The sequence below is a fragment of the Parabacteroides sp. ZJ-118 genome, from assembly GCF_011038785.1.
Taxonomy (GTDB): Bacteria; Bacteroidota; Bacteroidia; order Bacteroidales; family Tannerellaceae; genus Parabacteroides.
Map to the genome: position 1 here is coordinate 1 of NZ_JAAKDT010000027.1, position 44,565 is coordinate 44,565.

Here is a 44,565-nt window from a genome sequence, read left to right on the forward strand (position 1 = left end):
GCGCAACTGGTTGCATACCGGCAGCCACTTCGCGGCCGAAAACATAGCTTTCATGTATTCGTTGCTTGAAAGCTGCAAACTCAACGCTGTAAATTTCGGAGAGTACATCGAGGATATACTCACCCGGTTGATGAAGGGTGAGAAAGCGGATGCGTCTTTCCTTCCCAATAAATACGTTCCCCGTCCAAAACAGGGACAGGAGAAAGCCGCCTGACAGGGCAAAACATGAAATCAAGAAGTTTTTTTATTTTATCATGGACGTAACTTGTTGGTTGACAAGAGTACGCTGTAGTGGTGGTTTACCGTTTATCTGGTAACCTGCCCTAGAAAAGCAGTGGATAGTGTAGGCTTCACGTTCCGTTCCTTGGTCTGCATTCAAAACTTTATAAGCACATGGGTCTGCGAACAACATTTTTGCGCCAGTGCTACGGGCTTTCATGTCATTGGGGTACCTTACTATTTTCAATAGATCTACACTTTCCATCACAAAGAGTAGTTGATAGAGTTTTTCCGCTCCTATTCCCCAATCAGAACATAAAGAGGTGACTTGCACACGAGGTATTGATGAGTTTGCCAGTGTGCCGATAATGGCTCGCATCACACGTAGGTTGTTTTCGGAAATGCTAGGCAGGAAGAATGGTATGTCGTTATTGAGAATCTTGTCGATGACAGCCATGTAACGTGCTTCGAAATCTTTCTCTTGGTAGAAAGGACGTGTACCGTAACTACGATAATTGAGGAAATGGTTCAACAGTTCCGCATCAGGTTGTGTAGGTAATATTGTGTCTCCCAGTTTATACTTGGGGTATGCTTGCCCAGTTTCAAGATAAAGAAATTCTCTGAACGACATTAAAGGCATCTGTATCGCTACATAACGTCTTGACAAGTCGGCCTTACCATCACGGAGTACTAACGATGAGGAATCTGAAATCCAGATGATTTTTCCTGGATAGTCATCATACAAGGCCTTCAGATGTATGCTCCAGTTTGATGCGTAGTGAATTCGCCGATAATAACACCTTCATAACCAAGCATGAATATGCTACTGACTAAGTCATAGAGCGGTTCGCCAATAATCTTCGGATTATCGGCGGAAAAGTATAATAAGCGCTTGCCTTGTGAATGATGGAGTAGAAATGTAGATTTGCCACATCCTCTGGCACCGGTTAGCATCAGGTTTTTAGGAAGCTCACCAAACTCCGTGGTGAATGGTCGCAATCTCTGCGGAAGAGCCGCTAATCGGCGTTGCATGGCCGTTACCAGTGTTTGGAGTATATTTGTATTCATTCTATGGGAATTGTATTTACGTGTAAAATTACCGAATTATTTCTACAATAGAAAGAATTTGTGCAAGAATGTTTCTGTGTCAGAAAGAATATAGGCGTGAGGAGAGCAAGAAGATTATCTTCGTCCCGTCGAAACTGTCCGTGTCCACATAAAAAGAAAGAGACCAACCCCGATGGATCAGTCTCTTTTTTATCGCTTCAATAGAATTTCAAATTAAAGTGCACCTACTTCTCTCAAAGCCTCGTTAGTCTTGTGAACAGCGGCAGCGCTCTTAGCGAACAGCTCTTTCTCCTCTGCGTTCAATTCCAATTCAACGATCTTCTCGATACCGTTCTTGCCAAGGATAACGGGAACACCGATGCAAAGATCAGATTCACCGTACTCGCCTTCCAAATAAACAGAGCAAGGAACCATTTTGCCTTGGTTGCGGATGATAGACTCAACAACGAACGCTCCGGCGGCACCTGGTGCATACCAAGCTGAGGTTCCTAATAATTTAGTCAATGTAGCGCCACCAACCATTGTGGAAGCAACAGCCTCTTGCAATTTCTCTGCGCTTAACAATTTGCTAACAGGGATACCTTTGTAAGTAGCCAAGCGAGCCAACGGAATCATTGTAGTGTCACCGTGACCACCGATTACCATACCCTCAACCTCATTCGCGTTGCAACCTAGAGCCTGAGACAAGAAATATTTGAAACGAGAGCTATCCAACGCTCCACCCATACCGATGATACGGTTCTTCGGCAAGCCTAAAGACTTCAATGACAAATAAGTCATTGTATCCATCGGGTTGGAGATAACTACCAAGATTGCGTTCGGAGAGTATTTCAAGATGTTTTGAGCTACGCTCTTAACGATACCAGCGTTAACACCGATCAATTCCTCGCGAGTCATACCCGGTTTACGGGGAATACCGGAAGTGATAACCACAACGTCTGAGTTAGCTGTCTTCTCATAATCGTTCGTGCAACCTACAACCTTAGTATCGAAACCTAGCAATTGAGCGGTCTGCATCATATCCATCGCCTTACCCTCGGATACGCCCTCCTTTACATCTAGCATTACAACTTCGTCTGCCACTTCATTGAAGGCAAGAACATTTGCGCAAGTAGCACCTACATTACCGGCACCAACAACTGTTACTTTTGACATAATAAATAAGTTTTAGTATGTTATTACTTAATAATACGCTATGTTTTCTAACGATGGCAAAGGTACAATCTATTACGGAATAAAGAAATATTTCCGTATATATTTTTTTGAGGGGGCGAACAAAACTTAACCGAGGAAGGTTTTCTTACTCTACATACAATACCAATCCTTTCAGATATTCCCCTTCCGGATGGTAGATATTCACCGGATGGTCTGCGGGTTGGGTCAATTGATGTAAGATTCGGACACTACGGCCGGATTGGGCGGCCGCGCTAAATACGGCTAGGCGGAAATTCTCTTTACTAACTACTTGAGAGCAAGAGAAGGTAAATAAGATTCCTCCCGGCTTGATCTTCTCGAAAGCAATTGCGTTTAATTTGCGATACCCTTGTAAGGCGTTACGTAGTACATTTTTATGTTTAGCGAACGCAGGAGGGTCCAATATGATTAAGTCATAATTACTCCCCATCTTTTCCAAATATTTAAACGCATCTTCCGCATAGGCCTCATGACGGGGATCTCCCGGGAAATTCAACTCGACATTCTTTTTCGTCAAAGAAATCGCTTTCGCCGAACTATCTACGGAATGAACTACCTTAGCGCCTCCTCTCATCGCATAGAAAGAGAAACCGCCTGTATAACAGAACATATTCAATACGGAGCGATCTTTCGCGTAATGCTCCAATAAAGAACGATTCTCCCGTTGATCCACGAAGAAACCTGTCTTTTGGCCTTTCTGCCAGTCTACACAGAATTTTAGTCCGTTTTCTACGGCGATATCCTCCACTTCTCCACCGAATAAGTAACCATCCTCGCTACCTAAATTCGCTTTGTAAGGCAAAGTCGCATCCGATTTATAGTAGATGTTTTGTAAAGTATCGCCCAATACCGCTTTCAAAGCCTCCGCTATCTGATGACGGGCATAATGCATGCCTACCGAATGCGCTTGCATAACCGCCGTACGCGCATACATATCGATCACCAATCCCGGTAAGTTATCGCCTTCGCCGTGAATCAGGCGGAACGTATTATTCGTTTCTACACCGGCCAGCCGCAAGGTCTTTCTGAGTTCGTAAGCGGTACGGATACGTTCAACCCAAAAAGCATCGTCGATGGCGATTGAGGTGAAAGATAACACACGTACGGCGATACTGCCGATTTGGTAATGGCCGATCGCCAAAAAACGCCGGTTCGCTCCGTATACCTCTACCAAGTCACCCTCTTCCGGTTCGCCTTCAACAGATTGGATCGCTCCGGAAAACACCCATGGATGGAAACGCAATAGCGATTCTTCTTTCTTGGGCTTGAGAAAAACTTTACAATACTCCATTTATGCTTGATTCAATAAATTATATATTCTTAGGCAGGCCCAAGCATCGAGGGCCGCGTATTTCTTTTGTGAGTCCGTTAATACATCTGCCTCCCAATTCGTGAGGCGTTGTCCTTTTGATATCTTTTTTCGGAAGAGTATCGCATAGATCTTTTGCAGGCTGGCATCCTCGATGCCGAACTGACCCACGTAATTCTGTAAATCAAGGAAATTAGCGGGTTCTATATCTGAACGCTTCCGTATCGCCCCGAAATCATCCCGTAAAGATAACCCGATCTTCAAGGTTGAGCTGCTTTTCAGGAATTTCTCCAGAGATTCCGGTATGCCGATATGATTCAAGCGGAACAAGAAACAGGTATCATCCGTTGATATCTGCATCAATGAGATTTTGTAACGCTGCCCCTTCTTAAAGCTGGGACGGGTCTCCGTGTCAAAACCAACGATCGGAAAACGCAGCAAGTACTCTACGGCCTTGTCCGCCTCCTCTTTACTAAGGATCGTAATGATACGCCCCTTGAACTCCTCTACGGTAAGTTTCGCTATTTCCTCTTTAGTAATTGTATGTATAAATTGTTGTATCATCCTTTGTCACCATTCTTTTCCCAATCCTCATCACCACTGTAACGCACGGCGTGCAACGCTTTCAAGGCATTCAATAATTGCTGTCCCCAGTATTCTTGGAAGTTCGTGCGGCACAAAGCGATGGCCTCTAGCATAACTTCCTCGTTCCCTTGACGGAATAAAGACACGAAATTCCCCATATCCTGATAGACATCTGCCAAATTCTCGGAAATAAACGCTGCGATAGGAGTATCACTATACCGCATATCCGCGTGAAATGTTTCCAGATAGGAATCTCGTTCGCCAAGCAAACCGGCTATCCGTGAACGAACCGACTCATACATATCTTCTGAAACGGAAAGCTCGAGGGCGGTTTCCTCTTCAGACTCTACCTCGGGCAACAAGCTGGCCTTTAAGTATAACAGAGGCAGGAGTTTTGTCGCCTTGTCTACGAAGTCGAAAAGTCCGGTATTTCCGGCAGCCTCTACAAAGGTACAATATTCCAGCGCTACCGTGACAAACTCTAACGTGTTACGCTCGTATATCGGATTTTCTTCTTTTCCCATGTGCCTGTTCGTCTAACTATCCCTAATAACAATTCGCGAAAGTACAACAAAAATCTGTTTTTTTGCGATGAAGTCCCGAATATTCTTTTTTAGTTGAGGCTTAGATATTTTCTGTTTTATTAATTTTGTGCGATTAATGGAAGGAGTGTTGAATGATAGACTAATGTTGGATATACTAATAGGATAAAAAACGATCGAGTTATGAGTTCATGTGGAAAGAATGAGAACCCTCAAGAAATGAATCGCCGTAAATTCTTGAAGGTGTTTGGGGGTGGGGCTGTCGCCTCTTCGGCGGCGCTTTGCGGTTGCGCTCCCAAGAATGAGCCGGGTGCGGCAGTGGTGTTGGGTGAGGTCCCTACCGATAAAATGACCTATCGCCAACATCCTACGAATGGCGATAAGGTTTCTATTTTAGGATATGGTTGTATGCGTTGGCCCTTGAAAAAAGGGTCGGACGGTAAAGACCAGATTGATCAAGAAGCCGTGAATCGTTTAGTGGATTATGCGATAGAGCATGGGGTGAATTATTTTGATACTTCCCCGGTTTATGTACAAGGTATGTCCGAGAAGGCGACCGGTATAGCGCTGGCCCGTCATCCGAGGAACTCTTATTACCTGGCCACCAAATTGTCAAACTTCCAGAACTATACGAGAGAAAACTCGTTGGCGATGTATCGGCAGTCTTTCCGTGATTTACAAACCGATTATCTGGATTACTATTTGCTTCACTCTATTGGTGGGGGTAATGGTATCGAGCTTTTCAATGACCGCTATATAAATAATGGAATGCTCGATTTCTTGGTGAAGGAACGGGAAGCGGGACGTGTCCGTAACCTTGGTTGGTCTTTTCATGGGGATGTAAAAGTGTTTGATTATGTGTTGGATATGGGCATAAAATGGGATTTTGTTCAGATCCAGCTGAATTATCTGGATTGGAAACATGCCTCGGGGCGTAACGTAAACGCAGAATATCTGTATGGCGAATTAGCGAAGCGAGGTGTTCCGGCGGTTATCATGGAACCGCTATTGGGAGGTCGTTTATCGAATGTTCCGGATCATATCGTCGCTCGTTTGAAACAGCAACGCCCTGAGAATAGCGTGGCTTCATGGGCTTTTCGTTTCGCGGGTTCTCCGGATGGGGTCTTGACGGTGTTAAGTGGCATGACTTACATGGAGCATTTGCAAGATAATATCCGTACTTATTCCCCGCTTATTCCGGTAACGGACGAGGAGAAGGCCTTTTTGGAAGAGACGGCTCAGCTTATGATGAAATATCCGACAATACCTTGCAATGATTGTAAATATTGTATGCCTTGTCCATATGCGTTGGATATTCCGGGTATTCTCCTACACTATAATAAATGTGTGAATGAAGGAAATGTCCCGAAAAGCGCTCAAGACGAAAATTACGCGAAAGCTCGTCGTGCCTTCTTGGTCGGTTATGACCGGAGTGTCCCAAAGTTGCGTCAAGCGAACCATTGTACAGGGTGTGAGCAATGTAATCCTCATTGTCCGCAGGGTATCGATATTCCCAAAGAGATGCAGCGTATAGATAAATTCGTGGAAGAGTTGAAAGTGAATGGTTAACCTTTAAACAAACAGAAAATTATGTTACGAAAAATAAGAATATTCGCCGCTACCTGTTGTTTTGTGCTGATAACCCTGTTATTTCTTGATTTCACGGGTACGATTCACGCTTGGTTCGGATGGTTGGCAAAGATACAGTTTTGGCCCGCGTTGTTGGCTTTGAATGTCGGTGTTGTAGTAGGGTTGGTAATCTTGACTCTTTTATTGGGGCGTGTATATTGCTCCGTTATCTGCCCGTTAGGGGTATTGCAGGATATCATTTCGTGGCTTGCCGGTAAACGGAAGAAATACCGCTTTACTTATTCTCCCGCATTGAAGTGGGTACGTTATGGTACCTTGGTTGTTTTTATATTGGCTTGTATCGCTGGTATCGGTTCTTTGGTGGCGTTGATCTCGCCTTATAGCGCTTATGGGCGTATCGCTTCTAATTTATTTGCGCCAATCTATCAAGAGGGCAACAATTTATTGGCCTATTTCGCGGAACGTATGGATAGTTACGCATTCTATCCGGTGGACGTATGGGTACGTAGTCTGGCTACGATGGGAATCGCTATCCTGAGCTTTGTCATATTGGCGATTTTAGCTTGGAGAAATGGACGTACGTATTGCAATACGATCTGTCCGGTAGGTACGGTTCTCGGTTTTTTGTCGAAGTATGCTTTACTCAAACCTCGCATTGATACCGATAAATGTAATGGTTGCGGATTATGCGCGCGCAAATGCAAGGCTTCTTGTATCGATTCTAAGAATCATGTGATCGATTATAGCCGTTGCGTGACTTGTATGGACTGTTTGGATAATTGCCGTCAGGGCGCGATTTCGTATACGAGGGTATGCAAGGCTGATAAAACTACGTCGGTAAAAGAATCCTCAACGAAGGACACTGCGGATGTTTCCCGCCGTCGGGCCTTGTCAGCGACGGCATGGGTAGCCATGTCTTCTGTTTTGCATGCTCAGCAGAAAAAGCTGGAGGATTATGTGGAGATGAAGAAGGACGGAGGCTTCGCACCGATTAAAGAACGTAAAGAGCCGAATCGTTTGGCGCCATTGGTTCCTCCCGGAGCTTTGAGTATCGGGAATCTGGCGCGACATTGTACGGGATGCCAGCTTTGTGTTTCTGTCTGCGAGAACCATGTCCTGCGTCCGTCTACGGATCTGATGAAACTGATGCAGCCGGAGATGGTATTCGATAAAGGATATTGCCGCCCGGAATGTGTGAAATGTTCGGAGGTTTGCCCGACGGGGGCGATCAAACCGATTACGAAAGAAGACAAATCCGCTATACAGATCGGCCATGCCGTATGGGTAAAAGATCTTTGTATTGTCAATACGGACGGTATGAGTTGCGGTAATTGTGAACGCCATTGCCCGACAAAATCGATCCAGATGGTAGCGAAAGATCCGGCAGATCCGAAGTCGCTAAAGATCCCGGTGATCAATACGGAAACTTGCATTGGTTGTGGCGCTTGCGAGCACCTTTGTCCATCTCGCCCTCAAAGCGCGATCTATGTGGAAGGGCATGAGATGCATAGGACTATCTGATATCTTTACAGTACCGTATAAGTGTTGCGGCGTTACTGCATAGGCGTTGCAGTGGCGCCGCATTCGCTTTGCAGTAGTACCGCGACCCGCATTGCGGTAAACATCTCACTGAGGTATGTGTCTCTGAAAAATATGTCTCTTTTGCATAGAAGCTTCGTCAGACTCATTTTTTCTATGTACATTTGCGTACTATAAGAGAATTATTGAGAGACTATTTTATGGCAAAGAAGACAATAACAGCGAAGCAAAATCATACAGAACCGAATGGGTTCGCAGCCTTGAAGACTTTTTTCACAAATGAACGGACCCGTTTTATTACAGGTTTGATCATCTCTATACTAACCATTTACGTAGGGCTTGCCTTGATTTCGTTTTTCTTTACAGGAGCCGCCGATCAAAGCAAAATAGAAAATGTCCCTTTAGGTGATTTGTTGACCAATCGAGGATCGGTAGAGAATTGGACGGGCGTACGCGGGGCGTATTTGTCTGATTTGTTGATGAATCGTTGGTTTGGCATCTCTTCTTTTATGATCCTCTTTTTCTTGGGATCGGTTGGGGCGAAACTCATGAGCTTAAATAAAGTATCCTTGTTGAGACGTTTCTTGTTCAGCGCTTCGGCGTTGATCTGGGGATCTGTGTTTTTTGCGTTCCTATTTATCAAGGGATATGAGGATACGTTTATTTATCTAGGCGGTCAACACGGATATTACATCTCGGAGATGTTTATTGCCAATATCGGAATCCCCGGAACGGTCTTGCTCTTATTAGGTTCATTCTTAATCATCGCCATTTTTACCAGTAAGAAGACAATCCCGCTCTTGCAGCGTATGTTCTCTTTAGGTTGGGTGAGAAATCGTTTGAGACGAGAAGGCCGAGAAGACGTAGAGCAACCGGATGAACAACCGGAAATGGATGATTACGAAGCGTTTGATACGGAGGCTGAATTGTTGAGTGTCGAAAAGAGAGAAAACCGTAAAACAGTACCGGAATATGAGGGGGAAGAGGTCGCTGCTGCTGATGATTTAGTCGTCACGATCGCGAGAGGCGACGATGATCCGATAAACGAAAAGGTAGAGGAGATAAATACCCCGGAATCAGGGGATGAGGAGGATACCGGATTCACGGTGGAAGTTGCCGCCGGTAATGATGAAACCTACGATGCTTCAGCCTTGGGTACGTATGATCCCCGTTTGGATCTTTCCCGTTATGTGTTTCCTACCTTGGACTTACTGAAAGCGTATGATAGTGGGAACATGGAGATTAATCGGGACGAATTGGCGGAAAACCAACGCTTGATCAAGCAAGCCTTGGAACATTTCAATATAAAGATCGCCTCGATCAAAGCGACAGTCGGACCTACGGTTACGCTTTATGAGATTGTACCCGAGGCGGGTGTCCGTATTTCTAAGATCAAAAACTTGGAGGATGATATCGCTTTGAGTCTATCCGCTTTGCAGATCCGTATTATTGCTCCGATGCCCGGAAAGGGGACGATCGGTATCGAGGTGCCGAATAAGAATCCTCAGACGGTATCGATGCAATCTGTTATCGCCTCACGCCGATTCGTTGAGGGTAAGTATGAGTTGCCCGTGGCGATGGGTAAGACAATTACGAACGAGGTGTTCATGTTCGATCTTTGTAAGACACCGCATTTATTGGTAGCCGGTGCTACGGGACAAGGTAAGTCTGTCGGTCTAAATGCGATCATCACTTCCTTATTATACAAGAAGCATCCATCGGAATTGAAATTCGTGATGGTTGACCCGAAGATGGTTGAGTTTAGTATCTATTCCAAGATAGAGCGTCATTATCTGGCGAAACTTCCGAACGCGGAGAAACCGATTGTTACGGAGCCGGCCGACGCTGTCGCTACATTGAACTCGTTGGTGATCGAAATGGAAGACCGATACCGTTTACTGGTGAATGCGAATGTTCGTAATATAAAGGAATACAACGCCAAGTTTATCGAACGGCGGTTGAACCCGCAGAAGGGACATCGCTTTTTACCCTATATCGTGGCGGTAGTGGATGAGTTTGCCGACTTGATCGCAGTCGCCGGACGTGAGATCGAGTTGCCTATCTCTCGTATCGCGGCAAAGGCTCGTGCGGTGGGTATCCATATGATCTTGGCTACGCAACGTCCGGATACAAAGGTGATTACCGGTACGATCAAGAGTAATTTCCCGAGTCGTATCGCCTTTAAGGTCGCTTCTATGATCGATTCACGTACGATTCTGGATGCTCCGGGCGCTAACCGTTTGATCGGACGGGGTGACATGTTGATTGTTGTAGCGGGACAAGAGCCGGTTCGTGTGCAATGCGCTTTCGTAGATACGCCCGAGGTGGAGGATATCGTGGATTATATCGGTGAGCAGGCAGGTTTCCAAACCGCTTATCTGCTTCCGGACTATGTGCCGGAAGGGGGAGAGGCGTCGACTTCGGGAGCGGTCGATTTATCCGATCGAGACCCCTTATTTGACGAGGCGGCTCGTTTGATCGTGATTCAGCAACAAGGTTCTACCTCTTTGATCCAGCGTAAATTCGCGATCGGTTATAACCGTGCCGGACGTTTGATGGATCAATTGGAAGCTGCCGGTATTGTCGGCCCGTTTGAGGGAAGTAAGGCCCGTCAGGTATTGGTGCAAGATGAGTATTCGTTGGAGCAAGTATTAAATGCTTTGAAATAGATATGAGAAGAGAACATAAAATAAGCGTGTGGCGATGTATCGCATTTGTCGGGTTATCCTTGTGCTTTCTGTTGGGGCTAGGAGTGGGGGCGCATGCCCAGGATGCGAATGATATCTTGGGGAAGGCTGCCGCTGCTTATGAGAATTCAAATGGGATAAGCGCTTCTTTTATGATGTTTACCCGTTCTGCCGGTCAGAATGCGGGAGAAAGTTTTGAGGGAACCATCCAAATGAAAGGTGATAAGTTTACATTAGTTACGCCGGAGGCGCTTACTTGGTTTAATGGTACGACACAATGGACGTATGTGGAACGGAACGAAGAGGTGAACGTGACGAATCCTACGGGAGAGGAGTTGCAATTTACGAATCCCGCTCTTTTATTAAATAGCTATAAGAAAGGATTCACGGCAGCTTATAAAGGCGAGAGTACAGCTCCGAACGGAAAAACCGCTTACGATGTGGAATTGATACCGAAGAAAAAAGGGAATATCGTGAAAGTGGAGTTGCAAATCGAGAAATATTCAAATTTTCCGACTCGTATCACGGTTACTTCTAAAAATGGCGTTAGCAGTACGATCCGGATCAGTCACCTGAAAACAGGTGTAAACCAACCGGATCGTTTTTTTGTTTTTAACGAAGGGGACTATCCGGATGTGGAGGTGATAGATCTTCGATAATAGAGAATTGAAAATTGATAATTAATACTTAGATACTATGAGCGATTCAGTGAATGAGAAAGTACGTTGCCTGATTATAGGCTCGGGTCCGGCAGGTTATACGGCAGCAATTTACGCTTCCCGTGCGAATTTATCTCCGGTGCTTTATGAAGGCATACAGCCGGGGGGGCAATTAACGACAACTACGGAGGTGGAGAATTTCCCGGGCTATCCGGACGGTATAACCGGTCCTGAGTTAATGGAAGATTTAAAAAAACAAGCCGTCCGCTTTGGTGCGGATATCCGTTTCGGTATCGCTACAGCCGCTGATTTGGGTGAGGCTCCTTACAAAATTACGATTGATGGCGAGAAAGTGATCGAGGCGGAGACCTTGATTATCGCTACGGGTGCTTCCGCGAAGTATCTGGGTCTTCCGGATGAGCATAAATACGCGGGTATGGGTGTATCCGCTTGCGCTACTTGCGATGGCTTTTTCTATCGTAAAAAGAGGGTAGCGGTAGTAGGTGGCGGAGATACGGCCTGCGAGGAAGCGATTTACTTGGCTGGTTTGGCGAAGCAGGTTTACTTGATCGTGCGTAAACCCTATTTACGTGCTTCAAAAGTAATGCAAGAACGTGTCTTCAAGACTTCGAATATCACGGTACTTTTCGAGCATAATACCTTAGGTCTATTTGGTGAGAATGGGGTGGAGGGTGCTCATTTGGTAAAACGTATGGGAGAGCCGGATGAGGAGAAAGTGGATATCGCCATCGATGGTTTCTTCTTGGCGATTGGTCATAAACCCAATTCGGACATCTTCAAGCCATGGGTAGATACGGATGAGGTCGGTTATATCGAGACGGTTCCGGGAACTCCCCGCACGAAAGTTCCGGGTGTATTTGCCGCCGGAGATGTCGCTGATCCTCATTATCGTCAAGCGATTACCGCCGCTGGAAGTGGCTGTAAGGCGGCTATCGAGGCCGAACGTTATTTATCAGAGATCGGAAAATAATCCTTCTGAGATAATCCTCGGTTGTAGAGACGTAGCGCATGCGTGCGATGTCTTTACAGCCGGTTGAAATCTTGTTTTTTATTTGTATTAACAATTTATATACTATGAATCTAAAATCTACTCTTCTTTTACTGTTCTGTTTGATGATGGCGGGAATGATCGCCGCGAAAGACCATACGAAAGTGGTCGCCCATCGGGGATATTGGAAAACGGAGGGCTCTGCCCAGAACTCTATCCGCTCTTTGGAACGTACTAGCGAGATTGATGCCTATGGCTCGGAATTCGACGTGCATCTTACGGCGGACAATGTGTTGGTCGTCTACCACGACAATGATATCCAGGGAAAACACATTCAATCTTGTACGTACGATGAATTGAAGGATTTGAGACTGAGTAACGGAGAGAAACTTCCTACTTTGGAACAATATTTGAAACGTGCGAAGAAATTGAAGAATATCCGGTTGATATTTGAATTGAAACCTCATGATACTCCCGAACGTAACCGAGAAGCCGCGAGACTGTCTGTGGAAATGGTAAAACGTATGAAATTAGCGAAACGTACGGATTACATATCTTTTAATCTGGACGCTTGTAAAGAATTCATCCGCCTATGTCCGAAATCAGAGGTCTCTTATCTGAATGGAGAATTATCTCCGATGGAATTGAAAGAGCTTGGTTTTACGGGATTAGACTATCATTATAAAGTCTTGCAATCTCATCCGGATTGGGTGAAGGAGTGCAAAGTACTTGGCATGACTTCGAATGTCTGGACTGTAAATGACCCTAAATTGATGGAAGAGATGATCGATATGGGAGTTGATTTTATTACGACCGATTTGCCGGAAGAGATTCAGCGTATCCTTCGCTCTCGATAGATGTGCAAGAAAACTTTGGCTGTTGTTAAATTAAATAATACAAGGTTGATTGTTTATTTGTCGAGCAAAAAGTTGAAGAGTATTGATTATACGAAGTGTACTTGTTACATGTTTTGTATAATCAATATTTTTTTGAGTTGTTTTGTCTTCGATTCCTTTACGAAGTGTCAAAGACTCATTAGGAATGGAATATCAGACTTCCCCACGAGGGATTCGAATAGGTAGTTATAATAAGCTTAATTTAGAGAAGGATGAGGAGTCTTTGGGTATTATTTATAGGGATCGTGCATTTGTCGATGCTTTACGCGGTAGAGCCTCCCAAAAAGGAAATTCGTGCGGTTTGGTTGACTACGGTTTATGGCCTGGATTGGCCCCATAAGCCGGCTACTACCGAGGCGGGACGAAAAGCCCAGCGACAGGCATTGCTTGATATCTTGGATCGGCTTCAAGAAGCGAATTTTAATATGGTTTTCATTCAGGCTCGCTTGCGGGGAGACGTGATATATCGTTCGGCTATCGAACCGGCCAGTAAGACATTCTCCGGTAAGTATGGCGAATTACCGGGATATGATCCGCTCGCTTTTGCCGTGGACGAGTGCCATAAGCGGGGAATGGAATGCCATGCGTGGTTTGTAACTTTCCCGCTAGGAACGGAAAAAAGCGTGAAGGAGCAAGGAAAGCTTTCCGTGGTTAAAAAGAGGCCAAAACTCTGTAAACGGCATAATGGGGAGTGGTATTTGGATCCCGGCGTACCGGAGACCGCCGATTATATCTTATCCCTGGTCAAGGAGATCGTGGATGGCTACGATATAGATGGCATCCATTTTGATTATATCCGCTATCCGGAAGAGGCGAAAACATTCCCGGATAAAGCACTGTATAATAAATCCGGTAAGAAAAAGTCTCTGGCGGACTGGCGTAGGGAGAATATCAACCGGATGGTTTACCGTATTTACGATTGGGTAAAGCAAACGAAGCCTTGGGTGCAGGTGAGTAGTTCGCCTCTCGGGAAATACAATCGCATCGAGCAGGTACCCGATGCGGGTTGGACCGCTTATGAAAGTGTCTTCCAAGATCCGAAGGGGTGGATGCAACAGGGTAAGCAAGATATGATTGTTCCGATGATGTATTACCTGCATAAGAATTTCTTTCCTTTCGTGGATAATTGGGTGGATAATTGCAACGGGCGTTTGGTCGTACCCGGTCTGGGAGCTTATCGGATGGACAAGAGCGAGGCGGATTGGGCCGTGAATGATATAACGGACCAGATCGATTATAGCCGTTATTACGGAGGAGCAGGCTGTGCGTTCTTTCGTTGTGGAAATGTCCTGTATAATGACAAGGGACTTTATAAAGAGTTGAGAGACAATTACTATAAATATCCGGCCCAATTGCCGCCATTGACTTGGCTGAATGATTCGGTACCTGCCGCACCTGAGGGAATCAAAGTGGAACGTTTGGATGATGAGTTGCATTTAACTTGGGAGAAACCCGTGTCGGAAAAGCAAGACTTAACTTATACCGTTTATTATTCATTGACAGGTTCGATCGACACGGCTTCGGCAAAATCCATACTAGCTACGAATATTTATGGCAATGAGCTTTTTCTTCCGATCGATGTGGAGTCTGAACGAGGGTATACATTTTCCGTGACGGCCTCCACCCGTTACCGGGTAGAGAGCGAGCCTTCTCCGGATACCTATTATTACCTGTCTGAGTTTATTAAATAACAATGTACGCACGTACATTAATGTACTATAAAATATCTCCATCAACAGATAAGCAATGTCTCGGGTAGAAATCTCCTATTTTTGCCTCTTGAAATGAATAACTAGCGGCTTGGGAAGTGATTAGTTATTTACTTCTAAGGGCCGTCTCTAGCTGTCGATTCCGCAAAAAACCGTTTTATAAAGTCATCGATAAAGACCTATTACAGTCTTTTTGAACGATATCAAAGCTATTGAAAGGCGGTGTGTTTATAACACGCCGCCTTTTTGGGAGGACTTACTACTGGATACCCCGCTCTCTCAAACGTTTTTGCCAGTTCCACGCAGATTGCAAGGTGTCGGCTAAAGTTTCCTTGGCGGTCCAGCCTAATACCTTATTCGCATGCTCCGGATTCGCCCATACTTTCTCGATGTCACCTTCACGGCGGCCCACGATCTTGTGCGGAACCTTAACGCCGGTTGTCTGCTCGAAGGTGTTGATCAGTTCAAGGACAGAGACGCCGTTTCCGGTGCCAAGGTTGAATATCTCGATAGGCTCATCAGACTTATTCTCAAGCATACGATCCATCGCGATCACATGTGCTTTCGCCAAGTCTACGACATTGATATAGTCACGGATGCAAGAACCGTCTGCTGTATTATAATCATCGCCGAATACGCTTAATTCCTCGCGGATACCCATAGCCGTCTGCGTTAAGTACGGGATCAGGTTCTGGGGAACACCATTGGGCAACTCGCCGATCTCCGCGCTTGGGTGAGCGCCTATCGGGTTGAAGTAGCGCAAGATGATACTCTTGAATGGCGCTCCCGCGTAGATCGTATCCCGGATAATCTCCTCGTTGATCTGCTTCGTGTTTCCATAAGGAGATATGGCGGGTTTGATCGGGGCGTTCTCGGTCACCGGCAAGTTTTCCGGGTCCGGTTGCCCGTATACCGTACAAGAAGAAGAGAATACGATACCCTCGATATTGAATTCCGGCATCATCTCCAACAGGTTCACCAGCGTGACAATATTATTGCGATAATACTTCAAAGGCTGCTGTACGGATTCTCCTACCGCCTTGCTGGCGGCGAACAAGATAATGCCTTTGATACCCGGGTGAGCTTCCAGGGCCTTGCGAGTACCTTCCTTATCCTTTAGATCCAATTGGACAAACTCCGGGCGGACGCCCGTGATTTTCTCGATACCATCAAGTACCTCGATATTCGAGTTTGACAAATCGTCAATAATGACTACCTCATATCCGGCGTTCTGCAATTCTACCGTGGTGTGTGAACCGATATAACCGGTTCCGCCCGCTACTAAAATCTTCTTTTTCATTCTAGTGTTCATTTAGATAAAGTTTGTTATACGATACCCGAGAATCCCATAAAAGCCATGGCCAGTAAACCTGCCGTGATCAAGGCGATCGGAGTACCCTTCATGCCTTCCGGAACGTGTGTCATGGCTAGCTGTTCCCGAATACCCGCGAAGATAATCAAAGCTAGCGCAAATCCAATAGCGGTCGAAATAGCGTATACCACAGATTCTAATAAATTATACTCTTTTTGGATTACAAGGATCGCCACACCCAAGATACAGCAGTTCGTGGTGATCAGCGGAAGGAATACACCCAACGCTTGATAAAGGGCGGGAGAAACCTTCTTCAATATGATTTCCACCATCTGTACCAAGGCGGCGATAATCAGGATAAAACTGATCGTTTGCATGAACCCTAGTCCGAAAGCGTCCAATATATATTTTTGCACGAGGAAGGTAACAATCGTGGCGATCGTAAGCACGAACGTAACGGCGGCTCCCATACCTGCGGCGGTCTCCACTTTCTTAGATACCCCCAAGAACGGACAAATTCCCAAGAACTGTGCCAGTACAACGTTATTAACGAATACGGCGGCGATAAATATCAATATATATTCCATATGATCCGTTTATTATGCTTTACGCAGTTTGTTTACTATTGCTACCAAATAACCCAAGGCGATAAACGCTCCCGGAGCCAATACGAAGATCAGCGAACCGTATTCCTCGGGTACCAAGGTTACGTTGAATAACTTACCTGTTCCCAAGAACTCGCGGCAAGCGCCTAGCAGCGTAAGAGCCATCGTGAAACCCAGTCCCATTCCGATGCCATCAAGAGCCGACGGGATGATTCCGTTCTTCGCGCCGAAAGCCTCGGCGCGTCCGAGAACGATACAGTTTACCACGATCAACGGGATAAATAATCCCAAGCTAGCGTATAAAGCCGGGACGAACGCTTCCATGCACATCTGCACTACGGTTACGAACGTCGCGATCACAACGATATATCCCGGGATACGCACCAAGTCGGGGATTACGTTTTTCAAGGCGGAGATCACGATATTCGAGCAAATCAACACGAACATCGTAGCCAGTCCCATACTCATGCCGTTGATGGCTGAAGAGGTCGTTCCCAAGGTCGGACACATACCTAACAGTAATACGAATGTCGGGTTCTCCGTGATGATGCCATTCATCAATATTTTTAGATTACTCATTGTTCTGTCCTCCCTTTTTATTTGTTGTGTCGGTTGAAGTGGCGCTCGTTAGTCCGTCTACGCCGGCGAATGCGCTATACGCACGGTTCACGGCATCGAGGAACGCACGGCTGGAGATTGTAGCTGCCGTGATAGCGTCCACGTCGCCACCCTCTTTGGTTACTTTTAAGCCTCCGTCCGGAATCGTACGTCCCAAGATACTTTGCTTGTTCTTGTCCGCACGGAACCATTCTTGCATCTTGGCTCCCAAGCCCGGAGTCTCGGCGTGTTGCAATACGGAATAGTTCAAGATCTTGCCATCCATGTCGAAACCTACGATAACCCGTATCTCGCCGCTAAAGCCTTTTTTCGTGTTACTCTCTACGGCTCCGCCAACGACTTGTCCGCCTTTCTTGGCCGGATAGATCTTGAGGGAATCGCCATCGGAGGTGACGCCCATATAGACATCCTCGGTCGGTTTGTTGTCGAACTCGGGAGCAACGGCTTTAATCGCTTCCTCCAAGGCAGTCGCTTTGGCTACCGCTATAGGGCCGGCGGTGAACTGGTTCACTCCGGCCAGGATCGCCCCTGCTACCAAGCAAATGCCTGTTAGTGAAAGGAGCATATTGGGTAATGTTGATTTTAATTTTGCCATGCTTACTTTCCTCCGAAATGTTTAGGTTTGATATAGCTGTTGATTAGCGGAGTAAATGCGTTCATGATCAGGATGGCGAACGACATACCTTCCGGGTAAGACCCGAACAAACGGATCACCGTGGTAAGGATTCCGATTCCCACGCCGTAGACAAGCATTCCGTTCTTGCTCATCGGCGAGGTTACGTAGTCGGTCGCCATAAAGATGGAGCCTAATAACAAACCTCCGGATAGTAAATGAACGAACGGGCTGGCGTATTGTACCGGATTCACCAAGTGCATGATGCCCGTGAATACGAATACGGTAGCCAAGATGGATACCGGAATCTGCCAAGTGATGATCTTTTTCCATAGCATGAATAAAAGACCGAGGATCAAGGCTACGGCACTCACTTCTCCGAGACTACCTCCCATAGCTCCTACAAGCATATTCCCGTAAGACGGAAGCTCGGTCACGCCTTCGTTCATCAACGACAGTACCGTCGCGCCGGTCTGGGCATCCGTATAAGTCATCGGGAAAACGTTCGAGGCATCTACTACCGGCCAAGTCGTCATCTGCGCCGGGAAGGAGATCAATAAGAATACACGTCCGACTAGGGCCGGGTTGAAAATATTATTACCTAATCCGCCGAAAGACATCTTGCCGATGCCGATCGCCGCCAATGCTCCGGTAATAATGATCCAGATCGGAAGGTTGGAAGGTAAGTTGAAGGCCAGCAATACACCCGTCAGGATAGCGGAGCCATCGCAAAGGGTCGGTTCCTTTTTCATTAAGAATCGCTGGATCAAATACTCGAATATCATACAGGACAGAACCGATACGACCGTAACGATCAACGCTCCCAGACCGAAGAAATAAAGGGATACCAAGAAAGCCGGGATAAGGGCAATCAGTACACCATACATATTTTTGCTTATGCTGTCGCCACCATGGATGTGGGGCGAGGGCGATACGTATAAATTATTTTCCATGTTGCTCTTGTTTTATGACTTTCTAGACCGGATAATACCCATAACTTTTCCTTTACCCAACCGGATCTGATCCAGCAACGGGCGGTTGGCCGGACAGGTGTAACTACAAGACCCGCACTCGATGCAGTCGGTGATATAGTTCTTCTCCGCCAATTCCCAATTCTGGAATTCCGTGGCGCTCATCAATAGGGTAGGGTTTAATCCCATCGGGCAGACACCTACGCATTTGGCGCAGCGGATACAATCTCGGATCGGCTTGCGGACAGACTCCTCTTTCGTCAGTAATAAAACGCCGGAGCTTCCTTTGCAAACCGGCACCTCGGCGCTGATCAACGCTTTACCCATCATCGGTCCGCCACCGATAATCTTACCCGTATTCTCGGGCAGGCCCCCTGCGGCCTCGATCAAGCAGCTGATCGGAGTTCCCATACGAACCAAGAAATTGGAAGGGGTAGCTACCGCCTTACCCGTGATCGTCACCACACGTTCGAACAACGGTTTGTTCTTTTGTACCGCCTCGTAAACGGCATAAGCGGTTCCAACGTTCTGTACCACGGCACCCGCTGAGATAGGGAGCGCGCCACTTTTTACCTGACGCTGCGTAACGGCGTCGATCAATTGCTTCTCGCCTCCTTGTGGATATTGTACCTTAAGCGGCATGATCTCTATACCTTTATAGTTTACCGCTAGCTTTCGCAGATGGGCGATAGCGTCCGGCTTGTTGTTCTCGATACCGATCACAGCCTTGTTCACGTTGACCGCTTTCATCAGGATCGTGACACCGACTAGGATTTGCTCGCCCTTCTCCAGCATCAACGAATGGTCAGAAGTAAGATAAGGCTCACACTCCACGGCGTTGATGATTACGATCTCTGCCTTGTTTCCGGGAGGCGGCATCAATTTTACCTGCGTAGGGAAGGTCGCTCCACCCAGACCGACGATACCGGAAGCGGCGATCTTATCCACGATTTCCTTGGAAGACAGCGAGCATTCCTTTACTAAGGCCTCGCTGCGGTCGATCGTCTCTTCCCATTCATCACCCTCCACGTCTATATAGATGGCGGGACGTTTGTATCCGCTAGCGTCGAGGGCGTTATCTATCTTGTTCACTTTGCCGGATACGGAAGAGTGGATGTTCGCTGATACGAAACCACCCGCCTTGGCCAGCAATGTACCCACCTTTACCAGATCTCCTTTCTTCACCACGGCCTGCGCCGGGGCGCCGATATGCTGGCTAAGGGGGATAATCACCTGTTTAGGCGTAGCGAGAGCCGTAATTTTCTTACCGGCAGACAGTTTATTCTCGGGGGGATGTATACCTCCGATTCGAAATGTCCTTAGCATACTATTAGATTTTAATTTAGATTTGTTTTTTCTTCACTTGTAGCTTTCGGAGCGGGAGCGGCCTCCTTGCGAGGAGGGAAATTTAGCTCATGAATAGCTCCTGTCGGACATACAGCCACGCATTTGCGGCATAAACGACACTTCGTATAATCGATATAAGCTACGTTATTTGTTACGGTGATCGCCTCGAACGGACATTCCTTGGCGCATTTGCCACAGCCGATACAAGCGTTGGCACAAGCCTTGCGAGCGGCGGCTCCCTTGTCCTTACTTACGCAAGATACGTAAACCCGGCGTGATTTAGGTCCTTTCTTTCTCAGCTCGATGATACTCTTCGGGCAAGCCTTCACGCAAGCACCACAGGAAGTACATTTTTCCTCGTCCACCTCGGCGATTCTCGTGGCCGGGTTGATGTGGATCGCGTCGAAAGCACAGGCGTTCACGCAGTCGCCATAACCTAGGCAACCGAACGAACAATTCGTCTCGCCTCCGTAAAGGGTAGAGGCGATGGCGCAACTTTTCGTTCCATCGTAAGAGTTTGTACGTGGGCGGGCCTGACACGTACCGTTGCAACGAACAACGGCCACCATTGGGTCGGCTGTACCCGCCTCTTTACCCAGTATCGTAGCGACCTTGGCCATAACCGGGCCACCGCCAACGGGACAGAGCAATCCGTCTAATGAGTCGGCTTTTACGCAAGCGCCCGCGAATCCGGCGCAACCCGGATAACCGCAACCTCCGCAGTTGGCCCCAGGGAGGACTTCCTGTACTTGCGCGATGCGAGGATCTTCATAGACTTCAAATTTCTTGGAAGCGGCGTAGAGGAAAACCGCTCCGACCGCCCCGATTGCTCCTAATGAAATAACGGCAATTAAAATCATGATATATTATCAATTAAGTTTTTTCAAAGTAAATATAAATCGTCTTTTCAGTTTGTCACGCATTAAGTATAATATACAGTAATAGGGTAGCAAAAGCGATAAACCGGTTAACCCGCTCGTGGTCTCATCCCATTGTAGATCCGTACCGATCACGACAGCTCCCACGACTATCACCAAAGGAATGACAAACGCCAGCAGCACGGCCTGAAGCCCCATGGAGTTTTGTCCGCATACCATCACTTCCTCGTTTACGTGGAACCGCCCCGACCGATCGGGTATCTCGATGATCTTATCCTTTCTCTCGGATGCCGAGCACATAGATTGCGCATGGCATCCCGAGCATGCGGATTGTTGGGTAATACGGACGAAGACGGCGTCACCATCGATCTTCTCTACAAATCCTGTATGATTTATACTTTCGCTCATATTTGTAATCTCGACATTGCAAAATCAGGGCAAAAGTACGTATAATTTAGAAACTATGTCACGATTAACAAAGTTTATTATTCGAAATCTTAAAACCTTGCTTACCATTTGTAATTGAAACCGAAACTTAGCAGCTCATTAAGCTGGAAATAGCTCTTGTTATCCCCCGTTTTTTCCACTCCATCGTCGTATCTAAGATGAAAATAGATACGTGTGGAGAAAAAGCGACTGATGGCCAGGGTCAAGGTGTTCTCGAACTCCCCGATGGTATGATCGCCATAAGTGGTAAAGAAATAAAAACGGGACTGCCAGCTTACGTTTCGGTTGAAATCGAAGGCGAGGTCTGCTCGGATCGTGGAACCTATTTGGCTTAGCTTATTATTGAACTCACCGGTTTCCTCATTTTTCTTGAAACCGTGACGACTATAATCGATCTCTTGCGTCGTGTACATATACGTGTAGGAGATCGGCGCCAAGTTGGTGCTGAATTTAATCTTCTTATGCTTGTCGGTAAATCGTTTTTCCAACTCGTATTTCATACCGAGACCGAGGTTGATAGAGAACGGGGCTAGGAACGCGGCCTGTTTGATCTGTTCATTCTCTTTGTAATTGGTGAAGAATTGGGTTTTGAACTCAGCGTCGAACGTATAATACCATTTGTTGAACGCTTGGTAACCGACGTTGCTGTGTATACGGAATACGTCGTCACCGATCTTATAGTTCCTTAAGGTATCCTTCGGTGCCGTGTATACGCTGGCTTTGAATTCCAGCTCGTTCGTTACTTGTACCTTGTCTTTCTTATAGTCGTATTTTAAATGGTTCTTGGTGAACAGGTTCAAGTTGCTACTTCCACCCTTGTACCAGTTCTCCGAAACGTAATTCTGGGAGAATTGGATGGCGCTCTCGAAGGCCGATACCCAGTATTTCCGCTCCGGGATAAAGCGGGCGGGAGCGTCTACATCCTCAAAATTGGCATCAGCCTCCACCTTGATCGGCAAGTCCTCATAAATATTCTTCTTGATGAATTTAGGTTTGATCACCTCATTGGGCAGATCCCTCTCGGAGTAGCGGAAATAAGTCGGGTAATTGTTCTGCACATATTTGTAAGCCATCTCCTCGAACTGTTTGTTTCGCTTCAGATCTTTGAAAATGGAATCAGTCTGGTATAAGTTATCATAGGGGGTCTTCTCCTTCAATGAATCGAAGTTGTAGAATATCAAGTTCTCGGGTAGGTAATCTCCCCGGAAAACGATCGGCATGAACAAAGGGTTTACGATCACGGTATCTCGGAAGGTCATCGTATTGTCAAAAACCGTGGAGGCGTCTCGTACCAGACGGGCCCAATACATTGCCTCGTCCGAGATCTCCAGTTCGTCTTTTTTCAAAAAACGCAGTAAATTCGTACTGGGGGGCAAGGGTGCCGAGTAAGTCTTGTTTTGCTTCTCGAATTGCTTACGAATGTCTACAATATTGTCTAATTCCTCTTCGTCAAGATTGATCGCAGGAATCGTATCATCCAATGCGACCTGCTGTGCGGGACGTTGAATTATCGTTCTGGTAACTAGTTGGTTCTCTTGACCGTATGCAGAACCGACAATTAGTGAAAGTAATAATAGCGCATACACACCATGCCTCTTCATCATCATAATACCTTATTTACATCTATTGGTTGTAGTGGTCGCAAAATTAGCTAAAAAGAATAATATACGACATACAATTCGATATTTATCTGGGTAAAAGTTACGATCACCGAGGTAAAGAAACGAAGACCGGAGGTGTCTCTCGCGAGACTTTCCGCAAGAAATAAAAACATGAAATTTGGCACGTCTCGATGAAAATCGCTAACTTTGCGATTTCGAAATGCAGGTGTGCAATTAAAAAGATAACTAAAATATTACTATCGTGGCAGATACAAAGTACATTTTCGTTACAGGCGGCGTGGTCTCTTCCCTGGGTAAGGGTATTATTTCCGCTTCTTTAGGTAAGCTCCTTCAAGCAAGAGGTTACAAGGTTACCATCCAAAAATTTGATCCTTACATCAACATCGACCCGGGTACGTTGAACCCTTATGAGCATGGGGAATGTTACGTGACTGTCGATGGACATGAGGCTGACTTGGACTTGGGCCATTATGAGCGTTTCCTGAATGTCCAGACTACCCGTGCGAATAATATCACTACCGGACGTATCTATCAAAGCGTGATCAACAAGGAGCGTAGGGGGGATTATCTGGGCAAGACGGTACAGGTGGTGCCTCATATCACGGATGAGATCAAGCGTAACGTGAAATTATTGGGTAGCAAGTATAAATTTGATTTCGTGATCACCGAGATCGGTGGTACGGTGGGTGATATCGAGTCTCTGCCTTTCATTGAGAGCGTTCGCCAGTTGAAATGGGAGCTGGGTAAGAACTGCCTTTGCGTGCATCTTACTTACGTGCCTTATATCGCCGCGGCGAAAGAGTATAAGACGAAGCCTACGCAACATTCCGTGAAGCAATTGCAGGAGTTAGGTATCCAGCCGGATGTGTTGGTATTACGTACGGAGCATGAGTTGAACGCGAATTTGTTACGCAAGGTGGCGTTGTTCTGTAACGTGGCCGAGGATTCCGTGATCCAGTCGATCGACGTGCCGACGATCTACGAGGTTCCTTTGGTATTGCAACGTCAGAAGATGGACGAGGTGGTCTTGCGTAAGGTCGGTATGGAAGTCGGGCCGACTCCGGAGTTGAGGCCTTGGAAGGAATTCCTGGCCTTGAAGAGCACGGCTACGGATACGGTGAAGATTGGTTTGGTCGGTAAATACGTGGAATTGCAAGACGCTTATAAGTCGATCGACGAGTCTTTGTTGCAAGCCGCTATTTACAACCATCATAAACTGGATTTGCATTTGTTCCATTCCGAGAAATTGAATGACGGGAACGCAGCCGAGCGACTGAAGGATATGGACGGTATCTTGATCGCCCCCGGATTCGGGCAGAGAGGTATCGAGGGCAAGTTTGCCGCTATCAAATACGCTCGTGAGCATGATGTCCCTTGCTTGGGCATCTGCTTGGGTATGCAGTGCATGGTGATCGAGTTCGCCCGTGACGTATTAGGTTTGACGGATGCCAACTCTACGGAAATGGAGCCGAATACGACCCATAAGGTGATCGACTTGATGGAAGAGCAGAAGAACGTTACCAATATGGGGGGATCCATGCGTCTGGGTGCTTACGATTGTACGCTGAAAAAGGGCTCCAAGGTATTAGAGGCGTATGGCAAGGAGCATATCCAAGAGCGTCATCGTCATCGTTTCGAGTTCAACAACGAGTATAAGAAGCAATACGAGGCTGCCGGTATGATGTGTACGGGTGAGAATCCGGAGACAAATCTGGTAGAGGTGGTAGAGATCCCCGCCTTGAAATGGTTCGTGGGCGTTCAATATCATCCGGAGTACAATAGTACCGTGGTGAATCCGAATCCCCTTTTCCTTTGCTTCGTGAAAGCAGCTATCGAAAATAAAAAATAATTGGTGATAAATGGATAAAAATACATTAATAGGTTTTCTGCTGATCGGTGTCGTGTTGTTTACGTTTAGCTGGTTCAACCGGCCAACGCCTGAGCAGTTGGAGGCGCAACGTCGTTACCAAGATTCAATCGCGAAGATTGAGTATGCCCGGCAATTGGAATTGCAGAAACAAAAGAACAGGAATGCTTTAGTAGAGGATTCGTTGGAGAACCTGCCGGACTCGGTGCGGGTGCGGCGTTTGCAGCAGAGCTTCGGTGTATTCGGCGACGCTATGGTGGGCACGGAAGATTACACGACCCTGCAAAATGACGTGGTTGAGCTTCGTATCAGCAATAAGGGCGGGCGTATTTGTTACGCACGCCTGAAGGAGTATGATGCCTATAATGACGAGCCTCTCGTTTTGTTTGATGAGAAAGCGTCTAATTTTAATTTCACGTTGGTCACGGCTACGAACCGCGTCGTGAATACGAGCGATTTGTATTTTACCCCGGTTAAAGGTAATGATCCGAATTCCGTGATCATGCGCTTGAACATCGGCGAGGGTAGTCATCTGGATTTTACCTATACCCTGAGACCGGATGATTATATGGTGCAATACCAGATTCTGGGTACGGGACTGAACGGAGTCTTGGCCCCGAGCACGAATACCTTGGACTTATTGTGGGAGCAGGATATCCGCCAACAGGAAAAAGGGCGTAAGTTTGAGGATCGTTACGTGACCTTGAGCTACAAGTTCTTGGCGGACGACGTGGAGCACTTGAGCGAGTCGAAGAGTGACAGCAAGCAGATCCCGAACCGCTTGAAATGGATCGGCTATAAGGATATGTTCTTCTCTACCGTATTGATCTCGCGAGAGGGCTTTGAGGCGACTGCCTTAGACTCGAAAGCGATTCCGGAGGGGAATATATTGAAACAATTCAAGACGACCACTTCCGTACCTTTCGACTTGCAGGGCAAGGAGGCAACGAACCTCTCCTTTTATTTCGGGCCGAATAAGTTCGCCTTGTTGAAGTCCTTCGATAAAGGAGTCGTTGCCGAGCAGCGACTGGATCTGGAGAAGTTGGTTCCGCTGGGTTGGGGTATCTTCCGTTGGGTGAACCAATATTTCGTGATCCCTTTGTTCGACTTCTTGGGTAAGTTTATCCATAATTACGGTATCTTGATCCTTTTGATGACTATCATCGTGAAGACCATCCTTTTCCCGTTGACATATAAGTCTTATATCTCGTCCGCTAAGATGCGTGTATTACGTCCGCAAGTAGAGGAGATCAACGCTAAGTATCCCGGACAGGATAAGGCTATGGAACGGCAGAAAGCGACGATGGAGCTATATAGCCGTGCGGGGGCGAGCCCGATGAGCGGTTGCTTGCCGATGTTGCTGCAGATGCCGATCTTGATCGCTTTATTCATGTTCTTCCCGTCGGCGATCGAGTTACGTCACCAAAGTTTCCTTTGGGCGCACGACTTGTCTACTTACGACGCTATCTTTAGTTGGGATCAATACATTCCGATCATCACTCCGTATTTCGGGAATCACATCAGCTTGTTCTGTTTATTGATGACGATCACGAATATTTTTTATACCAAGTATAATATGGAGATGACGAATACCGGGCAGCAGCAGATGCCGGGCATGAAGGCCATGATGTACATGATGCCGTTGATGTTCTTGGTATTCTTCAACCAGTATGCTTCCGGTTTGACGTATTACTATTTCATCTCCACGTTGATCACGATCGTGCAGACTTTGTTTTTCCGCTATACCATCGATGAGGAAAAATTGTTGGCTAAGTTGGAGGCGAACAAACGTAAGCCGATGAAGAAATCCGGTTTCATGAAACGTCTGGAGGAGGCTCAACGCGCACAGCAGGAGGCATTGCGTAAACAACAAGAGGCGAGGAAAAAGCGATAGGATAATAATAGTAATTGTTATCCTTGAAAAAGGTCTCTTTATCTGCTTATTGGCAGATGAAGGGACTTTTTTTTGTGTTTATTCAAAACTTTTTGTCCGTTAGCATTGTTCTGTACTCAAAAGATTGATGAGGAAATCGATTTTTTCTATATTGAGAAAATAGGAAGGTTATAAATAAGAGATTTTGTCAATGGAAAAAAATGAACGATCGCTTCAGTGGGTAATAGCGGGAATATTCTTTGTAGTATGCTTTGCTTTTTTTCAATGGATTTACCCAAACCATTTGTTCTTCAAAGAGCAGATGAGGATTTTTTTGTATACCATCGATTATTTTATCTCGTTCTGGGATGAGCCGGCTTGGTTGAGCTGTTATGTGGGAAACTTCTTGATACAGTTCTTCCATTTGACGGTGATAGGTCCGTTGATCGTGACATGCGTGTTATTGCTTCTATGGTACTTCTCTATGCGAGTTCTACGCAAGTTCGGAGGAGGTAATATGGTCTCCATATATGCGTTGTTCCCGGTAGCGTTAGAGTGGGGATTGATTTGCCGGTTGTCGTATAGTATAGCGTCTACGCTTACGTTGATTTTCGTGTTATGGCTCTTCTTGGAATACATCCGGATCAAGAGTGAGCGGATATCTGTTTGGGTGGCTTTTATACTTCTTCCCATAATTTATAGCATGGTTGGTAGCCGGCTGTTTATTTTTTCCTTGATGGTGATATTCTACGAGGGAGCCAAGAACAGGAAACGGTGGTGGTTCTGGTTTTCTCTTTTGTTATCGAGTTATTTATATCCGTTGTTCATGCGTCATTTTTATGGATTGAGCGTTGAGGAGGCTTATAAATATTCCCATGAGGATGGCTTGAGCGTATATTTTCCCGCCACGGTGTTGATCTTGGAGATATTCGCTCTGGGGATTAACAGTATACGTAGGGTGCGCTTAAACCGGCATAGCTTGCTTATTACCTTCTTGGTCGTATGTGGAGTCTTTTCATTTGTTATAGCGGGTACGAACCTGAGGCAGGAGAGGCAGCTGGCAGTAGACCAAGCAGTCTATAGGGGGGATTGGGAGCGAGTCTTGGATTTGTCTGCCGGATTTGATTCTCCGGATATCCTGATAAGTTATTATAGGAATATCGCCTTCTCCCAGAAGAACGAGTTGCCCCAGAATTTGATGGATTATTATCAACGAGGGTCGGACGCCTTGTTCTTACCGATCGATTTGAAATCTTCTATACTTCCCGTGTTTTTCAGTAATGAGGTGTATTATCAATTGGGAGATATGGATATGGCCCGTCATCGTGCGATCGAAGGGATCCTGTTCAGCCCTAAACAAAGAAGCGTACGGCAGATCAAGCGGTTGGCGGAGATTGGTATGCGGCGAGGGGATGTAGAGGAGGCTAGAAAATACCTGAACCTATTGGGCGCGACGTTGTTTTACCAATCATGGGCAAGGTCGAAGGAGAAATTGCTGAAGGGGGAGGAAACCTTGTCGATGAAGAAACGTTTGCCGAGGAAGAGTGATTGGGAACGAGAGCACGACATCCTATTGTCCATATCGGATTATCCGGGCGTACTGTCGAATTTGGTGGAGGAGCATCCGGAAAATAAACAGGCATTGGATTATTTGTTGTGCCATTATCTACTGGACGAGAATTTGGATGGTTTTAAGAATGCGTTCGATACCTATTACAAAGGAAAATATGAGTCTGTACCCCGTTTATACGAGGAGGCTTTGGTACAAATCTTATCGAAAAGCCCGGAAGAGGAGATCGCCGGTTATCAGATACCTCAGGATGTGATCGAGGATTACCAAAATTACCTTCGCCGTAAATCGAGCAGAAAAGCGAAGGAGGAATTACGAGAGCGTTATTCCTCCACCTATTGGTACTATTCGGACTATATTAAATAATCGCGTGTGATCAACGGTTGGCGAGGAGGGCCAAGGCCTTCTTCATGTCCTCCGGTGTATCTATACCGATCGTTTCTTGCTCGGTGATGCCGACCTTGATTTTATATCCGTTTTCCAACCAGCGTAGCTGCTCAAGGCTTTCCGCAAGTTCTAAAGCGGATTGAGGTAATTGGGTGATTTCTTTTAGCACTTGCGCGCGATAGGCATATAACCCGATATGTTTGTAAAAGGTATGGCTCGGCAGCCATTCCGTATAGTTCTTACCCCGGATATAAGGAATGACAGATCGACTGAAATACAGGGCCTCGTTGTTTTTGTTGAGTACGACTTTCGGGGAATTGGGGTTGAATAGGGTACTCTCGAAATCATCGTCCGCATGAAAAGGCTTTACCAATGTCGCTATTTGCGTGTTCGCGTCGGTGAAGCAGGTTTTGATCGTCTGGATTTGCTCGGGATGGATAAAGGGCTCGTCGCCTTGGATATTGACAATCACGTCATACCCTTCGCCTATTTTCCGATAAGCCTCGTAGCAACGATCCGTACCGCTGCGATGTTGATCGGAGGTCATGACGACTTGGCCGCCGAAGACTTTAACCGCATTCTCTATACGGATATCGTCGGTAGCTACGCAAACGGAGTCTAAAACATCCTTTACTCGCTCATATACGCGTTGTATCATGGGCTTTCCGTTCATATCCGCTAATGGCTTTCCCGGGAAGCGGGTAGAGGCGTATCTCGCCGGAATAATTCCTATAAACTTCATCATTCTCTATCGTTTTGTTAACTAGTTACCACTTTTCCATCACTTAACTGGATCAACTTATCCCGTTCGCCCACGATCCATACAATATCACCTTCCTCGAAAACCGTACCGGGAGGTGGATTCTTGATCGAGCTGCTCCCGCGTTCGATACCGATAACCAGACAAGCGGATTTATCACGGATACCGGACTCTATGATGGAACGGCCGATCAATCGGGAACCTTCCGAGATAATGATCTGCTCCATGTTCATCTCTTCCTCTCTCGTGTTCGATTGCTCGGCGTATGATTTCTTGTAGCGCTCCTCCAGATATTTCCTAAAGTGCTCCAGATCATCATCCGCACCGACTACTACCAATTTATCGAACGGATAGAGCCGCTCGTCTCCTCCCGGTATATTGATTCGCTTCTCTCCCCGGATAATCGTTACGATATTTACGTTGCACTTTTGCCTGAAGTTTAACTCTTTCAGGCTTTTTCCCATACTGGGGGAGTTCTGCTTCACCTCGAAATCCGCTAGATGGAGATCTCGTTCCAATAAGTGGTTCGCGAAACGCTGGTTGATCGGGGCTTTTCGCTCTTGTTCCACTTCCCGCGCTACAAGGTTGCTGAAAAAATGCCGTTCCATCAAGATCGACTGCCTCTTTAGCCGTTTGGAGAATATCATTAATACGATGACAGCGGAAGCGACCGCCAGTATAATACCTAACGCGGTATCCAATAACCGTGCGGCAGGAAGCATGACGAGACCGATACAGAGCAAGATCCTGAGGACTACGAGCGAGACGAGGGGACCCCGGTTATACTTATTGTCGTTCCATAATTGCTGGAACTCCGCGGAATGATTCTTTTTCATCATGATCGCCCGCAACATCGGGGAGATCAGAGCTAGGATTAAGATCAGGGAGATTAGATTTCCTCGGATGCCGGGCAAATGTTCGCAGATGAACGGAGTCACGATTTGTAGCCATAAAAAGATAAGTGCCAGGCAGACGACGGTATAAGTACCGACGATGCGGATCAAGGCTTTTAGTAACTTATTCCACGCACTTTTCTGGCGGATCGTATTGGAACCGGATGAATACCGTTCCAAGAACTGTTTCCAATTCTCCGGTATGATCCCTTCTGCCCATTTGCAGGCCGGTTCCGCTAGCCGGATCATATAAGGTGTGAAGAATGTAGTGATCACGGATACGGCGACAACGATTGGATACAGATATTGATCCGTCACGCTTAATGACAATCCCAGGCCTGCGATGATGAAGGCGAATTCTCCGATCTGCGCTAACGAGAAACCGGACTGGATGGCTATTTTTATCGGTTGCCCCGACAGTAATACCCCGAAGCTGGCGAAACAAATCTGTCCGGCCATGACTACGAGCGTGATAATGAAAATCGGGATTTTATACGCCCAGAGCATCTGAGGATCGATTAACATACCCACAGAGACGAAGAAAATCGCTCCAAATAAGTCTTTTACGGGCTTTACCAAATGCTCGATCCGTTCAGCGTCAATAGTCTCTGCCAAAATCGAGCCCATGACAAAAGCTCCGAGAGCCGATGAGAACCCGGCTTTTGTGGCGATCATAACCATACCAAGGCATAGCCCGATGCTCACGATCAACAGGGTCTCCTCATTCAGGAAGCTTTTTGCCTTTTTCAGAAAAGAGGGGATCAAGTAGATCCCGACGACGAAACAAAATAGAAGGAAAATGCCTAATTGGATCACGCTATCCAGCATCTCCATGCCTTTCACGTGTTTACTTACCGCTACGGTAGAAAGCAGCACCATCAATAATACGGCGAACAGATCCTCTACCACCAAGATACCGAATACGACACCGGTGAATCGCTGGTTACGCAATCCCATGTCGTCGAATGCCTTGAAGATGATCGTCGTGGAAGACATCGATAACATACCTCCGAGGAAAAGGCTGTTCATAGGCCCCCATCCCAGTGATAACCCCGTGATGTATCCCGCTGTCATCATACCTATAACAACGGTTATGGCTCCAATGACAGCGGTTCCTCCCACCTTCATCAGCTTCTTGAAACTGAAATCGAGTCCTAAAGCGAATAATAGGAAGATAACGCCTATATCTGCCCAGATGCGGATACTTTCCACGTCTGTAACTGTCGGTATTTGCTCGATGGAAGGCCCTGCGAGTATTCCGGCTACGATATACCCCAATACGACCGGTTGTCTTAACTTTTTGAATAACAGGGTAACCAACCCGGCGGATATGAGTATGACCGCAAGATCTGATATTAGCGCAGGTATCTGAGACATCGTATATTGTTTTTTCGGTTGCCAAAGTTAGGTATTTATTTTAATTTTGCGTCCCTAAACAGAGGCCAAAATGAAGAAGAAACATCCGATTGAAGCGCTTATAGAGCAAGGGGAGCATCAACAACTTGATTTCAAGTTTGAGGTGAGCGACAGCAAGAAGATCGCCCGGACGTTGAGTGCGTTTGCGAATACAGATGGCGGGCGTCTGCTGATTGGAGTGAAGGATAACGGCGCTATTTCCGGTGTGAGAAGTGAGGAAGAGTATTATATGATCGAGGCTGCCTCTAAAATATATACGCATCCCGAGGTGCCGTTTACGGCTAAGCGCTGGGATGTCAACGGGAAGACCGTATTGGAAGTCTATATCGCCCCAAGCGATGAGAAACCGCATACGGCACCTGATAAAGACGGTAAATACAAGGCCTATATCCGGGTCGCGGACGAGAATATATTGGCGAACGAAGTCCTCATGCAAGCATGGAAGAAGCAGAAAATCAAAGAGGGGACATTACTGAAAATAAGCAAGCCCGTCGAGATCCTGTTTTCTTGGCTCGACGAGCATCCGTATATCCGCGTAAAGCAGTTTTGCCGTATCGCTCGTATCAATTATTACTCGGCTCGTAACATCCTAAGCGATTTGATGGCTATGGGAGCGATGGAATATGTCGTGATCGATAAATGCATCGCCTATAAACGAATCGCGTAGATTCGTTTATGGGTTGATTACATAGACTTGCGCGTTCTCGGACCTGACGACTTTAACAGAAGTCCCTTTCTCGATGAAACCGGACTCCGATATGCCGTCGTACAACTTTCCCTCGATAGATACCTTACCCGAAGGACGTAAAACGGTGGCGGCCTTGCCCTCTTTTCCGATCAGTTGTGTCAAATTGGGGCTGGATACCGCTTTTCCCAAATCAGTGTTTAATGCCATTTTCTGTAGCGGCCCTTTCTGTCCTATTTTGTTGGATAGCCATATCACGAGCGTGAATCCGATCCCCAGCCCTATTAGAACCGTCAAAGCGGCTCTGCCCGTATCCATTCCAGATACGTTTTGAAAATCAAAAACAATATTGTTCAGTAAGCTTATCGTAAGTCCGCCGACCACGAGGATAATTCCACTTATTCCCGCCATGCCGAAGCCCGGGATCACGAATACTTCCAACAGTATCAACAGAACACCGAGAATGAATAGCAGGATCTCCCAGTTCTCAGCCAATCCGTCCATATAGAGCGGTGCGAAGTAAAGGATAGCCGCTATTACCGCGGCGGCGGATGGAAAACCAAGCCCCGGAGTTTGCATCTCGAAGTAAATGCCACCGATGATAATAATGATTAGTAAACCCTGTATTACGGGACTCATGAAGAACCCTTTTACATTATCGAACCATGAGGGTTCATAACGTTTAATCTCATAGTCCTTATATCCGATATATTCCGTGATTACTTGTTCAGGACTTTCGGCTATACCATCGCAATAACCCCATTTGATCGCTTCTTGAGAGGTAAGTGTCAATACCTTACCGCTATCCACAAGGTTGGGGACGATCACTCTGTCGTCGACCATCGCTTCGGCGATTAAAGGATCTCTTTTCCATGTATAGATCGTGTCGCCGTTTTGTATAAGCGTATCTTTACCTTGCGCCTCAGCCGTCGAACGGATCAGGGAACGCATATAAGATTGATATTTATCAGGTAGAGCCGTACCCGTTTGGTTGACAACCGTTGCCGCTCCTATATTCGCCCCTTTCCGCATATAGATCTTCTTGCATGCTATGGAAATTAAAGCACCTGCTGAAGCTGCGTTATTATCGATAAATACATATACCGGTATAGGACTATATAAAATAGCCGTTCGCATAGAATCGGCAGATTCTAATAATCCGCCGTATGTGTTCATATGCAATAAAATGGCACCGGCGTTCAATCGCTTGGCCTCTGATAATCCGTTATGGAGGTAAATCCAGGTGGTGTTGTCGATCTCTTTTTTTATATCAATCGTATATATTAAGGACTTCTCTTTAGCCTCTGATTGAAGAGAGATCGCAAGAATGAGTACGATAGCTGTTAATATTGTTGATAAACGTTTCATGTTGTTTGTATTATATTTGTTTTTAATAATTAGTTGAAAAATGTGATCAGCTTGTTGTAAATATTAATTTTTATAACTTGCACAACTTGTAAATAATACTCATTTTCAGTAAGATTTACAATAAAAGTATTAAGTTACGATTTTTAATATTAATATTTATCAAAGAACTGTATATCTCCATTTTTAATTCATATATTTGTTGCATCCTTCAATGTTTGAAGGGTAATACTCATACGGTATTAAACTTTATTTAACTGGCAAAGATATGAATGCGTTGCAATTTCAGAAAAAATTATTGAGCATGCAAGAAAACATGATGAATTTTGCGCTTATGCTCACAGCGAACAGGGATGATGCCCAAGATCTGATGCAGGACACAACGCTGAAGGTTTTGGACAATCAAGAAAAATTTGTAGACAATATCAATTTTAAGGGCTGGGTCTTGACGGTAATGCGTAACATTTTCATTAACAATTATCACAAGATCGTTCGTACGCAAACTATCATAGACCAGGGTGTCGACTTGTACAACTTGGATGTCATGAACGATTCCGGTTTTGATTCCCCGGACGGCGCTTATCAAATTCAAGAGATCACGAAAGCAATCGACGGCTTGAGCAATGAGTTGAAGGTCCCATTCTCAATGTTTCTGAGCGGCTATAAGTACAATGAGATCGCTGATAAACTGGATGTCCCTCTGGGAACGGTTAAGAGCCGTATCTTTTTCGCTCGGCAAGAATTACAAAAAGTTTTAAAAGATTTTCGTCAAGGATAAAATTTACTTTACATAAAAGAAGCCGTCTTTCACAAAAGACGGCCTCTTTTTTTATTCAGCCGGTTGGTATAAATATCTCTTGATGCTTCTTTTCGGTGTTTTCTCGAATTCTTCTTGATACAGCTTGAAACAAGTGATTTTACTGTAATTCGGCATCTCCTCGTTTACTTGGTCAATGTTGGCTTGCATTAGCTTCTCGATTTCGGAATGTTGCATGCCGGCCTTGTCCACTTGCTCCCAATCGGGGTAGATGAGGGCGACCAGTTTACCGCCTTGAGAGATGATGAGCGATTCGGCCACATATAGCATATTATTCAAGCGATCCTCGATCTCTTCCGGATAGATATTTTGTCCGTTAGGACCTAGGATCATGGTTTTGCTACGGCCGCGGATGTATAAAAATCCATCTGTATCGAGGGTCCCCAGATCGCCGGTACGCATCCATCCGTCAGGCATCATGACGGCTTTCGTGGCCTCCGGATTCTTGTAATAACCGAGCATCACGTTCATACCCTTCACCCATATTTCTCCCACCCTGTTTTCCGGGTCCTCAGAATCGATGCGGACCTCCATACGGTCGACGATACGTCCTACGGATCCGGGTTTAAACGCATCCCATTGCGCATAGGAGATTAGTGGCCCACATTCGGTCATTCCGTAGCCTACGGTATAGCGGAAATGGATGGAATGAAGAAACGTCTCCACCTCTTTATTGATGGCAGCTCCTCCGACAACGATCTCCCCGAAGTTCCCGCCGAAAGACGCCGTCAACTTAGCGGAAATGGTATCCAGTACTTTCTGATCTATATAGGGAACTTTCAAGAGCAATTTAATCAAAGGCTTCTCCAGTTCGGGGAATACCTTGTTCTTGATGATTTTCTCGATAATCAGAGGAACGGCCAGGATCAGCGCCGGCTTGATCGTCGTGAAAGCTTCCGCTATGATTTTCGGGCTGGGGGTACGCGTGAGGAAGTGTACATGACAGCCCTTATTCACGGAATTCAACACCTCGAAAGCCAATCCGTACATATGGGCCATCGGAAGCATACATACGATATTATCGCCCGGATGGATGAACGGCAAATTATCGTAAGCGAATTGGGTGTTACTCCATAAGCTCCGGTAGGGGATCATAACCCCTTTCGAGAAACTGGTGGTTCCGGAAGTGTAATTAAGTACCGCTAATTCTTCCGGCTTTTCCACGTGATACCGAACGTCGTTCGATGTGAATGAACGAGGGTACTTTTTACCGAAATATTCATTGATCCGCTCTCTTACTACCCCGACTTCTTTGCTTCTGCTGTGAATGATCGAGAAATTATCCAGCATCATGAACAGTTTCACGTCGGGCATCATGCGTTCATTCATATTCTCCCAATTGCTGGAAGCGGCAAGGACTGCCTTTGCCTCGGAATGATTTACGATATGATGTATATTGTCCGGTTTGAATTCATGCAAGATAGGCACGGCCACGGCTCCATAAGCCAAGATCCCGAAGAAACAGATCGCCCAGTTGGAGGAGTTCCGTCCAACTAAAGCCACCTTATCCCCCTTTTTGATACCGGCATGCTCTAGGATAATATGAAATTTCTCGATCCGACGAGCTACATCTTTGTAATGGAAGGTATGTCCATTATAATCGGAGAACGCCGGGAGATCCCAATGTTCCTTGATGCTATTCTCTATGAGTCCTAAAAAACGATTCTCCATACTCATTTATTTATCAAATAACCATATAACGGGGTGGAAAGTTGTCAAAAGCCAAAGATAGTGCTTTTTTTGATGTACTTACGACAAAAGATTATGAATAAGAAAAGTTTTATGGAAGGCATGTTGGCGTATATATCTAAGCTACGTGCGGGTGGTTATTATTCCACGGCGAAGAGTTATCAAGATGCGTTGAACTCGTTCCGGAGGTTTTGCGGCAAGGAGAGGATACCTTACTCTCATATTAACAGGGACACGCTCTCGCGTTACCAGTCCTGGTTGTTGGACAGGGGATGTTCCATGAATACGGTGTCGACCTATATGCGCCGGATCCGTCACATCTACAACTTGGCGGTGGAGGCGGGCGAGGCTCCCTATATCCCTCTTTTGTTCAAGGGGATATTCACGGGCGTGGAGAGCAAGCGTAAGAGGGCGTTGCCTTCGGGAAGTTTGCGCTCGTTGATGGGGACCGCGGAGGTTGAGCCGGAGATGCGGAGAACCCGGCTGGCCTTTAGCCTGATGTTCGCGTTCAGCGGTATGGCGTTCGTGGATTTCGCCCATTTGAGGAAAGAGAACATCAAGGGCGGGGTCTTGTCGTACCACCGACAGAAGAGCGGGTCCCTCATCCGGTTGGAGATCCCCGCCGAGGTACGTCACCTGTTGGACGAGCTGGCGGCTTGCACGGACAAGGGGTCACCTTACCTGTTCCCATTCCTGAGCGGGAAGAAAACGGGCGAGGAGGCCTACGTGGAATACAACAAGGCCCTGTACCGTTTCAACCGCGACTTGAGGTTGTTGGCGGAGACTTGCGGCGTGGACGAGCCGGTCACCTCTTACACGATCCGCCACTCGTTCGCCACGACCTTGCGGGAACAGGAGGTACCGATCGACGTGATCAGCGAGTTGCTGGGGCACACGTCTATCAAGACCACCCAGATCTATTTGAAGAGCTTTTCCTTGGAGCGTCTGTCGGCGGTGAACCGGGCCTGTTTCGGGAGCGTGTACAAACCGGTATCCGGGGCTGGGTAAGGGATTAAGCTACTCGGGAAGTAGCGTATTCTTTCACGGCGCAAATGTAGCAAAAAAAGATAATAGGCAAGCCTTCCAAGGAGAAAACTTTCTTTTTCGTAGGGGCGATTCTGCCTAATTTCATAAAACACATGTGTGATTCTGCCTTTTTTGTTGTCTTATGGACATGACAATCCGGGCAGAAGGGATTCCCCTTTTGCCTTTATTCATCCAAGACCTTGAAGCGGCACGCAGATGATGCGGATGGACGTGGATTTTATAGATAAAAAAATAAATATCCGGTCCATCTGCCCGGTCTGCGCCATCTGTTTCCCCTAATACGAGCTTTTACGCTACTTCCCGAGTAGCTTAATATTCTCGGGCGATGGTAATTTTCAGAGATGCCATAATTGAATACGTAAAGTGTTGTGTGTCAAGGATAAACAGAATTGTCTTGGCAGGGCTTTGAATTGCCGTTCGACTTGGGAGGTCCTGGCATAATCAGGGAGGAAAAGAGAATCATGTCGATAAATGCTTTGAGGAACGATTGCCCGGATAGGGGCATGGCGCAGGTTCGTAAGCGTCAAGACCTGAGAACCGTTCGCTGGTACGTGCTGACGCTCCCTACCGCCGCGGGTGGCAGGCGCGACAGGATCAGCCCCTCGAGGGGGCTGGACGTGGAGCTTTCCCGACGCGAGCGTCGCGGGGAGACGTTGTTCGAGTATTTCGCCCCCTCGTACGTGGAGGTGAGGAAGGTGGGCGGCAAGCTGGTCAACACGAGACGTCCCCTGCTGTTCAACTACGTGTTTATCCGCTCCTCGGTGGAGGAGATCTTCCGGATGAAGCGCACGCTTCCCCTGTACAATTTCCTGCCCCGGATCTCTTCCGGAGACGCGACCCGTTTCCCATACCTGTCGGATAGCGAGATGGAGAATCTGCGTTGGGTGGCGAGATCATATTCCAACGAGCTTCCCGTATATGTCCCGGACAGCGGCCGCCTGCTGGAGGGGGACCGCGTACGCATCACGTCCGGCTATTTCGCCGGGATGGAGGCGGAGGTGGTGATCCAGCCGGGCGGCGGTCATAAGGATGTCATGGCGCGTATCCTCGATTGCATGTGGGTCCCCCTGTTCGAGGTGAAGCCGGGCGAGTATGAGCTGATCGAGCTGAACACCAAGGGCAAGCACGCCTATACCCACCTGGACAACGACCGCCTGCGGGAGGGCTTGCACGATGCCTTGGGGCGTTACCACGCCTCCGGCAGCGTAGCGGAGGAGGATACGCGCTTGGCGCGTGAGGTGTTGAGATCCTACGGTTCGCTCCGCGCGGAGACGGACGTGATGCGTTGCAAGATCTACTCGTCGCTCCTTTCCGCCTACAAGCTGTTGGGCGAGGAGGATGAGTTCGTGCGCTTGCTCGCCACGATGCGCGGCATGCTCCCGGCGGTGAAAGCGCCGCAATCCCGCGCCCTGTTGCTGGTGACGCTCTACGGTTGCACGGACAGCAGCGTCTACCGGCAGATGGCGCACGATTTGGTGGATCCGTGGCGGGTTGAGTCCTCGCCCAAGAAGAGCAAGCAGACTTTAATCCGTCGGTTGGCCGATTACGACCGGTGGCTGAGGCACGGATAGCGTTGACCGCTTAAATCATAAATCAACAATCATAGTCAAAACATGTCTTCCCTTCCTTCCGGCGTCCGTTTGGTGAGGTTGCTGAACGAGCGTTTGGCAGAGATCATGGATCGCGAGCGTGCGAACCGAAACGTGATACACCTCTATTGCACGGGACCCTATTGGGTGGCTTTCGAGCGTTCGGCTTACCAGTTACGCCGCATGTTCCCGGACAGCGAGATCACGCCGATGCGCCTGCTCGGCTACCCCTTCCCGGTGGTGATGGTCTCCGTGACGGATCGCTCGTTCCGTGCGTATGCCCGCAAGCACATCTTGCGAAGAGACGACATGGATTACAAATTATTAACCGCATCCCAACTCTCCCGTGAGGACTACCAAGCATGGCACGCCGGCGAGGTGGAAGGGTTGCTTGCATCTAGGCTTGAATGGTCTGATCAAGCGAAATAAGGAACAATAAAAAAGCGGCCCGAGCATCCTGCTACAGAAACTCGGGCAATCTCGATACTCTTATCCAAAAATAGGATGGAACTCACTCACCACATCAAAGCACGGACAGGCTTTCGACGGATCCAAATCCCGATGTCCGACGACCAGGGCTTTGGGGAATTGCCGACGCAGTTCCCGGAGCAAGTCGTACAAGGCCTGCCGCTGTGCTATTGTCCGGGTATCCATGGGAGTCTTGCCATCGCTGGCGATTCCTCCGATGTAGCATATCCCGATACTGTGCCTGTTGTGGTTCTTGCAGTGGGCACCCACTTGTTCGATGGGTCTGCCCTTCTCGATCGTACCGTCGGTCGGTATGACAAAGTGATAGCCACAACCGTTCCAACCGAGCGAGCGATGCCAGTGGTCGATGTCCGCCATTCGTAAGGCGCTGCCCTGCCTGTTGGCAGAGCAATGCACGATAATCAACGAGACGGTTCTCATCCGATCCAACCGCTAGCGGCTCCACCGGCGGCGCCGGTGATGACCAGTTCAACAATACGGATAATGTAGAGCAACACGCTCTTCCAGTTCGTTTTCATACTTGTTCTTAAATAAATGATTAAAAGTCTCATACAATATTCAAACGTTAAAAGCGGGAATCAACCTTATGATTCGTTAGATCTCATCGGGATTCTCGGAATCGGAGCCCTCTCCCGAGGATGGTTTCTTTTTTGCCGCCTCCAGATCGACCGTGGTCTCTCCCGCACGTTCCGCTTTGTAAGTGGCTTGTTGCGCGGCACGGCTGCTCACGGGGTTGAACATGGCTCGGGAACGCAGGTTCTCGAAATCCTCGCCCGGCGTGAAGAGGATGTTTACATCAGTGATGTTGTCCGCGGTGAACTTCTTGATGTTTTCCGCCCCCTCACAACCCAGCGAGATGGCAAAGGTCCCCAGTTCTCCAAACTGCACCTTGTTGCCATTGAGCAGCTGCTCCACGAGACATTCGCACGTGTCCGACACCACGCCTTTGACCGTACCCCGGGAGAATACCCCGTTGTGGTTTGCGATGTGTCGAACGAACTTGGAAAACGACATCACCTCGTTCACTTGCGCCTTGGCGTAAGCCTTTTCCGGCATTTCCGGCTTAATGGGGTTTCCCATCATGTAAACACTGTAATTAATCATACGATAAATAGTTTTAAAGAGTTAAACATGAATGATTTCCGCCAACCTCTATCGTTGGTTGACAATGCGAATATAGTACCGGGGATGAGGCGAATGCAAATCGGTTGATAACGGTTTACTGTTGGTTGACCAGTGGTTGAGTGTTGGCTGATTAGCTGAGGATATAATAGGCTGGATATGGAGGAAAGGAAGTGATACATGGAGGAGAGAGAGAAGACAAATACCACGATAAACATCTATGGCGGTACCCAGCAAATACTGCCTAATGCCACCCAGGCCGTCCAGAACTTCTACGGGGAGGATTTTTCCCGTGATACCACTCGAGAGGAGGCGTTGGGCAGGCTGGAGCTTTCGCCGGATGCCAAGCGTCTATCCGCTTATGTAAACAGTGTAGAGGAACTGACGGTGTATCTAACCCGCCTGTCCGGTTGTGTCACGGCGGAAGAGTTGGCCCTGGTCGTGGTCAGCATGGTAGAGAGCGGGACCGGAATCAACAAGGAGATGATGGTCAAGGAACGTTTCATCAAATTGCTCCTGCCGCTAGCTCCGGGAATCGCGAGTGGACGATCTATCGATAATATCCGTGCCCGTATCAATGACGCATGGGCGAGAAGAACTAAAAAAAGGACTTAAATCATCAAATAAATAAGAATATGTTTTCACCCATATTAACTCCAACTGCCACATCGGCGCTGTGTTTACTTGTTGCTCGAACCCTAGGCATAGGGCCATTTCCCAACATACATGGAGGGCGGAATGAAGAAATAAAGCGAAAGTTCGTCTCTTCCCCCTCTGTCATAGAGGAGCTAAAAGAGATGAATATGGATCAGCTGGTATCCATATTGATAGAAAAAATAGAGCGACGTTCCCCGGAGGTGATTAAGGCTCTCCAAGGCATAGACAAGGACGCTGCCATCTCGGAGACACTTCACTTGACTTACCTTGACCAGATCGCCTCGGCCCAGACATATCTCAACGAGAACCGTCAAGCGGACCTGTCCCGGGTACAATGCCTTTTGCGCAAGATGCTTCCCGAGCCTTATCACAAGGCGATAGCGGACTTGCGGGAGAATCAAAGTCCGTCGATCATTTATAATATATTCGGGGGAGTCCATCAACACGCCCCCAACGCGACAAAGGTTGAGCAAAAAAGTATGTTAGGAGACTTGCTCCACGCACCTAAGATACTTTACCAACGCACCTAAGATACTTGGGAAATGGACCTAAGATGCTTTTTATACGAAACAAACCCTGCGTGTCAGCTACTTCAGTAAACCACCGTTGTAGCGTAAGGCAGGTTCCTTGATTCTCTCTACTTTCGCCTCCGGATCAAAACACAATTCATATGGAGACGAAGGAATACTTTGAGAAAGTGATGCAAGACTACAATCAGCATCGCAAAGGTCGCAGCCTGAGAAAGTACTGCAAGGATGAAGGGGTTGACTATGCCTGGCTCATCGAGTACATCGAGGATATACTCACCCGGCTGATGAAGGGTGAGAAAGCGGATGCACCTTTCCTTCCCAATAAATATGTTCCCCGTCCAAAACAGGGACAGGAGAAAGCTGCCTGACAGGGCAAAACATGAAATCAAAAAGTTTTTTATTTTATCATGGACGTAACTTGTTGGTTGACAAGAGTACGCTGTAGTGGTGGTTTACTAAGGTTCGCCTGTTCCCGACATAAAGCAATCCGTAGATCTGAACCGGCTGATTGAACGGAGTCGGGAACGGAGAAAGAGCGAACAACCCCGATAAGTAAAGAATTATTATCGAGATAGGTATGGAGGAATCGTAAATGTGATTATCTTTGTTGGGGAGAAGAGGTAACATTTAAAATCCAAAGAGGGTCATGAAAGGACTAAATAGGCGATTATATCCAATAGGGATCCAGACATTCTCGGAAATCCGGGAGGGTAATTATGTGTATGCTGATAAGACGGATTTGGTCTATCGGTTGACGCATTCAGACTCGAAATATATCTTCTTGAGCCGCCCCCGCCGTTTCGGCAAGTCGTTGCTGACCTCCACGCTCCGCAGCTACTTCGAGGGTCGTAAGGAGCTGTTCGAGGGGCTGGCCATCGAGAAATTAGAGAAAGAGTGGACGATCCATCCGGTGCTTCATTTCGACATGAGCCTTGGCAAGCATTTAGACAGGGAGGGGCTGAATCGCTATCTCTTGTTCCAATTGGCGGATATGGAGAGGACGTATGGCTTGAATATGGATTCGGAAGACGCGAATTTACGCTTGACGAATTTAATTAGATGCGCTTACGAGCAGACGGGTCAAAAGGTAGTGGTCTTGATCGATGAGTACGACGCTCCTTTGCTGGATGTGATGCACGAGGATAGGGATCTTCCCGTTCTTCGTAACGTGATGCGTAACTTCTACAGCCCGTTGAAGGCCTGCGATCCCTACTTGCGTTTCGTCTTCCTGACCGGCATTACGAAATTCTCCCAGTTGAGCATCTTCAGCGAGCTGAACAATATATTGAACATCAGCATGTTTCCGGAGTATGCCACGCTCTGCGGCATCACAGAGGAGGAGATGCGGGAACAGATGGGTGAGGGTATTGACCGTTTGGCTGTCAACCTCGGTGTTACCCCGGAAGAGGCTTTGAAGTCATTGAAAAAGAATTACGACGGATACCATTTCGCCTGGCCGTCGCCTGATATCTATAATCCGTTCAGTTTGCTGAACGCGCTGGCAAACGGTCGGATCGACTCCTACTGGTTCGGTAGCGGAACACCTACTTACCTGATCGAGATGCTGCGTAAGTTCCATGTGATCCCGCAGGAGATTGGTAATCGGGAATGTGTGGCGGCCGACTTTGACGCGCCAACGGAACGGATGACAAGCATCACGCCGTTGCTGTACCAAAGCGGCTATATCACGATCAAGGGCTATTCCCATTTCTCCGACCTGTATCAGTTGGATATCCCGAACAGGGAAGTGCGGATCGGGTTGATGCGCAGCCTATTACCCAACTATGTGCAACGTCCCGCCGAGCTGAACACACTGGTAGCCAAGATGGCGGAGAAGATCTACAACGGTGACATGGAGGGTGCATTGCGGTTGATGCGCACGGTTCTTTCCACGATTCCCTATTGCGAGAACACGCATTACGAGGGCCATTACCAACAATTGCTTTATGTGATTTTCACGCTGCTCGGCAATTATGTGGATGTGGAGGTCCGTACGCCGAAGGGCCGTGTGGACATGGTGCTCCGCACGCCTTCCACGCTTTACGTGATCGAGTTGAAGCTGGACCAAAGCGCCGAGGCAGCCATGGAGCAGATCGATCTGAAGGAGTATCCCGAACGTTTCGTCCTCTGCGCTCTTCCGGTGGTGAAGGTCGGCATCAATTTCAGTACGGAGAAGCGTACGATCGAGGGGTGGAAGATAGAAGATGGGTGTATTAAAATTCAATGAAGATCATGAAAGAGCAACGATTATACTCGATAGGGATCCAGACTTTCTCGAAATTGCGGGAGGGTAATTATGTGTATGTGGACAAAACGGAGTTGGTGTACCGTATGACTCATGGTGCGTCGAGTTATATCTTCTTGAGCCGTCCCCGCCGTTTCGGCAAGTC

General features: G+C 47.2%; 42 protein-coding genes. 21 read left to right on the forward strand and 21 right to left on the reverse strand.

The features are described 5' to 3' along the window. Positions 1-214 (forward strand): transposase domain-containing protein (locus G7Y39_RS08540; RefSeq protein ID WP_165156916.1); only part of this gene is annotated, 214 nt, incomplete at its 5' end. A 30-nt stretch (positions 215-244) separates the two neighbouring features. On the opposite strand, the gene G7Y39_RS13675 is transcribed toward G7Y39_RS08540, so the two are convergent. The 6 genes from G7Y39_RS13675 to G7Y39_RS08565 form a co-directional block, all read right to left on the reverse strand. Next, entirely contained in the window at positions 245-964 is a 720-nt protein-coding gene (locus tag G7Y39_RS13675) for a hypothetical protein (protein WP_241159987.1), read from the reverse strand. A gap of 5 nt (positions 965-969) precedes the next feature. After that, positions 970-1,287: a hypothetical protein gene (locus G7Y39_RS13680; RefSeq protein ID WP_241159988.1), complete on the reverse strand. Its 318-nt coding sequence runs from the start codon at positions 1,285-1,287 to the stop codon at positions 970-972. 213 nt (positions 1,288-1,500) lie between these two features. Continuing rightward, on the reverse strand, positions 1,501-2,442 hold the full coding sequence (mdh, locus tag G7Y39_RS08550) for a malate dehydrogenase (protein WP_165156918.1): 942 nt from the start codon (positions 2,440-2,442) through the stop codon (positions 1,501-1,503). 145 nt (positions 2,443-2,587) lie between these two features. Continuing rightward, entirely contained in the window at positions 2,588-3,772 is a 1,185-nt protein-coding gene (locus G7Y39_RS08555; RefSeq protein ID WP_165156920.1) for a class I SAM-dependent rRNA methyltransferase, read from the reverse strand. Beyond that, a complete protein-coding gene (locus G7Y39_RS08560) occupies positions 3,773-4,354 on the reverse strand; it encodes a 3'-5' exonuclease (RefSeq protein WP_165156922.1) in 582 nt (193 codons plus the stop codon). It abuts the gene before it with no gap. Beyond that, positions 4,351-4,899, reverse strand: a complete 549-nt coding sequence (locus tag G7Y39_RS08565; protein WP_165156924.1) for a DUF5063 domain-containing protein — start codon at positions 4,897-4,899, stop codon at positions 4,351-4,353. Before G7Y39_RS08565 ends, G7Y39_RS08560 begins: the two co-directional genes overlap by 4 nt. A 201-nt stretch (positions 4,900-5,100) precedes the next feature. Here G7Y39_RS08565 and G7Y39_RS08570 point away from each other — a divergent pair, with 201 nt between their 5' ends. From G7Y39_RS08570 to G7Y39_RS08600, 7 genes are all read left to right on the forward strand, one after another. Then, positions 5,101-6,486 carry an aldo/keto reductase gene (locus G7Y39_RS08570; RefSeq protein WP_165156926.1) on the forward strand — a complete coding sequence of 462 codons (1,386 nt, stop codon included), beginning with the start codon at positions 5,101-5,103 and terminating at the stop codon, positions 6,484-6,486. A 21-nt stretch (positions 6,487-6,507) separates the two neighbouring features. After that, complete coding sequence (locus G7Y39_RS08575; protein ID WP_165156928.1) at positions 6,508-8,028, forward strand: 4Fe-4S binding protein; 1,521 nt, start codon at positions 6,508-6,510, stop codon at positions 8,026-8,028. Positions 8,029-8,246: 218 nt separating this feature from the next. Continuing rightward, positions 8,247-10,715: a DNA translocase FtsK gene (locus G7Y39_RS08580; protein WP_165156930.1), complete on the forward strand. Its 2,469-nt coding sequence runs from the start codon at positions 8,247-8,249 to the stop codon at positions 10,713-10,715. Between the two features lie 2 nt (positions 10,716-10,717). Continuing rightward, positions 10,718-11,392: a LolA-like putative outer membrane lipoprotein chaperone gene (locus tag G7Y39_RS08585; protein WP_165156932.1), complete on the forward strand. Its 675-nt coding sequence runs from the start codon at positions 10,718-10,720 to the stop codon at positions 11,390-11,392. Between the two features lie 37 nt (positions 11,393-11,429). Continuing rightward, positions 11,430-12,383 carry a thioredoxin-disulfide reductase gene (gene trxB, locus G7Y39_RS08590; protein ID WP_165156934.1) on the forward strand — a complete coding sequence of 318 codons (954 nt, stop codon included), beginning with the start codon at positions 11,430-11,432 and terminating at the stop codon, positions 12,381-12,383. Between the two features lie 104 nt (positions 12,384-12,487). Continuing rightward, entirely contained in the window at positions 12,488-13,258 is a 771-nt protein-coding gene (locus G7Y39_RS08595; RefSeq protein WP_165156936.1) for a glycerophosphodiester phosphodiesterase family protein, read from the forward strand. 251 nt (positions 13,259-13,509) lie between these two features. Next, positions 13,510-14,988: a glycoside hydrolase family 10 protein gene (locus G7Y39_RS08600; RefSeq protein WP_165156938.1), complete on the forward strand. Its 1,479-nt coding sequence runs from the start codon at positions 13,510-13,512 to the stop codon at positions 14,986-14,988. A gap of 277 nt (positions 14,989-15,265) precedes the next feature. Here the strand turns inward: G7Y39_RS08600 and galE are convergent, their stop codons facing one another. From galE to G7Y39_RS08645, 9 genes are all read right to left on the reverse strand, one after another. Then, on the reverse strand, positions 15,266-16,306 hold the full coding sequence (galE, locus tag G7Y39_RS08605) for a UDP-glucose 4-epimerase GalE (RefSeq protein ID WP_165156940.1): 1,041 nt from the start codon (positions 16,304-16,306) through the stop codon (positions 15,266-15,268). A 26-nt stretch (positions 16,307-16,332) separates the two neighbouring features. Next, positions 16,333-16,905, reverse strand: coding sequence for an electron transport complex subunit RsxA (gene rsxA / locus G7Y39_RS08610; protein ID WP_005855659.1), 573 nt, complete (start codon positions 16,903-16,905; stop codon positions 16,333-16,335). Between the two features lie 12 nt (positions 16,906-16,917). Further along, on the reverse strand, positions 16,918-17,502 hold the full coding sequence (locus G7Y39_RS08615) for an RnfABCDGE type electron transport complex subunit E (protein ID WP_165156942.1): 585 nt from the start codon (positions 17,500-17,502) through the stop codon (positions 16,918-16,920). Next, the gene (locus G7Y39_RS08620) at positions 17,495-18,136 is read right to left on the reverse strand and encodes an RnfABCDGE type electron transport complex subunit G (protein WP_165156944.1); all 642 of its coding nucleotides are present in this window, start codon (positions 18,134-18,136) and stop codon (positions 17,495-17,497) included. Before G7Y39_RS08620 ends, G7Y39_RS08615 begins: the two co-directional genes overlap by 8 nt. Before the next feature lie 2 nt (positions 18,137-18,138). Beyond that, a complete protein-coding gene (locus tag G7Y39_RS08625) occupies positions 18,139-19,107 on the reverse strand; it encodes an RnfABCDGE type electron transport complex subunit D (RefSeq protein WP_165156946.1) in 969 nt (322 codons plus the stop codon). A 12-nt stretch (positions 19,108-19,119) separates the two neighbouring features. Beyond that, positions 19,120-20,451, reverse strand: coding sequence for an electron transport complex subunit RsxC (rsxC, locus tag G7Y39_RS08630; protein WP_165156948.1), 1,332 nt, complete (start codon positions 20,449-20,451; stop codon positions 19,120-19,122). Between the two features lie 11 nt (positions 20,452-20,462). Beyond that, positions 20,463-21,332, reverse strand: coding sequence for a Fe-S cluster domain-containing protein (locus G7Y39_RS08635; protein WP_165156950.1), 870 nt, complete (start codon positions 21,330-21,332; stop codon positions 20,463-20,465). Between the two features lie 9 nt (positions 21,333-21,341). Further along, on the reverse strand, positions 21,342-21,758 hold the full coding sequence (locus G7Y39_RS08640; RefSeq protein WP_165156952.1) for a SoxR reducing system RseC family protein: 417 nt from the start codon (positions 21,756-21,758) through the stop codon (positions 21,342-21,344). A gap of 101 nt (positions 21,759-21,859) precedes the next feature. Then, entirely contained in the window at positions 21,860-23,404 is a 1,545-nt protein-coding gene (locus G7Y39_RS08645; RefSeq protein ID WP_165156954.1) for a DUF3078 domain-containing protein, read from the reverse strand. 256 nt (positions 23,405-23,660) lie between these two features. Between G7Y39_RS08645 and G7Y39_RS08650 the strand changes: the two genes are divergently transcribed. The 3 genes from G7Y39_RS08650 to G7Y39_RS08660 all read left to right on the forward strand — a co-directional run bounded on the left by G7Y39_RS08650 (position 23,661) and on the right by G7Y39_RS08660 (position 29,095). Continuing rightward, positions 23,661-25,268, forward strand: coding sequence for a CTP synthase (locus G7Y39_RS08650; protein ID WP_165156956.1), 1,608 nt, complete (start codon positions 23,661-23,663; stop codon positions 25,266-25,268). 10 nt (positions 25,269-25,278) lie between these two features. Then, a complete protein-coding gene (yidC, locus tag G7Y39_RS08655) occupies positions 25,279-27,180 on the forward strand; it encodes a membrane protein insertase YidC (protein ID WP_165156958.1) in 1,902 nt (633 codons plus the stop codon). Between the two features lie 190 nt (positions 27,181-27,370). Further along, positions 27,371-29,095 carry a DUF6057 family protein gene (locus G7Y39_RS08660; RefSeq protein WP_165156960.1) on the forward strand — a complete coding sequence of 575 codons (1,725 nt, stop codon included), beginning with the start codon at positions 27,371-27,373 and terminating at the stop codon, positions 29,093-29,095. A gap of 10 nt (positions 29,096-29,105) precedes the next feature. On the opposite strand, the gene kdsB is transcribed toward G7Y39_RS08660, so the two are convergent. Both kdsB and G7Y39_RS08670 read right to left on the reverse strand, forming a co-directional pair. Then, positions 29,106-29,858 (reverse strand): 3-deoxy-manno-octulosonate cytidylyltransferase, encoded by a 753-nt coding sequence (kdsB, locus tag G7Y39_RS08665; protein ID WP_165156990.1) that lies wholly within the window; start codon positions 29,856-29,858, stop codon positions 29,106-29,108. A gap of 17 nt (positions 29,859-29,875) precedes the next feature. Further along, a complete protein-coding gene (locus G7Y39_RS08670) occupies positions 29,876-32,146 on the reverse strand; it encodes a cation:proton antiporter (RefSeq protein ID WP_165156962.1) in 2,271 nt (756 codons plus the stop codon). 70 nt (positions 32,147-32,216) lie between these two features. On the opposite strand from G7Y39_RS08670, the gene G7Y39_RS08675 reads away from it, so the two are divergent. Beyond that, positions 32,217-32,852 (forward strand): helix-turn-helix domain-containing protein, encoded by a 636-nt coding sequence (locus G7Y39_RS08675; RefSeq protein WP_165156964.1) that lies wholly within the window; start codon positions 32,217-32,219, stop codon positions 32,850-32,852. Positions 32,853-32,858: 6 nt separating this feature from the next. Here G7Y39_RS08675 and G7Y39_RS08680 read toward each other — a convergent pair whose 3' ends face one another. Further along, positions 32,859-34,238, reverse strand: coding sequence for a nodulation protein NfeD (locus G7Y39_RS08680; protein WP_165156966.1), 1,380 nt, complete (start codon positions 34,236-34,238; stop codon positions 32,859-32,861). Between the two features lie 265 nt (positions 34,239-34,503). On the opposite strand from G7Y39_RS08680, the gene G7Y39_RS08685 reads away from it, so the two are divergent. Beyond that, entirely contained in the window at positions 34,504-35,013 is a 510-nt protein-coding gene (locus tag G7Y39_RS08685) for an RNA polymerase sigma factor (RefSeq protein ID WP_165156968.1), read from the forward strand. A gap of 51 nt (positions 35,014-35,064) precedes the next feature. On the opposite strand, the gene G7Y39_RS08690 is transcribed toward G7Y39_RS08685, so the two are convergent. Further along, on the reverse strand, positions 35,065-36,723 hold the full coding sequence (locus tag G7Y39_RS08690; RefSeq protein WP_165156970.1) for an AMP-binding protein: 1,659 nt from the start codon (positions 36,721-36,723) through the stop codon (positions 35,065-35,067). A 93-nt stretch (positions 36,724-36,816) separates the two neighbouring features. Here G7Y39_RS08690 and G7Y39_RS08695 point away from each other — a divergent pair, with 93 nt between their 5' ends. From G7Y39_RS08695 to G7Y39_RS08705, 3 genes are all read left to right on the forward strand, one after another. Next, positions 36,817-37,749, forward strand: a complete 933-nt coding sequence (locus G7Y39_RS08695) for a site-specific integrase (protein WP_165156972.1) — start codon at positions 36,817-36,819, stop codon at positions 37,747-37,749. Between the two features lie 500 nt (positions 37,750-38,249). Then, the gene (locus tag G7Y39_RS08700) at positions 38,250-39,359 is read left to right on the forward strand and encodes a transcription termination/antitermination protein NusG (RefSeq protein ID WP_165156974.1); all 1,110 of its coding nucleotides are present in this window, start codon (positions 38,250-38,252) and stop codon (positions 39,357-39,359) included. Between the two features lie 42 nt (positions 39,360-39,401). Next, a complete protein-coding gene (locus tag G7Y39_RS08705; protein ID WP_165156976.1) occupies positions 39,402-39,806 on the forward strand; it encodes a hypothetical protein in 405 nt (134 codons plus the stop codon). A gap of 60 nt (positions 39,807-39,866) precedes the next feature. Here the strand turns inward: G7Y39_RS08705 and G7Y39_RS08710 are convergent, their stop codons facing one another. Together G7Y39_RS08710 and G7Y39_RS08715 are read right to left on the reverse strand one after the other, a co-directional pair. Next, the gene (locus G7Y39_RS08710; protein WP_165156978.1) at positions 39,867-40,286 is read right to left on the reverse strand and encodes an N-acetylmuramoyl-L-alanine amidase; all 420 of its coding nucleotides are present in this window, start codon (positions 40,284-40,286) and stop codon (positions 39,867-39,869) included. A gap of 174 nt (positions 40,287-40,460) precedes the next feature. Continuing rightward, positions 40,461-40,970: an HU family DNA-binding protein gene (locus tag G7Y39_RS08715; RefSeq protein WP_165156980.1), complete on the reverse strand. Its 510-nt coding sequence runs from the start codon at positions 40,968-40,970 to the stop codon at positions 40,461-40,463. A gap of 198 nt (positions 40,971-41,168) precedes the next feature. On the opposite strand from G7Y39_RS08715, the gene G7Y39_RS08720 reads away from it, so the two are divergent. The 5 genes from G7Y39_RS08720 to G7Y39_RS08740 all read left to right on the forward strand — a co-directional run. Then, positions 41,169-41,603: a hypothetical protein gene (locus G7Y39_RS08720; protein WP_165156982.1), complete on the forward strand. Its 435-nt coding sequence runs from the start codon at positions 41,169-41,171 to the stop codon at positions 41,601-41,603. Positions 41,604-41,791: 188 nt separating this feature from the next. Next, positions 41,792-42,175: a hypothetical protein gene (locus tag G7Y39_RS08725; protein ID WP_241159989.1), complete on the forward strand. Its 384-nt coding sequence runs from the start codon at positions 41,792-41,794 to the stop codon at positions 42,173-42,175. A 140-nt stretch (positions 42,176-42,315) separates the two neighbouring features. Further along, entirely contained in the window at positions 42,316-42,543 is a 228-nt protein-coding gene (locus tag G7Y39_RS08730) for a hypothetical protein (RefSeq protein ID WP_165156984.1), read from the forward strand. 278 nt (positions 42,544-42,821) lie between these two features. Continuing rightward, positions 42,822-44,402, forward strand: coding sequence for an ATP-binding protein (locus G7Y39_RS08735; protein ID WP_165156986.1), 1,581 nt, complete (start codon positions 42,822-42,824; stop codon positions 44,400-44,402). 5 nt (positions 44,403-44,407) lie between these two features. Beyond that, positions 44,408-44,565: AAA family ATPase (locus G7Y39_RS08740; protein ID WP_165156988.1), on the forward strand; the 158-nt coding region annotated here is incomplete at its 3' end.

Excerpts from the sequence above, each read along its gene's own strand:
- G7Y39_RS13680 (WP_241159988.1), bottom strand. The coding sequence starts at position 1,287 with ATGAATACAAATATACTCCAAACACTGGTAACGGCCATGCAACGCCGA.
- mdh (WP_165156918.1), bottom strand. The coding sequence starts at position 2,442 with ATGTCAAAAGTAACAGTTGTTGGTGCCGGTAATGTAGGTGCTACTTGC.
- G7Y39_RS08555 (WP_165156920.1), bottom strand. The coding sequence starts at position 3,772 with ATGGAGTATTGTAAAGTTTTTCTCAAGCCCAAGAAAGAAGAATCGCTA.
- G7Y39_RS08560 (WP_165156922.1), bottom strand. The coding sequence starts at position 4,354 with ATGATACAACAATTTATACATACAATTACTAAAGAGGAAATAGCGAAA.
- G7Y39_RS08565 (WP_165156924.1), bottom strand. The coding sequence starts at position 4,899 with ATGGGAAAAGAAGAAAATCCGATATACGAGCGTAACACGTTAGAGTTT.
- G7Y39_RS08570 (WP_165156926.1), top strand. The coding sequence starts at position 5,101 with ATGAGTTCATGTGGAAAGAATGAGAACCCTCAAGAAATGAATCGCCGT.
- G7Y39_RS08575 (WP_165156928.1), top strand. The coding sequence starts at position 6,508 with ATGTTACGAAAAATAAGAATATTCGCCGCTACCTGTTGTTTTGTGCTG.
- G7Y39_RS08580 (WP_165156930.1), top strand. The coding sequence starts at position 8,247 with ATGGCAAAGAAGACAATAACAGCGAAGCAAAATCATACAGAACCGAAT.
- G7Y39_RS08585 (WP_165156932.1), top strand. The coding sequence starts at position 10,718 with ATGAGAAGAGAACATAAAATAAGCGTGTGGCGATGTATCGCATTTGTC.
- trxB (WP_165156934.1), top strand. The coding sequence starts at position 11,430 with ATGAGCGATTCAGTGAATGAGAAAGTACGTTGCCTGATTATAGGCTCG.
- G7Y39_RS08595 (WP_165156936.1), top strand. The coding sequence starts at position 12,488 with ATGAATCTAAAATCTACTCTTCTTTTACTGTTCTGTTTGATGATGGCG.
- G7Y39_RS08600 (WP_165156938.1), top strand. The coding sequence starts at position 13,510 with ATGAGGAGTCTTTGGGTATTATTTATAGGGATCGTGCATTTGTCGATG.
- galE (WP_165156940.1), bottom strand. The coding sequence starts at position 16,306 with ATGAAAAAGAAGATTTTAGTAGCGGGCGGAACCGGTTATATCGGTTCA.
- rsxA (WP_005855659.1), bottom strand. The coding sequence starts at position 16,905 with ATGGAATATATATTGATATTTATCGCCGCCGTATTCGTTAATAACGTT.
- G7Y39_RS08615 (WP_165156942.1), bottom strand. The coding sequence starts at position 17,502 with ATGAGTAATCTAAAAATATTGATGAATGGCATCATCACGGAGAACCCG.
- G7Y39_RS08620 (WP_165156944.1), bottom strand. The coding sequence starts at position 18,136 with ATGGCAAAATTAAAATCAACATTACCCAATATGCTCCTTTCACTAACA.
- G7Y39_RS08625 (WP_165156946.1), bottom strand. The coding sequence starts at position 19,107 with ATGGAAAATAATTTATACGTATCGCCCTCGCCCCACATCCATGGTGGC.
- rsxC (WP_165156948.1), bottom strand. The coding sequence starts at position 20,451 with ATGCTAAGGACATTTCGAATCGGAGGTATACATCCCCCCGAGAATAAA.
- G7Y39_RS08635 (WP_165156950.1), bottom strand. The coding sequence starts at position 21,332 with ATGATTTTAATTGCCGTTATTTCATTAGGAGCAATCGGGGCGGTCGGA.
- G7Y39_RS08640 (WP_165156952.1), bottom strand. The coding sequence starts at position 21,758 with ATGAGCGAAAGTATAAATCATACAGGATTTGTAGAGAAGATCGATGGT.
- G7Y39_RS08645 (WP_165156954.1), bottom strand. The coding sequence starts at position 23,404 with ATGATGATGAAGAGGCATGGTGTGTATGCGCTATTATTACTTTCACTA.
- yidC (WP_165156958.1), top strand. The coding sequence starts at position 25,279 with ATGGATAAAAATACATTAATAGGTTTTCTGCTGATCGGTGTCGTGTTG.
- G7Y39_RS08660 (WP_165156960.1), top strand. The coding sequence starts at position 27,371 with ATGGAAAAAAATGAACGATCGCTTCAGTGGGTAATAGCGGGAATATTC.
- kdsB (WP_165156990.1), bottom strand. The coding sequence starts at position 29,858 with ATGAAGTTTATAGGAATTATTCCGGCGAGATACGCCTCTACCCGCTTC.
- G7Y39_RS08670 (WP_165156962.1), bottom strand. The coding sequence starts at position 32,146 with ATGTCTCAGATACCTGCGCTAATATCAGATCTTGCGGTCATACTCATA.
- G7Y39_RS08675 (WP_165156964.1), top strand. The coding sequence starts at position 32,217 with ATGAAGAAGAAACATCCGATTGAAGCGCTTATAGAGCAAGGGGAGCAT.
- G7Y39_RS08680 (WP_165156966.1), bottom strand. The coding sequence starts at position 34,238 with ATGAAACGTTTATCAACAATATTAACAGCTATCGTACTCATTCTTGCG.
- G7Y39_RS08685 (WP_165156968.1), top strand. The coding sequence starts at position 34,504 with ATGAATGCGTTGCAATTTCAGAAAAAATTATTGAGCATGCAAGAAAAC.
- G7Y39_RS08690 (WP_165156970.1), bottom strand. The coding sequence starts at position 36,723 with ATGGAGAATCGTTTTTTAGGACTCATAGAGAATAGCATCAAGGAACAT.
- G7Y39_RS08695 (WP_165156972.1), top strand. The coding sequence starts at position 36,817 with ATGAATAAGAAAAGTTTTATGGAAGGCATGTTGGCGTATATATCTAAG.
- G7Y39_RS08700 (WP_165156974.1), top strand. The coding sequence starts at position 38,250 with ATGTCGATAAATGCTTTGAGGAACGATTGCCCGGATAGGGGCATGGCG.
- G7Y39_RS08705 (WP_165156976.1), top strand. The coding sequence starts at position 39,402 with ATGTCTTCCCTTCCTTCCGGCGTCCGTTTGGTGAGGTTGCTGAACGAG.
- G7Y39_RS08710 (WP_165156978.1), bottom strand. The coding sequence starts at position 40,286 with ATGAGAACCGTCTCGTTGATTATCGTGCATTGCTCTGCCAACAGGCAG.
- G7Y39_RS08715 (WP_165156980.1), bottom strand. The coding sequence starts at position 40,970 with ATGATTAATTACAGTGTTTACATGATGGGAAACCCCATTAAGCCGGAA.
- G7Y39_RS08720 (WP_165156982.1), top strand. The coding sequence starts at position 41,169 with ATGGAGGAGAGAGAGAAGACAAATACCACGATAAACATCTATGGCGGT.
- G7Y39_RS08725 (WP_241159989.1), top strand. The coding sequence starts at position 41,792 with ATGGATCAGCTGGTATCCATATTGATAGAAAAAATAGAGCGACGTTCC.
- G7Y39_RS08730 (WP_165156984.1), top strand. The coding sequence starts at position 42,316 with ATGGAGACGAAGGAATACTTTGAGAAAGTGATGCAAGACTACAATCAG.
- G7Y39_RS08735 (WP_165156986.1), top strand. The coding sequence starts at position 42,822 with ATGAAAGGACTAAATAGGCGATTATATCCAATAGGGATCCAGACATTC.